General features: G+C 68.4%; 52 protein-coding genes. 29 read left to right on the top strand and 23 right to left on the bottom strand.

The genetic code is table 11. The features are described from left to right. The first annotated feature begins 48 nt into the window (after positions 1-48). Positions 49-636, top strand: a complete 588-nt coding sequence (locus P0D62_RS12930) for a DUF1707 SHOCT-like domain-containing protein (RefSeq protein ID WP_275702961.1) — start codon at positions 49-51, stop codon at positions 634-636. A 193-nt stretch (positions 637-829) separates the two neighbouring features. Here P0D62_RS12930 and pdxH read toward each other — a convergent pair whose 3' ends face one another. Together pdxH and P0D62_RS12920 are read right to left on the bottom strand one after the other, a co-directional pair. Further along, the gene (pdxH, locus tag P0D62_RS12925) at positions 830-1,465 is read right to left on the bottom strand and encodes a pyridoxamine 5'-phosphate oxidase (RefSeq protein WP_275702960.1); all 636 of its coding nucleotides are present in this window, start codon (positions 1,463-1,465) and stop codon (positions 830-832) included. 110 nt (positions 1,466-1,575) lie between these two features. Continuing rightward, positions 1,576-2,886, bottom strand: a complete 1,311-nt coding sequence (locus P0D62_RS12920; RefSeq protein ID WP_275702959.1) for an MATE family efflux transporter — start codon at positions 2,884-2,886, stop codon at positions 1,576-1,578. 30 nt (positions 2,887-2,916) lie between these two features. Between P0D62_RS12920 and P0D62_RS12915 the strand changes: the two genes are divergently transcribed. From P0D62_RS12915 to fbaA, 9 genes are all read left to right on the top strand, one after another. Then, the gene (locus P0D62_RS12915) at positions 2,917-3,720 is read left to right on the top strand and encodes a spermidine synthase (protein WP_275702958.1); all 804 of its coding nucleotides are present in this window, start codon (positions 2,917-2,919) and stop codon (positions 3,718-3,720) included. A 93-nt stretch (positions 3,721-3,813) separates the two neighbouring features. Beyond that, complete coding sequence (locus tag P0D62_RS12910) at positions 3,814-4,488, top strand: class E sortase (protein WP_275702957.1); 675 nt, start codon at positions 3,814-3,816, stop codon at positions 4,486-4,488. Beyond that, a complete protein-coding gene (pyrE, locus tag P0D62_RS12905) occupies positions 4,485-5,030 on the top strand; it encodes an orotate phosphoribosyltransferase (RefSeq protein WP_275702956.1) in 546 nt (181 codons plus the stop codon). Before P0D62_RS12910 ends, pyrE begins: the two co-directional genes overlap by 4 nt. A 311-nt stretch (positions 5,031-5,341) precedes the next feature. After that, positions 5,342-6,070: a LemA family protein gene (locus tag P0D62_RS12900; protein ID WP_275702955.1), complete on the top strand. Its 729-nt coding sequence runs from the start codon at positions 5,342-5,344 to the stop codon at positions 6,068-6,070. A gap of 91 nt (positions 6,071-6,161) precedes the next feature. After that, entirely contained in the window at positions 6,162-7,109 is a 948-nt protein-coding gene (locus P0D62_RS12895; RefSeq protein ID WP_275702954.1) for a DUF368 domain-containing protein, read from the top strand. A gap of 193 nt (positions 7,110-7,302) precedes the next feature. Continuing rightward, the gene (locus tag P0D62_RS12890) at positions 7,303-7,845 is read left to right on the top strand and encodes a YceI family protein (RefSeq protein ID WP_275702953.1); all 543 of its coding nucleotides are present in this window, start codon (positions 7,303-7,305) and stop codon (positions 7,843-7,845) included. A gap of 161 nt (positions 7,846-8,006) precedes the next feature. Next, complete coding sequence (locus tag P0D62_RS12885) at positions 8,007-8,663, top strand: TrmH family RNA methyltransferase (protein WP_406708252.1); 657 nt, start codon at positions 8,007-8,009, stop codon at positions 8,661-8,663. Positions 8,664-9,020: 357 nt separating this feature from the next. Beyond that, positions 9,021-9,560, top strand: a complete 540-nt coding sequence (locus P0D62_RS12880; protein WP_275702951.1) for a hypothetical protein — start codon at positions 9,021-9,023, stop codon at positions 9,558-9,560. A 143-nt stretch (positions 9,561-9,703) separates the two neighbouring features. Further along, complete coding sequence (gene fbaA / locus P0D62_RS12875) at positions 9,704-10,729, top strand: class II fructose-bisphosphate aldolase (RefSeq protein ID WP_275702950.1); 1,026 nt, start codon at positions 9,704-9,706, stop codon at positions 10,727-10,729. A 249-nt stretch (positions 10,730-10,978) separates the two neighbouring features. Here the strand turns inward: fbaA and P0D62_RS12870 are convergent, their stop codons facing one another. From P0D62_RS12870 to P0D62_RS12835, 8 genes are all read right to left on the bottom strand, one after another. Next, positions 10,979-11,593: a type II toxin-antitoxin system PemK/MazF family toxin gene (locus tag P0D62_RS12870; RefSeq protein WP_275702949.1), complete on the bottom strand. Its 615-nt coding sequence runs from the start codon at positions 11,591-11,593 to the stop codon at positions 10,979-10,981. 334 nt (positions 11,594-11,927) lie between these two features. Further along, positions 11,928-12,497 (bottom strand): hypothetical protein, encoded by a 570-nt coding sequence (locus P0D62_RS12865; RefSeq protein ID WP_275702948.1) that lies wholly within the window; start codon positions 12,495-12,497, stop codon positions 11,928-11,930. A 43-nt stretch (positions 12,498-12,540) separates the two neighbouring features. Continuing rightward, a complete protein-coding gene (locus tag P0D62_RS12860) occupies positions 12,541-13,872 on the bottom strand; it encodes an alpha-L-fucosidase (protein ID WP_275702947.1) in 1,332 nt (443 codons plus the stop codon). A gap of 1 nt (position 13,873) precedes the next feature. Continuing rightward, positions 13,874-15,451, bottom strand: coding sequence for a M81 family metallopeptidase (locus P0D62_RS12855; RefSeq protein WP_275702946.1), 1,578 nt, complete (start codon positions 15,449-15,451; stop codon positions 13,874-13,876). Next, positions 15,448-16,725, bottom strand: coding sequence for an alpha-L-fucosidase (locus P0D62_RS12850; protein ID WP_275702945.1), 1,278 nt, complete (start codon positions 16,723-16,725; stop codon positions 15,448-15,450). Before P0D62_RS12850 ends, P0D62_RS12855 begins: the two co-directional genes overlap by 4 nt. Before the next feature lie 320 nt (positions 16,726-17,045). Next, a complete protein-coding gene (gene helR / locus P0D62_RS12845) occupies positions 17,046-19,148 on the bottom strand; it encodes an RNA polymerase recycling motor ATPase HelR (RefSeq protein WP_275702944.1) in 2,103 nt (700 codons plus the stop codon). 144 nt (positions 19,149-19,292) lie between these two features. Beyond that, positions 19,293-19,709: a type II toxin-antitoxin system VapC family toxin gene (locus P0D62_RS12840; RefSeq protein ID WP_275702943.1), complete on the bottom strand. Its 417-nt coding sequence runs from the start codon at positions 19,707-19,709 to the stop codon at positions 19,293-19,295. Further along, a complete protein-coding gene (locus P0D62_RS12835) occupies positions 19,706-19,945 on the bottom strand; it encodes a FitA-like ribbon-helix-helix domain-containing protein (RefSeq protein ID WP_275702942.1) in 240 nt (79 codons plus the stop codon). Before P0D62_RS12835 ends, P0D62_RS12840 begins: the two co-directional genes overlap by 4 nt. Positions 19,946-20,094: 149 nt before the next feature. On the opposite strand from P0D62_RS12835, the gene P0D62_RS12830 reads away from it, so the two are divergent. Further along, on the top strand, positions 20,095-20,802 hold the full coding sequence (locus tag P0D62_RS12830; RefSeq protein ID WP_275702941.1) for a hypothetical protein: 708 nt from the start codon (positions 20,095-20,097) through the stop codon (positions 20,800-20,802). A 113-nt stretch (positions 20,803-20,915) separates the two neighbouring features. Here the strand turns inward: P0D62_RS12830 and P0D62_RS12825 are convergent, their stop codons facing one another. From P0D62_RS12825 to P0D62_RS12805, 5 genes are read right to left on the bottom strand one after another with little or no spacing between them, the layout of a single operon-like run. Then, complete coding sequence (locus tag P0D62_RS12825) at positions 20,916-23,165, bottom strand: HlyD family efflux transporter periplasmic adaptor subunit (protein WP_275702940.1); 2,250 nt, start codon at positions 23,163-23,165, stop codon at positions 20,916-20,918. Next, entirely contained in the window at positions 23,162-24,046 is an 885-nt protein-coding gene (locus tag P0D62_RS12820; RefSeq protein WP_275702939.1) for a DUF5666 domain-containing protein, read from the bottom strand. Before P0D62_RS12820 ends, P0D62_RS12825 begins: the two co-directional genes overlap by 4 nt. 47 nt (positions 24,047-24,093) lie before the next feature. Beyond that, positions 24,094-25,317 (bottom strand): ABC transporter permease, encoded by a 1,224-nt coding sequence (locus tag P0D62_RS12815; protein ID WP_275702938.1) that lies wholly within the window; start codon positions 25,315-25,317, stop codon positions 24,094-24,096. Next, positions 25,314-25,997 carry an ABC transporter ATP-binding protein gene (locus P0D62_RS12810; RefSeq protein ID WP_275702937.1) on the bottom strand — a complete coding sequence of 228 codons (684 nt, stop codon included), beginning with the start codon at positions 25,995-25,997 and terminating at the stop codon, positions 25,314-25,316. The genes P0D62_RS12815 and P0D62_RS12810 overlap by 4 nt, the downstream gene beginning before the upstream one ends. After that, positions 25,994-27,277, bottom strand: coding sequence for an efflux RND transporter periplasmic adaptor subunit (locus P0D62_RS12805; protein WP_275702936.1), 1,284 nt, complete (start codon positions 27,275-27,277; stop codon positions 25,994-25,996). The genes P0D62_RS12810 and P0D62_RS12805 overlap by 4 nt, the downstream gene beginning before the upstream one ends. A gap of 296 nt (positions 27,278-27,573) precedes the next feature. Between P0D62_RS12805 and P0D62_RS12800 the strand changes: the two genes are divergently transcribed. The 13 genes from P0D62_RS12800 to P0D62_RS12740 all read left to right on the top strand — a co-directional run bounded on the left by P0D62_RS12800 (position 27,574) and on the right by P0D62_RS12740 (position 44,377). Further along, on the top strand, positions 27,574-29,178 hold the full coding sequence (locus P0D62_RS12800; RefSeq protein ID WP_275702935.1) for an ABC-F family ATP-binding cassette domain-containing protein: 1,605 nt from the start codon (positions 27,574-27,576) through the stop codon (positions 29,176-29,178). Positions 29,179-29,224: 46 nt separating this feature from the next. Next, entirely contained in the window at positions 29,225-29,740 is a 516-nt protein-coding gene (locus P0D62_RS12795) for a SigE family RNA polymerase sigma factor (protein ID WP_275702934.1), read from the top strand. Continuing rightward, a complete protein-coding gene (locus P0D62_RS12790) occupies positions 29,737-31,149 on the top strand; it encodes a serpin family protein (protein WP_275702933.1) in 1,413 nt (470 codons plus the stop codon). Before P0D62_RS12795 ends, P0D62_RS12790 begins: the two co-directional genes overlap by 4 nt. Before the next feature lie 110 nt (positions 31,150-31,259). Next, positions 31,260-33,677 carry a helix-turn-helix transcriptional regulator gene (locus P0D62_RS12785; RefSeq protein ID WP_275702932.1) on the top strand — a complete coding sequence of 806 codons (2,418 nt, stop codon included), beginning with the start codon at positions 31,260-31,262 and terminating at the stop codon, positions 33,675-33,677. 26 nt (positions 33,678-33,703) lie between these two features. Further along, positions 33,704-35,098 carry a threonine/serine exporter family protein gene (locus tag P0D62_RS12780; protein ID WP_275702931.1) on the top strand — a complete coding sequence of 465 codons (1,395 nt, stop codon included), beginning with the start codon at positions 33,704-33,706 and terminating at the stop codon, positions 35,096-35,098. Positions 35,099-35,167: 69 nt separating this feature from the next. Then, a complete protein-coding gene (locus tag P0D62_RS12775; protein ID WP_275702930.1) occupies positions 35,168-36,661 on the top strand; it encodes a methylmalonyl-CoA carboxytransferase subunit 5S in 1,494 nt (497 codons plus the stop codon). 12 nt (positions 36,662-36,673) lie between these two features. Continuing rightward, the gene (locus tag P0D62_RS12770; protein ID WP_275702929.1) at positions 36,674-38,230 is read left to right on the top strand and encodes an acyl-CoA carboxylase subunit beta; all 1,557 of its coding nucleotides are present in this window, start codon (positions 36,674-36,676) and stop codon (positions 38,228-38,230) included. Positions 38,231-38,242: 12 nt separating this feature from the next. Further along, positions 38,243-38,503 (top strand): hypothetical protein, encoded by a 261-nt coding sequence (locus tag P0D62_RS12765; RefSeq protein ID WP_275702928.1) that lies wholly within the window; start codon positions 38,243-38,245, stop codon positions 38,501-38,503. A 26-nt stretch (positions 38,504-38,529) separates the two neighbouring features. Continuing rightward, positions 38,530-38,889 (top strand): biotin/lipoyl-containing protein, encoded by a 360-nt coding sequence (locus tag P0D62_RS12760; protein ID WP_275702927.1) that lies wholly within the window; start codon positions 38,530-38,532, stop codon positions 38,887-38,889. Positions 38,890-39,011: 122 nt separating this feature from the next. Beyond that, complete coding sequence (locus tag P0D62_RS12755; RefSeq protein ID WP_275702926.1) at positions 39,012-40,391, top strand: AI-2E family transporter; 1,380 nt, start codon at positions 39,012-39,014, stop codon at positions 40,389-40,391. A 94-nt stretch (positions 40,392-40,485) separates the two neighbouring features. Next, complete coding sequence (locus tag P0D62_RS12750) at positions 40,486-41,862, top strand: AI-2E family transporter (protein ID WP_275702925.1); 1,377 nt, start codon at positions 40,486-40,488, stop codon at positions 41,860-41,862. A gap of 93 nt (positions 41,863-41,955) precedes the next feature. Further along, entirely contained in the window at positions 41,956-43,581 is a 1,626-nt protein-coding gene (locus P0D62_RS12745) for a BCCT family transporter (protein ID WP_275702924.1), read from the top strand. Positions 43,582-43,627: 46 nt separating this feature from the next. Further along, positions 43,628-44,377 carry a CDP-alcohol phosphatidyltransferase family protein gene (locus tag P0D62_RS12740; protein ID WP_275702923.1) on the top strand — a complete coding sequence of 250 codons (750 nt, stop codon included), beginning with the start codon at positions 43,628-43,630 and terminating at the stop codon, positions 44,375-44,377. Here the strand turns inward: P0D62_RS12740 and P0D62_RS12735 are convergent. Beyond that, positions 44,338-45,225, bottom strand: a complete 888-nt coding sequence (locus P0D62_RS12735) for a hypothetical protein (RefSeq protein ID WP_275702922.1) — start codon at positions 45,223-45,225, stop codon at positions 44,338-44,340. The genes P0D62_RS12740 and P0D62_RS12735 overlap by 40 nt on opposite strands. Positions 45,226-45,408: 183 nt before the next feature. Here P0D62_RS12735 and P0D62_RS12730 point away from each other — a divergent pair, with 183 nt between their 5' ends. Both P0D62_RS12730 and P0D62_RS12725 read left to right on the top strand, forming a co-directional pair. Then, entirely contained in the window at positions 45,409-45,705 is a 297-nt protein-coding gene (locus P0D62_RS12730; protein WP_275702921.1) for a ribbon-helix-helix domain-containing protein, read from the top strand. Continuing rightward, entirely contained in the window at positions 45,702-46,004 is a 303-nt protein-coding gene (locus P0D62_RS12725; RefSeq protein ID WP_275702920.1) for a type II toxin-antitoxin system RelE/ParE family toxin, read from the top strand. Before P0D62_RS12730 ends, P0D62_RS12725 begins: the two co-directional genes overlap by 4 nt. 45 nt (positions 46,005-46,049) lie before the next feature. On the opposite strand, the gene P0D62_RS12720 is transcribed toward P0D62_RS12725, so the two are convergent. The 5 genes from P0D62_RS12720 to P0D62_RS12700 are packed head-to-tail and all read right to left on the bottom strand — an operon-like array spanning position 46,050 to position 49,923. Then, the gene (locus tag P0D62_RS12720) at positions 46,050-46,214 is read right to left on the bottom strand and encodes a hypothetical protein (protein ID WP_275702919.1); all 165 of its coding nucleotides are present in this window, start codon (positions 46,212-46,214) and stop codon (positions 46,050-46,052) included. A gap of 16 nt (positions 46,215-46,230) precedes the next feature. Continuing rightward, positions 46,231-47,499 (bottom strand): ABC transporter permease, encoded by a 1,269-nt coding sequence (locus P0D62_RS12715; protein ID WP_275702918.1) that lies wholly within the window; start codon positions 47,497-47,499, stop codon positions 46,231-46,233. Next, positions 47,496-48,230, bottom strand: a complete 735-nt coding sequence (locus P0D62_RS12710; RefSeq protein ID WP_275702917.1) for an ABC transporter ATP-binding protein — start codon at positions 48,228-48,230, stop codon at positions 47,496-47,498. Before P0D62_RS12710 ends, P0D62_RS12715 begins: the two co-directional genes overlap by 4 nt. Continuing rightward, on the bottom strand, positions 48,227-49,759 hold the full coding sequence (locus P0D62_RS12705; protein WP_275702916.1) for an HlyD family efflux transporter periplasmic adaptor subunit: 1,533 nt from the start codon (positions 49,757-49,759) through the stop codon (positions 48,227-48,229). The genes P0D62_RS12710 and P0D62_RS12705 overlap by 4 nt, the downstream gene beginning before the upstream one ends. Continuing rightward, positions 49,756-49,923 carry a hypothetical protein gene (locus tag P0D62_RS12700; RefSeq protein ID WP_275702915.1) on the bottom strand — a complete coding sequence of 56 codons (168 nt, stop codon included), beginning with the start codon at positions 49,921-49,923 and terminating at the stop codon, positions 49,756-49,758. Before P0D62_RS12700 ends, P0D62_RS12705 begins: the two co-directional genes overlap by 4 nt. A 10-nt stretch (positions 49,924-49,933) precedes the next feature. Between P0D62_RS12700 and P0D62_RS12695 the strand changes: the two genes are divergently transcribed. Beyond that, complete coding sequence (locus P0D62_RS12695; RefSeq protein ID WP_275702914.1) at positions 49,934-50,641, top strand: response regulator transcription factor; 708 nt, start codon at positions 49,934-49,936, stop codon at positions 50,639-50,641. Next, positions 50,638-52,059: a sensor histidine kinase gene (locus P0D62_RS12690; protein WP_275702913.1), complete on the top strand. Its 1,422-nt coding sequence runs from the start codon at positions 50,638-50,640 to the stop codon at positions 52,057-52,059. Before P0D62_RS12695 ends, P0D62_RS12690 begins: the two co-directional genes overlap by 4 nt. A 45-nt stretch (positions 52,060-52,104) precedes the next feature. Here the strand turns inward: P0D62_RS12690 and P0D62_RS12685 are convergent, their stop codons facing one another. Beyond that, positions 52,105-52,776 (bottom strand): fructose-6-phosphate aldolase, encoded by a 672-nt coding sequence (locus P0D62_RS12685; protein ID WP_275702912.1) that lies wholly within the window; start codon positions 52,774-52,776, stop codon positions 52,105-52,107. A 229-nt stretch (positions 52,777-53,005) separates the two neighbouring features. Then, positions 53,006-53,965, bottom strand: coding sequence for a hypothetical protein (locus P0D62_RS12680; protein WP_275702911.1), 960 nt, complete (start codon positions 53,963-53,965; stop codon positions 53,006-53,008). A 281-nt stretch (positions 53,966-54,246) separates the two neighbouring features. Between P0D62_RS12680 and P0D62_RS12675 the strand changes: the two genes are divergently transcribed. Continuing rightward, a complete protein-coding gene (locus P0D62_RS12675; RefSeq protein WP_275702910.1) occupies positions 54,247-56,235 on the top strand; it encodes a helicase HerA-like domain-containing protein in 1,989 nt (662 codons plus the stop codon). The last annotated feature ends 169 nt before the right edge of the window (positions 56,236-56,404 follow it).

Raw genomic sequence — 56,404 nt, 5'->3', positions numbered from 1 at the left:
AGGAGGTTCCGTGTTGGTCATCGTCGCGCCCGTCCTACACTTGAGCCCATGAACGACCCGGGCAGTATTCGCGTCAGCGACGGCGAGCGAGACGACGCGGTGGACAAACTGCGCGAGCACGCGGCCGCGGGCAGGCTCAGTAGCGAGGAGTTCTCCGACCGGATGGGCAAGGCGCTCGAGGCGCGCACCCGAGCCGAGCTGAACGAACTCTTCTTCGACCTTCCCGCGCTGGAGGGGCCGGCCTATCCGGTACCCGTCGAAGCACGGCCGCCTCACCCGGCGGCGGTGCCGGACTACCTGGCGTACTCGGTCGTGCCCCAGAAGACGTTCTGGCAGCAGTGGTGGTGGATGATCGTCATCGCGGTGGTCGCCTTCGGCGTGATGCGAGGAAACATCATCCCGGTCATGATCGTCATCGCCCTCGGTTACACCTTGCTGAGGCCGAGGATGGACGCGAAACCGGATCCCAACGCTCCCGTGAAGTACCTGGGTTACGGGGAACAGGAAGAGATCACCGCTCTGATCCGAGCGGGCAGGAAGATCGAGGCGATCAAGCGCTACCGCGAGTTCACCGGCACCGATCTACGCACGGCGAAGCAGTCCGTCGAACTCTGGGAACGCCAACTCGGTTCCTGACACCACGCTCACCCACGCTCTTCGAGGTGCTGTTTCACGCTCTTTGAGGTGCGGAGCGCAGCGGAGCCTCGAAAAGAGCCACCGCCAGCCGAAGAGCAGTCTCTGCCCCGGCTTGCGCTGGCTCTTTTCGAGGCTCGGCCGCGGGCGGCCTCGCACCTCAAAGAGCGTCAGTGGCGCGGCGTGGGGGTGGGCTTTACGGGGCCAAGCGGCGGGGTTCCCAGCCGGTGTCGGTGAGGACGAAGGTGGCCCGGTCATGCATCCGGTTGGGGAGGCCCTGCCAGAACTCGAGCTGGCTGACCTTGATCCGGTAGCCACCCCAGTTGGGCGGGCACTCGACGTTGCGGCCCGCGAAGCGCTGCTGTGCCTCGCCGGCGGCCCACGCCAGATCGTCGCGCGACTGGATCTCGTTCGACTGGCTGGACGCCCAGGTGCCGATCTGGCTGGCGCGCGGACGCTCCGCGAAGTACGCCTCCGACTCCTCACGCGAGACCTTCTCGGCGGTGCCGATGGCGCGGATCTGGCGCATCGTCGACGGCCACCACAGCAGGGCGCCGACCGTCGGGTTGTTCGCGATCTCCTGGCCCTTGGCGGAGTCGTAGTTGGTGAAGAAGGTGAGGCCCTCGGGGGAGTACTCCTTCAGGAGCACCACGCGGGACTGCGGACGGCCGTCGGCGTCGACGGTGTTCAGCACCATTGCGGTGGGCTCGGGGGCGTGAGTGAGCGCCTCCTGAACCCAGGAGTCGAACAGCGCCCAGGGGTCGATGCCGGTGAGATCCTCGGGCAGCGGATCGCCGTGGTAGTCAGACCGAACTTCATACAGGTTGCTCATGGGCACCATCAAACCACCTGAGGTAATCCATCTGACAGGGGGTCCAGGTTAAGAGGTCTAAGAGGTTCCGCAGGGAGGCGCCGCTTACCTGCGGAACTGTCAGTGCTTCGCTAGGCCGCACCCAGTTTCATCCAGCCGTCGCCGCGGGCGCGGAGGCCGAGAGTGGCCGCGCGGGCGCCCATGAAGCCGACGGTGAATCCGATCCACAGCCAGGTCAAACCCTCGACGCCGGGTTCGGCGAGCAGGGCGGCGAAGGCCGCCGGCGCGTAGACCGCGAGCGTGATCATGCCGGCCTTGGCCAGGTACGGCCCGTCGCCGGCGCCGATCAGGACGCCGTCGAGGAGATAGACGTAGCCGGCCAGCGGCAGGGTGAGGCCGACGATGATCAGCAGCCGGGCTGCGAGAGTTGCGACGGCGTCCTCCGGGGCGAAGAAGTTTGCGATGGGGCCGCGGGCAAGGATGGCGGCCACCCCGAGCAGTGCACCGCCGCCGACGGCCCAGATCGTCATCAGCCGGGTCGACGCCCTGGCCTCGGCCTTGTCGCCGGCGCCGAGGGCCAGGCCGATGATGGTCTGACCGGCGATCGCCAGCGCATCCAGCGCGTAGGCCAGCAGCCCCCACACCTGCATCACGATGTGGTGGGAGGCCAGCGCCACCGCACCCTGCGCCGTCGCGACGTAGGTGGTGATCAGCAGCGCGACGCGTAGCGTCACCGTGCGCAGCAGCAGCGGCGTTCCCACGGCCAGGCTGTGCCGCATCTCCGTGAGCGAGGGGCGCAGGTGTGCCCCGGCGGCGAGGCAGCGTCGGGTCACGAGCCACCAGGCGACACCGCCCAGCGCGAGTTCCGCCAGAGCTAAAGCGAGCCCGACGCCGCCCAACCCTGCGCCAAGGCCGAACACGAAGAGGATGTTCAGCACCAGGTTGAGCGCGGCGCTGCAGATCAGCAGCACCAGGGGAGTGCGGGCGTCGGAGAGTCCTCTGAAGGTGCCGGTGGCGGCCAGCATGACCAGCATCCCTGGCAGTCCCGGCAGCGACCAGCGGAGGTAGGAGGTGGCCTCGGCGAGCACTGCGTCAGTCGCGCCCAGGCCGGCGGCCAGCCACGGTGCCGCGATCCACGCCACGATGGCAAGGGCCGAGCCCAGCACCAGCGCCAGCCACATCGCCTGCACGCCCAGTTCCAGGCCGCGGGTGCGGTTGCCCGCGCCGAGCTGCCGCGACACGACGGAGGTCGAGCCGTAGGCGAGGAAGATCATCAGACCGGTGACCGTCGTCAGCAGACCCGAGCCGACGCCGAGGCCCGCCAGCGAGTCCGTCCCGAGGTAGCCCGCCACCCAGGTGTCCGCCAACAGCATCAACGGCTGGGCGATCAGCGCGGCGAAGGCGGGAATGGCGAGGGCGAGAATCCGACGAGTCAGGTGCATAGCCCGCCCGACCTTACTAGGCTCTACGAGGTGAACGATCGTGTGCATCCCGACGGCGTGGTGCCGGGTGCGTTCATCGTCGAGTTCGGGCAGACCCAGCAGTCCTGGGTTGATCCAGAGCGTCCCGACTACCTCGTCTTCGAATACGTGCAGCACATCGCGATGCTGCTGGACCACTCCGCTCTGCGCGCCCCGACCGACCGACGGCTACGCGTCGTGCATCTGGGCGGCGGCGGACTGACCCTGCCCCGCTGGGTGGCCTGGCGACGGCCGGCGACGGCGCAGGTGGTCTGCGAGCCCGACGTCGAACTCACGGCAGAGGTGCGCCGAAAGGTTCCGCTGGGCCGGCATTCCGGGATCAAGGTGCGCGACGTGGACGCGCGCACAGGAGTTGCGGCCATGCCCGACGACTGGGCCGACGTCGTGATCCTCGACGCCTTCGACCAGGACCACGTGCCCGCCGAACTGGTCACCAGGGAGTTCCTGGAGCAGGTCCGGCGCATCCAACGGGAGGACTGCCTGCTCATCGCGAACGTCACTGATCTCGCGCCGTTCGACTGGGCCAAGCGCGTCGCCGCTGGACTCGTCGAGGGCCGGCCGCGCGTCGTCGTCGGGGCTGAGCCGTCGGTGCTGAAGGGGCGCCGCTTCGGCAACCTCGTGTTCGCGGCGTCGGTGGGCCCCGTCGACCTGGCGGGTGTGCGTCGCGAGTCGGCCAAGCTCCCCTCGGGCTATCGGTGGCTGGACGGGCGGGAACTCACGGGGTGGATCGGGGGAGCCGAGCCCTGGACCGACGCCGACGCCCGCCCCTCACCGCGTCCCACGCGGATCTGGTGATGTAAGAGGTTCTTAGCTCACAGCACCACCTACCTGCGGAACCTCTAGGCGAGAGTTTCGTCTCCGGGGGGACGGTCGGCAAGAATGGGGCGCATGACCGATGGCGACGAGGGGCGGGGCCCGCGCAGGGCTCAGAAAAGGGGCCTCTCGCCGTTGACCGTTCTCGGGGTCGTGCTGCTCGTCGCGGGCCTCGGCTGCCTCGGCTACGTGGGCTGGGAGTTCTACGGCACCACCTGGATCTCGAAGCGCGCCGCCGACGAGGAGCGCGCCGGGCTCGCAGCGCGATGGGAGCGACCAGAAGCCGTCCAGGAGGAGCCCACCGCGGGGCAGGCCGAGTGGCTGCTGCGCATTCCGGCCCTGGGCGACGACTACGAGTGGCCGATCGTGGCCGGCGTCGAGCCGGACGATCTCACGCGCGGCGTCGGCTGGTATCCGACCTCCGCGCTGCCGGGCGAGATCGGCAACTTCGCGCTGGCCGGTCATCGCGTCACCAACGGCGAACCGTTCCGTCACCTGCTCGACCTTGAAGTAGGCGACGAGGTGATCGTCGAGACCGCGGAGGCGATCTTCACCTACGAGATCAACTCCGCTCCTCGTGAGCTGACGGTGCAGGACACCGAGTCCTGGGTGCTGCTCCCGGTGCCCGGCCAGGAGGGCGTCGTCCCGTCCGAGTCCGTCATCACGCTCACCACCTGCCAAGACTTCTTCCGCTCGCCGGACCGCTCAGTGGGGTTCGGCGTCCTAACCGATACGGAGCTCAAGAAATGACCAACACCGACCGCGCCGACCTCATCGAGCACATCAAGAACCTTGCCGTCGTGCACGGCAAGGTGACGCTGGCTTCCGGCAAGGAGGCCGACTACTACGTCGACATGCGCCGCGTCACCCTCGACGGCGCCGCCTCGCCGCTCGTCGGCCGGGTGATGAACGAGCTGGTCGCCGACCTCGACTTCGACGCCGTGGGCGGACTCACCCTCGGGGCAGACCCGGTGGCCACCGCCATGCTGCACGCCACCGCCGCCGCGGGCGGTCGGCTCGACGTCTTCGTGGTGCGGAAGGAGTCGAAGTCGCACGGGCTGCAGCGCCGGATCGAGGGCGCCGAGGTGAAGGGCCGGCGGGTGCTGGTGGTCGAGGACACCTCCACCACCGGCGGTTCCGCGCTGACCGCCGTCGACGCCGTCCGCGAGGCCGGCGCCGAAGTGGTCGCAGTGGCGGTGATCGTCGACCGCAACACCGGTGCCGCCGAGCGCGTCGCCGAGGCCGGCCTCGAGTACCGCTACGCCGTCGGCCTCGAAGACCTGGGCTTGTAATCAGACGCACGCTCTTTGAGGTGCGGAGCGCAGCGGAGCCTCGACGATCAAGACCAGCGCGCAGCGCCATTGACGCTCTTTGAGGTGCGGAGCGCAGCGGAGCCTCGACAATCAAGACCAGCGCGAAGCACCATAGGCGCTCTTTGAGGTGCGGAGCGCAGCGGAGCCTCGAAAAGAGCCGGCGCAACCTCTTGGCTGAGTCTGGCACTCGGCTGCCGGCTGGGTCGCTTCGAGGCGACTTCGTCGCACCTCAACGACCGTAAGCTTGCCTTCCTGGGATACTGGGAGGCGTTCCCGTTCAAGGAGATCTGATGGAAGCCATCCTCGTCATCTTCGTCGTACTGATCCTCGTCGTGCTGCTCGTCGGCGGCTGGGGGGTTTCGGCGTACAACAAGTTCATCCGTGGTCGCAATGTGATCCAGGAGTCCTGGCGCCAGATCGACGTCGAGCTGAACCGGCGCTACGACCTGATTCCCAACCTGATCGAGACCGTCCGCGGGTACGCGGCGCACGAGCGCAACACGCTGGAACAGATCACCGCGCTGCGCAACCAGGCGGCGGCCTTGGCCAACCAGGCGCACGGCGAACCGTCGGATCAGCGCGCGGCGATCGAGGCCCAGCTGTCGGAGTCGGTGCGCTCGCTGATGGTCTCCGTCGAGGCGTACCCGCAGCTCAAGTCGAACGTGAACTTCCTCGAACTGCAGCGCGAGCTGACCGACACCGAGGATCGGATCGCGGCCGGGCGTCGCTTCTACAACGCCAATGTGCGCGACTACAACACCCGCATCGAGTCGGTGCCGAGCAACATCATCGCCGGCTTCGGCAAGTTCGAGAAGGCCTCCTATTTCGAGGTCAACGACGCGCAGATGCGCCAGGCTCCCACGGTGAACTTCGGTGAGATCAGCCAGCGTCCCGCCGGTGCGCAGCCCGGTCAGCCCGCGCAGCTCCCGCCCGCCGAGGCCCCGCAGCCCTACCAGGCGCCGCAGGTGAACCCGCAGCAGCAGGCTCAGCCGCAAACGCGTCCTGACCAGCAGTTTTAACCCCTAGCAACCCCTTAGCCACCGTCGGCCCCTTCCGCGACACCTCGCGGAGGGGCCGATCGTCGCGTACAGCACCGAGAGAGATTTATTGATGAGTGAGCCCAAACACGACGCCGTCGACAACCCGATGGCCTACCTCGACGAACCGGAGTCCGCGGGTGCGTGGCTCACCCGGCTGCTCAAGGGCATCATGGTGGGCATCGGCTTCATCCTGCCGGGCCTGTCGGGCGGCGTGCTCGCCGTGATCTTCCGGATCTACGACCCGATCATCCGTTTCCTCTCCAAGCCGTTGCACCGTTTCGGCGCTCAGGTGCGCTACTTCGTGCCGATCGGCGTCGGCGGCGTGGCTGGAATCGTCTTGTTCTCGGTGGTGGTCGACGCGGCCTTCGGGCGCTTCGCCCCCCAGTTCATCTGCCTGTTCATCGGCTTCGTGATCGGCACCTTCCCGTCGCTGTTCCGCCAGGCCGGCAAGAAGGGGCGTGCGCCGATCCACTGGGCGATCATGGGCATCGGTGCGGCCGTGATCTTCGTCATCATGCTGGCCGGCGGCTCCGCGCTGCTCCAGGTGCCGCCGAGTATTCCGGTGTGGTTCGGGTCTGGTGCGCTGATCGGCCTTGGCGTCGTGGTGCCCGGCCTCAGCCCGTCGAACTTCCTCATCTACTTCGGCCTCTACGACAAGATGGCGGCGGGGATCAAGGACTTCGACATGACGGTGGCCATCCCGCTCTTCCTCGGCGTGGTGGTGTGCGTGCTGCTGCTCGGTCGCGCCGCCGCGTGGGCCTTCGACAACTACTACGCCGGCATGTACCACCTGATCCTCGGCATGGTGATCGGTTCGTCGCTGGCCATCTTCCCGACGGTGGTGTTCCCCGCCTTCGCGCCTGCGGGTCTGGCGGATATGGGGCTCGGTCTTGGGGCTGCGATCGGCTTCGCCATCGCGCTGCTGGTAGCCGGCGTCGTCGCGTCGTGGCTGTTCAGCAAGCTGGAAGACCGCGTCTCCGCCCAGCGCGAGGCCCTGGAGGCCGCCGCCAACTCCTGATCTCGTCGTCTCCGACCCACCCAGTGGCCGATTTTCCGGTGTCTATCCAGGAAAATCGGCCACTGGTCGATTTTCGGCATGGGACGCCGGGAAATCGGCCAGAACCTGGGCTGGTGGAGAGGGGAGATGGGTAGTTGAACTTTGAACCAAAGTGGTTTAAAGTGAAACTATCTTCTTCGGAAAGGAACTCCCCATGTCTTTGAGCGATCTGTCCGGCACCTTCGTCGTCGATCCCACCCACAGCACCGTCTCCTTCGTCACCCGCCACGCGATGGTCACCAAGGTGCGCGGCTCCTTCACCCAGTTCAGCGGCCAGGCCACCGTCGACAAGGACGACCGCTCCGCCTTCGCGCTGAACGTCGAGATCGACGTGGCCTCCGTCGACACCCGTAACGCCGATCGCGACGCGCACCTGCGCTCCGCCGACTTCTTCGACGCAGACACCTTCCCGACCATGACCTTCGTCGGCACCGGCTACCAGATCAAGGGCGACGTGGTGGAGATCACCGGCGACCTCACGATCCGCGACGTCACCCGCAGCCTCACCATCCCGTTCGAGTTCGGCGGCACCGCCAAGGATCCCTTCGGCAACACCCGCGTCGGCCTCGAGGGCTCGGTGCAGGTACAGCGCTCCGACTTCGGGCTCACCTGGAACGCCGCCCTGGAGACCGGTGGCTTCCTGGTCTCCGACAAGGTCACCCTTGAGTTCGAGATCTCGGCCATCCAGCAGGCCTGACGCTCCTGGTCCTCGACCCTGACCCTGACCCAAGCTCAACCCAGGAAAATCGGCCACTGGTCGACTTTCGGCATCAGACACCGCAAAACCGGCCAGTGGCCGATTTTCCTGGATTGGGTCGGGCTCGGGTGGGCGCCTATTCCGAGGCTTGGGGGCGTGGAATGGGCGCTCTGGCGTATTCTCCCCGGGTGAGTTCTGACCCGTACGATCCCACCGCACCCACCGTCGGCGTGGGGCCGCATCCGCTGCCCTGGCCCGAGGGGGAGCGGTGGGATCGTGAGTTGCTGCGCGACGGCGACCGTCGCAACGTGCTCGATCGCTTCCGCTACTGGACGCTCAAGGCCATCGTCGCCGAGCTGGACAAGACGCGGGCGGGGCTGCACGTCGCCATCCAGAACTGGGAGCACGACTTCAACATCGGCTCCATGGTGCGCACCGCCAATGCGTTCAACGTCGCCGCCGTGCACATCGTCGGACGACGACGGTGGAACCGGCGCGGCGCGATGGTCACCGACCGCTACCTGCACGTCGTGCACCACGAGACCGCCGACGACCTGTTCCGCGCCCTCGCCGGTGAAGGCGTGACCCCCGTCGGCGTCGACAACCTTCCCGGGTCCGTGCCGCTTGAGACGGCGCAGCTCCCGGAGAAGTGCTGCCTGGTGTTCGGGTCTGAGGGCCCGGGCTTGACCGACGAGGTGGTCGCGGGATGCGAAAGCCTCGTCGCGATCACCCAGCACGGCTCCACCCGATCCATGAACGCAGGCGCTGCCGCCGCCATCGCGATGTACCACTGGTCGCTCCAGCATCGCCCACGCTGACGCTCTCCGAGGTGCGACGGCGATGAGGGACGTGTGGTCGGGTATGCCGTCCGGCTGCTGGGGGCTCTTTTCGAGGCTTCGGCTTGGGGCTCGTTCCTCGCCCTGAGCCTTCGCACCTCAAAGAGCGTCATATCCACGCTCTTCGAGGTGCGAGGCCGCCTGCGGCCGAGCCTCGAGGAGAGCCAGCGTGAGAATCGGCAGGAAGTCGGCCGCGATGGTCGGGCTGGGTGTTCGGCTGCCGGCTGGCCCTTTTCGAGGCTTCGGCTTTGGGGCTCGTTCCTCGCCCTGCGCCTTCGCACCTCAAAGAGCGTGGAGCGGGAGAGCGAAGGTTTCAGGTGCCCCCTTATGATGAGGCGCATGCAGTCGGAGCGATTCGCCGTGGGGCTCACCCCGATGCCGACGGCGGCACGGGTCGCCCGGCAGCGTTCTGTGCTGCGCTGGCGGATCGGGTCGATGATCCTGTCCGCGATCCTTCTGACCATCTCCTTCTGGTGGTTCCGTCCGGCATGGGAGCCCTGGGTCTACGTGCTGGTGGGCGTGCTCTGGGGGTTCTCCACGGTGTTCTGGGTGATCGTCTCGGCCGTCGGCCTCAGTCGCGCCAAACGGGACCTGGCCCGGATCCCGGACGGACCGGTGTTCTTCGTCGATCCTCACGGCCTCGAATTCGTCTGGCCGCGTCCCGTGGCGGTGATGTGGGGCGACGTCGATGCGCTGCGCGTGCAGGGCCACCATCTGGGGGCCGGACCCAACCTGGTGCTGCACGCCCACGGTGCTGAGACGGTCTCCGTGCCGCTGAGCTTCCTCGACGCGTCGGCATCGGTGATCGACCTGGCCGTGCAGGCCAACTCGATGGGTCGCATCCGACTGGACGCGGCGGCCCTGGACGCCCTTGTCTGACGCGATTGCGCGACGCTCGGAGCGTCTCCGCAGGTGCGAACATCCAGATTCGGGGGCTGCCCAAGAATCCGTAAGGTTCACGCGCTAGGCTGAGTCGCGAGAGTTTGAGTCTCGAACCGTAAGGAAAAAGGAAAGAGGCAACAATGCCCATTGCAACTCCCGAGGTCTATGCAGAGATGCTGGACCGCGCCAAGGCCGGCAAGTTCGCTTACCCCGCGATCAACATCACCTCCTCGCAGTCGGTGACCGCTGCGATCCAGGGTTTCGCTGAGGCCGGCTCCGACGGCATCATCCAGGTGTCCACCGGTGGCGCCGAGTACGCCTCCGGCTCCACGATCAAGCACATGGTCACGGGCGCTGTCGCCCTCGCGGCCTACGCTCAGGAAGTGGCCAAGAACTACGGCGTGCAGATCGCCCTGCATACCGACCACTGCCCCAAGGAGAAGCTGGACACCTACGTGCGTCCGCTGATCGCGCTGTCGCAGGAGCAGGTCAACAAGACCGGCCTGCCGATCTTCCAGTCCCACATGTGGGACGGCTCGGCCGTTCCCATGGAGGAGAACCTGCAGATCGCTGACGAGCTGCTGGCCCTCACCGCTGCCGCGAAGATCGTCCTCGAGATCGAGGTCGGCATCGTCGGTGGCGAGGAAGACGGCGTGACCGCCGAGATCAACGACAAGCTGTACACCACCGTCGAGGACGGCCTGCGTACCGCTGAGGTTCTCGGCCTGGGCGAGAAGGGTCGTTACATGACGGCCCTCACCTTCGGCAACGTGCACGGCGTGTACAAGCCGGGCGCCGTGAAGCTGCGCCCCGCAGTGCTCAAGGAGATCCAGGACGCCGTCGGCGCCAAGTACGGCAAGGAATCGCCGTTCGACCTGGTGTTCCATGGCGGCTCGGGCTCCACCGATCAGGAGATCTCGGATGCGGTCGACTTCGGCGTCATCAAGATGAACGTCGACACCGACACCCAGTACGCCTTCACCCGTCCCGTCGCGGATCACATGTTCCGCAACTACGACGGCGTGCTCAAGGTTGACGGCGACGTCGGCAACAAGAAGACCTACGATCCCCGCGTGTGGGGCAAGGCCGCCGAGGCCGGCATGGCCGCTCGCGTGGTCGAGGCCTGCCAGGCGCTCCGCTCCGCCGGGACCTCGATCGGCAAGTGACCTCACTTCGCTGAACTAGGCAACAAAAAGGTGGCCGGTCCCGAAAGGGGCCGGCCACTTGTCGCTCTCCGAGGTGTTCGTCATCCACGCTCTTTGAGGTGCGAGGCCGTCCGCGGCCGAGCCTCGAAAAGAGCCAGCGCGAGAGTCCGCAGAAACGAGGCCACGGTGGTCGAGGTCGTCGTTCAGCTGCCGGTAGCTCTTTTCGAGGCTCAGGCCTGGGGCTCGTTCCTCGCCCGGGGCCTTCGCACCTCAAAGAGCGTAGTTTTTCTGCACTTCCTCTGCGACGGCGTCGAACATGGCTCGGTCGAGGATGGCGCCGACGCGGCGTACGCCGTCGGGATCGATGCGGATGATCCGGTTGACGCGTACCTCGCTCGGGCGGCGCTTCTGGTCCCACTCGCCAGCGCCGATGTCCATCCACAGACGACCCGCGCGGGCCTCCTGGGCGGCGTCGCGGTCGTGGTCCTGGGAGGTGACCTGAAGGCCCAGCAGCCAGCGTCCGTCGCGGCCGATCAGCAGGACGGGACGGTCCTTGCCCTGTGAGTGGTCCTCCTCATAGGGCACCCAGGTCCAGACGATCTCGCCCGGATCGGGGCGACCGTCGGGGTGCGGGTCGTAGACGATCTCGGGAAGCTGCGTGTAGTCGCCCGGGTAGCCGGCGTCAACCGTCGGGACCGCGTCCTGCTTGGGCTTGAAGCTGGCGGTGGGCTTCGGGGTCGCCGCCGATGCTTTGGGGGTTTTCGTCGGTGACTTTGGTGTCTTCGCCGGTGTCTTTGGTGTCTTCGCCGGGGCCTTGGGGGCTCTTTGCGACGAAGGCACCAGCAGAAGCCGGCCCAGCTGGCGGGCGATTCCGAGGAGGTCCATGTTGTCCTTGTCTGTGGTCTAGGGAAGAACTGATCAATGAAGGCACCGGCTGTGGCGCACCACATGGGTGAGTCTCACGCCACCTACATCTTGCGCGACGGGCATGACCCGATACGCACACAAGATCTAGGGCCTGTTACGAAAGTGGAAGTGGCCTACTACGCGACGCCCTGGCACGCCATCTGCTTCGTTGCACTCGTCAACGTTAGGCACCACTAGCGTTTTCCTCCTGCGCCTTGCAGCTGACGCGCCATGACGCCGCTCGCTACGGCCACCACTTCCGCAACAGACCCTAGGCGACATATCTCATCCGGTGTGGCACGTCCTTAGCTCCCTACCGAAAACGGGGCAGTCGCCCGTAGTAGATGGAGTCCGGCCGGCGATATCCGTCGGCCTTGACCGAGCGCAGCTCGTCCCAGCGCACGAAGTATCTGGTGACCCCGGGCAGCCACAGCAGAGCCACTCCGACGACGGCGAGGCCCACGCCGATCAGGGCCCATTGGTTGAGCGCGAGCGCGAAGAGCCCGGTCAGCAGCACGGCGAGCGGAGAGACCTTGCGGGCCAGCCGCCAACCGTTCCAGGTCTGGAGACCGACGACCGAACAGGCCCCCGCGGCCAGCACCAAGGCCAGAGCGAGGAGTCCTTCGATGAGCAGTGAGAGCCACTTGCCGGGGTCGGGCTCCAACCAGGCGATCATCCGCGCCGAGGTGGCGTAGCTGTCCGGATGTGCGGCCTGCCACCAGTGCCAGGCGTAGGCGCCGGCCGATGCCGCCGAGGCGAGATGAAGCAGGATGGACGAGACCCACAACTCCGCCGTGCGCGGCGGCTCACCCGTGCGAGGGCTGGTGGGCGTAGCCCTGCTCAGCACCTCGATCGGTGGGAGGGTCTGGATCTCCTTGGTCATCGCGGCCAAGATTACCCTGGCGCTCCGGGTGCGCTGAGGGTGCCTAGCTGACGGTGAGGACGGCGACCGCAGAGCCGCGAAGGGGTTCGGGGATTTCGACGGTGCCGCCGGCCACCTCGGCTTCGCCCGCCCCGATCCAGCGGTAGTTCTGGCGATCCCGCAGCTCGGTGGGCAGATCCACGGCTCCGACGGCGGGGTCGAGCGCGTGGACGTGCACCGCGTCGCCGCTCGTGGTGTAGGAGACCGGCGTGCCGATCGGCTCGCCGGCGCGGATCCACGGTCGGGTGCCGTAGATCGCCTCGCCGTTGACGCGCAGCCAGGCGCCCATCTCTCGCATCGCGGCGAGCTGGAGCTCGGGGATCGACCCGTCGGCGCGTGGGCCGACGTTGATCAGCAGGTTGCCGTTCTTGCTGACGACGTCGACCAGCAGCCGGATCAGCGCAGCGCCGGAGAGCGAGTGCCGGGCATCCTCGTCCTGGTTGTAGCCGAAGGAGTATCCGAGCCCGCGCGTGGCCTCGAACACTTCGTCCTGGATCCCGTTCACGGCCATGTACTCGCGCGTCAGGAAGCCGTGGTACGGCACGCCCCACCGGTCGTTGATGGCGCCGTCAGGCACCGCCGCGAAGTAGCGGTTGAACAGCGCAGCCAGCGAGTACTCCGCCTTGTCCTTGCCGCCGTCGGGCCACTCGATGTCGTTCCAGAGGACGTCGGGGGAGAACCTCTCGATCAGCTCCTCCAGCTGCTCCGCGGAGTACCGCGAGAACTGCTCGTCGTGCCGCCGGAACCGGAACAGGTCGGTGTCGGACTCGATGGGCGGGAAGTCGGAGACGTGCCAGTCGAGGGCGCCCGAGTAGTAGACGCCGAACCGCGCGCCCGCCTTGCGCGTGGCGTCGTGCAGCTCCTGGATGAGGTCGCGACGAGGGCCGCGGCGGACGGCGTTGAAGCCCGTCGTCGGGGTGTCCCAGAGGCAGAAGCCCTCATGGTGCTTGGTGGTGGGGATGACGTAGCGCGCGCCCGCGCCGACCAGCTCGGCGACGAGGTCGTCCGCGTCGAACGCCTCGGCGTGCCAGAGGTCGGCCAGGTCCTCGTACGAGGTGCCGACGCCGTACAGGCGCTGGTGCCGCTCCCAGGTGGGGGAGCCGGCGATGCGCACCGTGTTGCCGTACCACTCGGCGTACTGGTGATGCGTGTAGGCGTCCTCGTCAGGCACGCCGCCGGGGCCGTGCGCCGTCGCCCACGCCGGCACCGAGTACAGGCCCCAGTGGATGAAGAAGCCGAGCTTCGCGTCGCGGTACCACTCGGGGATCCGGCGGGGCGGGTAGACCGGTGCGTCGGCGCCGAAGTCCGGGCCGATGCGCTTCTCAAAGCGGGGCATGTCAGCTCTCCTCCCCGCGGCGGGTCACCACGGGCGTCAGGTCGGGGTTCGTGTTGCTCTGGTCGAAGGGGTACACGCCTGGCTGCAGCCGGTGGTGGCCGAGGCGCAGCAGGTCCTGGTCGACGCCGCCCGGAGTCAGGGCGAGCGTCCAGTTGACCCCGCCGTCGGCCAGCTCGAACAGCTCGGGCTCGAGGTAGCCGATCTTGACGATGACGATGTCCGCCTCGGTGGGCTCGAGGCCCAGCATGCGGAAGTCCTGCAGCTCGTGGAAGGGCTTGCGGCGCTCGGTGATGATCGCATGCACGGAGCCGGCGCGGACGACGACCTGCGTGCCGGCCGTCTCGTCGCCCTCGGTGACCGAGAACACCTCGCCGGTGATGGTCACCGGCCCGCGCGGACCGGGGTCGACCCGGCCGCCCACCTCGAGCGTGACGGTGGCCCCGACACCCGCGGCGGCGGCCTGCGCGACGGCGGCCTCGTCGAAGATCGACGCGTGGATCACGACGCGGACGGGCTCACGCAGGTCCTCGCGCTCGAGCAGCTCGCCCAGCGTCCAGGAGACATCGCCGGCGCCGCCTGCGGTGGGGTTGTCGCCGGAGTCCGAGATCACGTAGGGGTGCGTCGCCCCCGGGGCCAGGGCCAGGTCGAGGGCCTCGTGCAGGGACGCCGTCGGGCCGACGAAGACGAAGTCCGCGCGGGCGTCCCAGTAGCGGCGGGCCAGATTCTCGGACTCGCGGGCGATCACCTCGCGGTCGTCGCCGGTGACCACGACGACGGCCTGGCAGCGCGGCTCGTCGGCCCACGCGTAGCCCACCCAGACGGCGGCGTCGAGCACGCCGTCGAGGTCCGCGACGTCGGCCACCTGGTCGTAGATGCCCTTGGCGGGTTCGAGGCGCGTGCTGGTCTTCTCCCCGGGCAGCAGGACGGGCACCTGGCGCCAGGCCTTGAACGGGCGACGAGCCAGCGGGTCGGCGCCGTGCGGGCCGCGGAGCCGCGCCAGCAGGTTGTGCACCGCGCGCTCCTTCGTGTTCATCCAGTCCTCGTGCGGCGCCATCCGGTAGCAGGTGATGAGGTCGACGGCGTCCAGCAGTTCCCTCGACACGTTGCCGTGCAGGTCCAGCGAGGCCGACACGAGCGCGTCGGGCCCCAACGCCACGCGGACGGCGGTGGCCAGGTCGCCCTCGGCGTCGTCCATGCCGACGACGCTCATCGCGCCGTGGATGTCGAGGAACAGTGCGTCGAAGGGGCCTTCGGTCGCGATGCCGGCGAGGATCGCGTCCTTCATGCCCAGGTAGGTCGACATCGGCACGGCCCCGCCGGGCAGCGAGCGGCCGTGGGTGAGCGGCACCCAGTCGGCGGCCTTACGCGGCTCTTGGCCCTCGTCGAGGAACGGGTAGTAGCCGATCAGGTCGGCGCCGGTGCGGACCGTGAACGCCCGCTCATCAGACAGGTGCGGGGAAAAGGTGCTGGACTCGATCGAGATGCCAGCGATGCCGATCCGGGGTCGCTCGAGCCCGCCGGGGGACAGCGGGGCGATCGGCCCCATCCAGATCTCGTGTGCGGATGGCCTCGTGGTCACGGTGCGTCGGTTCCTTCCGGGGTCAGGGTGAGTTCGATCACGGGGATGAGGACGTCGGGGCGCCGAACCGGCAGGTGCACCGTGAGGGTGCCCGCCGCCTCGCCCGCCGGCGTCATTTGTGAGGGGGCTTGGTTGGGGTCGGAGACGCTGGTACGAAGCCAGGATCCGTCGTTCAGCAGCCGCGCGTAGGTCACCCGGTCCGCGAGCCCCGGCAGGTGGACGAAGCCCAGCGGCCAGGTGTGCAGGTGTAAGTACAGTCTGTCGCCGCGCAGGGTGTAGACGCCCTCGCGCGGCGGGGTGAAGGGTGCGTGCCCAGCGTCGACGACGGCGTCGCGATGCAGTTCCATCCAGGCGCCCAGTTCTGCGAGGACGGCGGCATCGTTCGACGTAATCGCGCCCCGGCCGTCGGGGCCGATGTTGAGCAGCATGTTGCCATCCATCGACACCGAGTCGGTGAGCATCTGGGCCAGCAGGACGGCCGGTTTGTGGTCGACGTTGTCGCGGTCGTAGCCCCAGGATCCGTTCATGGTCTGGCATGCCTCCCAGACCTGCGGACGGCCGTCGACGACCAGGGGCGAGGTGGGCTGGTACTGCTCGGGGGTGACGAGGTCGCCGGGGATGCCCAGCCGGTCGTTGATCAGGATGCCCGGCTGAAGTTCGCGGCACATCGCCATCAGCCGGTCGGCGTCCCAATCCTCAGGCGTCTTGCCCGGCCACCCATCGTTGGTGTCCGGGTAGGTGAAGTCGAAGAAGAGGTAGTCGATCTGCCCGTAGTCGGTGAGCAGCTCGCGGACTTGGCCATGCAGGAAGTTCCGGTAGCGCGCCATGTCGCGGGTCTGATTCAGCGCGGCGCCATCGGGATGTGCGCGGAGCGGGTGCAGCCAGTCGACGGTGAAGTCGGGGTGATGCCAGTCGATCAGCGAGTGGTACAGGCCTATCCGGAGTCCCTCGGCCCTGGCGGCGTCGACGAACTCGCGCACCAGATCGCGCCCGCAGGCCTTGGCCGACGAGAAGTCGCTGAGCGCGGTGTCCCACAGGGAGAAGCCCTCGTGGTGCTTGGTGGTGAGCACCGCGTAGCCCATGCCCGCCTGCTTCGCGGTGCGCGCGATGGCGGCGGCGTCGAAGCGGTCGGGGTCGAAGTGGTCGAAGTAGGGCTGATAGTCCTCGGTGCTGAGGAGTTCGCGGGACTGCACCCACTCGTGGCGCGCGGCGCCGCTATACAGCCCGAAGTGGATGAACAGGCCGAACCGGGCCTCGGTGAACCACAAGGTCATGGCGTCACCGTGTCTTCGACGTGGCGAGAAGGAACATGCGCCCATTGTCGCGGCCTCGGCGACGAGGCGGCCAATCATCGTCAGTGTCGGTGCTCATCGGCGAGCGTTTGGAGCTTCTCGACGTAGCTCGGCCAGCCTTCGGTCGGGGATTCGATGTTGGTCACGGCGGCGCGAAGGCCCACCGCACCGTCGATGCCCTCACGAATGACGTCGGCTTGGCCGGCGTGGCGAGACGAAAAGATAGCTGGCTGGGCTGGTCGCACTGTGCAATACGTACAGTGCGACCAACCCAGCCAGTTATCCTGCGGCGGCTGCCGTGGTCAGGAGAGCACGACCAGTTGGCTGGTGGCCCGGGTCATCGAGACGTAGCGGTCCACCGCCCCGAACTGGGCTGGGTTCACCAGGATCACCAGGTCGAACTCCAGGCCCTTCGCGGTGGCCGGCGTGAGGGACGAGACGCGCGGGCGCGAGGCGAGCGCGGGGGCGCCGATCACGCAGGCGATACCGTCGTGGGTGGCGAGCCAGTCGTCGAGCACGGCCTCGATGTCGTCCACGGATCCGTGGCGGACGGGAATGCCCGAGCTGCGGATCGAAGTGGGGACGTTGGCATCGGGCAGGGCGGCGCGGATCACCGGCTCGGCGGCGTCCATCACCTCCTGCGGGGTGCGGTAGTTGATGGCGAGGGACGCGACCCGCGCCCCGGGCAGGCCGGCCTGGGCGAGGCGCTCGGGCCAGGATCCCTCGAAGCCGGCCCGAGCTTGGGCTCGGTCGCCGGCTACGGTGAAACTCACCGAGGGGCAGCGCTCGTGCAGCATCCGCCACTCGGCGTCGGTGAGTTCTTGAGCCTCGTCGACGATGATGTGCGCGAAGGGCCCGGCCAGCGGATCGTGGGCGGCGCGGTCGTCGCTGGTGAGGGCGCTGCGGAGGTCCGAGCCGCGCAGCATCGACATCACCTGCATCTCGGTGTGGTCGGCGGCGATCAGGTGGTCGGCGACGGCCGCGCGCTCCTCGGCCTCGCGCTCGAGTTCGGTCTCTCGCCGACGACGGCGACGTACCGCGTCGGGATCCCCGATCCGGCGACGAGCGGCGTCGAGAAGAGGAAGGTCGGCCGTCGTCCAGAGGCTGTTCTCGGGACGGCGAAGCAGCTGTCGCTCGTCGGCCGAAAGCGTTGGTGCCGCGAGCCGAAGATAGGCGGGGACGGCCCACAGGTCGGCGACCACCTCCTGCGGATCCAGCACCGGCCAGGCGTCGCCGAAGGCCTCAGCCAGATCCTCGTCGCGCCGGAGCCAGCGGTGCAGGGTCGCGGGATCCGCCTCGTCGTCGGTGGGGATCTGGTCGGCCAGGATCTCCAGCACCGCGTCGAGGGCCTGGTCCCTGCCATCGTTGTGAGGGGTGCCGGGCTCGACGTCGAAGGCCTCCGCCCAGTCGGCGGGGGTGAGCGTCGCGTCGCCCCAGGGCGTGCTGAGAGTCAGGGCGGTGGTGGGCGGCTCCTCGTAGAAGCGCACGGCGGCCTTGATCATCGACGGGGCATCGAGCGCCCCTTTGAGCCGGGCGACGGCGGGGTCGGGCTCGTCCATGGCCGTCGCTCCTTCGGGCACCAGGTCGCGCAGGGTGCACATCTGCACCCGGTCCTCGCCGAGGCTGGGCAGCACGTCGTCGGCGTAGTCGAGGTACTGCCGGTGCGGTCCGATGAACAGCACGCCCCCGCCGCCGGAGGCGATGCGCGCGTCCGTGTACATGAGGTAGGCCGCGCGGTGCAGCGCGACGACGGTCTTGCCCGTGCCGGGGCCGCCGTCCACGACCAGCACGCCGCGGGCGTCGGCCCGGATGATCGCGTCCTGGTCGGCCGCGATGGTGCTCAGCACGTCGCGCATCTTGGGCGAGCGGCTGGTGGCGAGGCTCGCGAGGAAGGCCGACTCGTCGTCCATCGAGGCAGCCGACTCGGCGCCAGGACGGAAGAACTCGTCCCAGTAGTCGACGATCCGCCCGCCGTCCCAGCGGTAGCGGCGCCGGCTGACCAGGCCCATCGGATCGGCGAGGGTGGCGGCGAAGAACGGCCCGGCGGCCGGGGTGCGCCAGTCGACGAGGAGTTGCTCGCCGCTCGCGCCGGTCAGACCGATTCGGCCGATGTAGACGGGATCCTCGTCCTCGACGATGATCCGGCCGAGGCAGAGGTCGAGCCCGTGGGTGCGCAGCACCCTGAGCTGGTTGCTGAGCCGATGGATCTCGAGGTCGCGCTCGAGCGCACCCTGACCCAGGCCGGCCGGGGCGATCCGGAGTTCGTCGAGGCGTGCGGAAAGCGTCGAGATTTGGCCGTGCAGGCGTTCGCCGATGAGTGTGAACTGCTCGTCGTCGCGCGCGATGAGCGAGGCGGTGGCCTTGGCTGAGAGACGTTCGGGGAGGGAGAAAGCGGTGGGTGACATGCGCCTCCGATCAGATGAGGAAGCGATTTTGCACCCTGCTGGGGGCCTTGCGGCAAGCCCCCTGTCGCGATATAGATTGGAGGTAAGAGGTCTCCCGCACGTCGGCGAGGCCTCGTCGCTTCTCCGCCTACTACGGGGTCCGCTCTATCCCCAAGGGTTGATCAGGTCGATCCTCGTGTCCTTGAAATGAGAGACGTTTCGCGTGGCGAGGGCGTGTCCCGTCGAGAGGCAGACGGCGGCGATGAGAGCGTCCATGGTGTCGATGCCTCGGCCCGCCGCTCGGAGGCGCGCAGTGAGTCTTGCGAACTCGACGGTGGCAGGCTCGTCGAACGGGAGTATGCGGCCGTTGAACTGAGGCACCACCTCACCTTCGAATCGCTGCTCCAAGACGCTCTTGCGTTTGCCGTCGGGCAGGACGGCAATGCCGGTGCGGACCTCCGCGAGCGTGATCGTGGTAAGGAAGAGCGTGCGGATGTCCTGGGCGTCGAGCCATCCGAGAACCTGAGGAGCGGGCTCGGGCTTGAACGGCTCCGACAGGATGTTGGTGTCGAGGACGATCACGACAGATCGATCGGCTCGTAGGGCGCGGGGTCGCGTTCGAGGACGATCTCGACGGGGCCGGCTGCCCATGCGATGTCGGTGAGAAGTGAGCCGAGCCGTGTTCGCTCGGGTGGGCGCACGGCGTCGTCAAGAATGGCGCGCACTTCGGCTTCGGTGCTCACGCCGTGCTGGGCTGCGCGAGCCTTGAGTGCTCGATGAGTCTCCTCGGACAGCTTGCGGATGGTTATCGCAGGCATCGCCCACCTCCAGTGATAGCGAATCTATAGGAATGATATCAAATGGATGTGTTCTTGAGGCGGTCAAGGTTTGTGGCTGGTCGTTCGGACACGATCGGGTCCTGCTTGCGACAATGGGGCCTTGCGCAGCGTGGCGAGAGGAGGTGCCCATGGAAGCGACGGTGAGTGAGCAGGAGGTTGCTGCGTGGGTGGAGCAGCTTGTCGGCGAGGAGGATCGCGAGTCGCTTGCGCGCCTATTGTCCGAACCGGTGGGAACCCTGCCGGAGTGGGCATGGGCGTTGGCGCTCGACGCGGTTGAGGGCCGGGCGGATTGGGCGACGGTCGCCTGGGTGCGGTTCCGCAAAGGAGAGCGCTGGGACTTCGCCGCGGGCCATATGATCTACGACGACTTCGAGGCTCTTCAGGCGCTCTACGACGCGGCGGCCACCGATGAGGAGAGGTTTGCCGCGTTGGAGGAGTCCGGGTGGGCGGTCGATCTTGTGGAGAGCAACGACGCCGAGCAAGTCCTGGACTGGCTCCACACCAGGGAGTTCGAGAACAGGTCGTGGCGGGCGCGTTACCTCGGAAAGCTATTGGAACATGGGTATCCCGGCGCCGAGAGGATCCCGATCAGCGACGCCGACTTGCAGGAGTACGCGACCCAAATCTCCCCGCTTATCCGATCAGGCAACACGGAGTCAGCCCTCACCCGCAAGGCCGCGGACGAAGGCCTCTGCGGGGTGATCCTGACCGAACGCGCGCTATGGGACGGTCGCGACGACATCCGGTGGCGCCTGGCGGCCTTCCTCCCCGCCTCCGAGTGGCTTGCGCTGACCCGCTGGTTCGACGAGGCGCTCAGCGGTACCGACCGCGGTTAACGGCGTGGATGCGAGCACATAGCTGACTGGGCGTGTCGGAGCGTGCAATGCGTACGGCTCCGACACGCCCAGCCAGTTGTGTTTTCGCCAGTTGGCTTTCACAGCCGGGAGGATCAGCGCGGGGGGCCTCCCAATCCGCCGAAGCCGCCGCCGGTGATGGTGCTCATTCCCCGGCCGCGCATCGTTGAGGTTGTGGAGGTGGGGATCGCCTCGCTGGGGTCGGAGAGGACCAGCTGATCCCCGGCCTCCAGGCCCTCGGTGACCTCGACGTGGGTGGTGCCTCGGATGCCGACGTGTACCTCGCGTTCGGTGGACTTGCCGTCGACCGCGAGCCGCACGGTGCCGGTGTCTGTGCCGGTCAGGGTGACGGCCGAGACCGGAACGAGGATCGCGTCGTCGGCGCTCGCGACCGTGACGACGCTCGTCGCTGCGGTGCCCACCGCCAGACCCGCGCCGGGATCGGTGACGGCGACGGTCACGGTCCAGGTCGCGGAGGAGCCGGTAGAGGTGGGCAGGATCGCGATGTCGCTGACGGCACCCTCCGAGGCGTCGCCGGTGGAGGAGGTGATCGTCGCGGACTGGCCCACGGCCATGCTGGCGATGTCGGACTGGCCCACCTCGATCGGGATCGCGACGCCGCCGGTCGGGGTCACCGTCGCGACGTCGCTCGTGCCCGCCGACTCGCCCTCGACGAACGGCATCGCGGTGAGCACCCCGTCGACCGGAGCCACCAACGTGGCCCGCTCCAGATTGAGCGTCGCGGTGGTCAGATCGAGCTTGGCCTGGGCCAATGCCGCCTCCGCCTGCTCGACGGTGGCGGCGCTGCCCGAGCCGGCTCCCGCCGGTCCGGTGCCGGATGACGGCGTGCCTGAGGAGGCGGTGTCGGACGTGGTGGACGGAGACCGCCCAGAGGATGTCGAACCCGAGTTCGCGGATGCGTCAGGGGCATCCGACGCCCCGCCCGACGGCACTGAGCCGGAGCCGCCGGAGCCGCCAGGACTGTCGGTCGAGGCGCTGGGCGAGGTGGCCGCGCCCGAGGGGGTGCTAGGGGCGGTGGGGGTCGGCGAGGGAGATGCGTCGGCGTCCGGAGTGGACGAGGGCTGGGTGGCGTTGTCAGCCCAGGCCACGACGGCGTCGATCGCGTCGTCCAACGCGTCTTGTGCTGCGGACACCGCCGACTCGGCCGGGCCGAGCGCATCCAGCGCGGCGATGCACGCGCTCGCGGTGGTGGACGGGGACTTACTGGGCGCTACTTCTGGGGTCGAAGAAGGGGTCTCGCTGGGCGCTGGGTTGGGGTCGGCCGCCTCCTCGGAGGAGCTGGCGGCGTCCGCGACGGGGGCGGCATCAGGAGACGTGCTGGGATCGGTGGCGAGATCCTCGGTCGTCTGGTCGGTCGGCGTCTCGGACGCCTCGACGGTGGGCTGTTCAGTGGGCTCCGGGGTGACCTCGTCGGTGGTGTCCGCGATCGGGGCCGCAGGTGCGCCGGTCCGAGTGAGGACGGCGTTGTCCGCCGTCGCGTCGCCTGCGGTGTCTCCGGCTGGTGAGCTGTTCCCCGCGTCTTCGGTCGTCGTGTCGCTCTTCGTGTTTCCGGCCGAGGGGTCGTTCTGCGTGTCTCCTGCCTTGGCGTCGCCTTGGGTGTCTCCGGTCGCCGACTCGGCGCCCGTCGTCACGCAGGCGGTGACCGCCGCCGTCAGGGCGGTGGTCAGGTTGCTCCAGGCCGCCGCCTGCGCATCTCGCGCCTTGCTCAGCTGCTGCTTGGCGGCGTCGAGTTTCGCGTCGCCCTGGTCCGGATCTTCGGCAGGAGCGGACCCCGTGGGAGAAGCCGACGGGGTGGTCGCGGGCGTCGTGGGCTGGGCGCTGGGTGAGGCGGCAGAAGAGGGCGCGGTCTGGGAGGGCTGCGCGCTGGACGTGGAGGCGTCGCCGGACGTGGATGTCCCCGCGCCGCCGGCGGAGGCCGAGGTTCCGGAACCGGAAGTGGACGCGTCGTCGCCGGACGTCGAGTCGGCCTCCTCCAGGTCTTGTTCGGCCTCGGCCACCGCGAGTTCGGCTTCGGCCAGGGCGCGCTGAAGCTCGGTGTCGTCGATGGTGGCGAGCTCCTGGCCGACGGTGACCTCGTCTCCGAGCTCCGCGGAGACCGAGGTGACCGTCGCCGCGATGGGGAAGGAGGCGCTGCGCTCGCCGAGGGCTTCGACGGTGCCCGCGCCGGACAGCGTCTGGCTGATCTCCCCGGTCGTGACCTCGCCCAGCACCAGCTGGCTGGCTGACGACGGGCGGCTGGCCGCCCAGGAGCCGCCGGCGGCGAGGGCCAGCACCGCCAGGCCTGCGACCGCCGACCGGCGCAGTCGCCTGCTCCGTGTGCTCATCGCAAACCTCCGCCCATGCCGCCGAAGGAGCACTCGCCGTCGACGGGCTCGCTCAGGCGGACGGAGCTCGCGGTCACCGCGCCGGTGTCGTCGGTCTCGCCCTGAGCGGAGGCGCACAGACCCGTCGCCACGTCGGACGCGCTCGCTTCGGAGGTGGTGGCGATGGTGATGTCGGTGCTGATGGCGACGGTCGTTGTCAGCGGCGTGTCTTCGCCGGGGACGGTGCTCTCGACGGTGATCGTCTCGCCGTCGATGGCGGTCACGGCGCCGGAGAGGAAGGCGCCGCCGGTCATGCCGCCGCCAGGGCCGCCGGACGGCAGGTCGCTCGGAGCGCCACTGGGGAGGTCGGTCGGCATGTCGCTCGGCATCCCGCTGGGAGCGCCCTCGGGACGCTCACCGCCCTCTGGCATGCCCTGCGGCGGATTGCCCCCGCCTTGGCGCCCCATCCCGAAGGACTGGCACTCGCCGTCGACGGGCTCGGTGACGGTGAGCTGAGTCGCGGAGACGGTGCCGTCGTCGCTCGTCTCGCCCCTGCCGCTCACGCACGAGCCGACGGCGATGTCGTCGAGCGACCCCGCGGTCTGCTGGGTGAAGGCGGTGTCGTCGGTCCATGTGACGGCGGTCTGTCCGTCGTCGCCCTGCACCTGCATGGTCGAGTCCTGGACGTCGGCGATGAGCCCGAAGGTGCCCGGCATCCGGCCTCCCTCGCCGCCTCCACCGCGTGGTCCGCCGTTCGTCGGCGCCTCGGAGGACTGGCCGGCCGGCGCGCTCGCCTGGGTCGACGGGGCGGTCGCGTCCGTGGCGTCCGACGAGCAGCCGGTTGTCGCCAGCGCCGCCAGGGCTGCGACGGTGAGGCTCAGTTTCATGAGATTGATGTTCATTGGAGTCCTTTGCTGACGTGTATGGGAATGGGGCCGGTCCGCGCTGGTCATTCCCGGCGGAGGGCGTCGATCGGGGCCAACTTTGCGGCGCGGCCGGCCGGGTAGACGCCGGCGGCGAGGCCGACGCCGACCGCCACCGCCAGCGACCCGACCACGGCCCACCAGGCCAGCGTCACGGGCTGGTCGATGAGCGACGGCAGCAGCCAGGCGCCGAGGGCCGCGATGCCGAGGCCGACGAGGCCGCCGGTCAGGCCGAGCACGGCCGCCTCGGCGAGGAACTGGTTGCGGATGGCGCGCGGCCGGGCGCCCAGCGCCTTGCGCAGGCCGATCTCGCGCACCCGCTCGGAGACGCTGACCAGCATGATGTTCATCACGCCGATCCCGCCGACCAGCAGTGAGATCCCGGCGATGCCGCCGAGCAGCACGGTCATGGTGCGGTCGGTCGAGGTGACGGCCGAGACGATGGACTCCTGCGTGGTGATCTGGAAGTCGGCGTCGTCCTCGGCGGTCAGGCCGTGCCGGGTGGTGAGGGCCGCCGAGGCCTCCTGATAGGCGGACGACAGGTGGTCCTCGTCGGCGGCCGTGACGTAGATCGTCGACACCGTCGAGGCCGAGGTGCCTACCGTGAGCGTCGCCGTCGACCAGGGCATCAGCACCGTGTCGTCCTCGCTGCTGGTCTCCGACGCGGTGCCGCTGGAGGCCAGCACGCCGACGACGGTGAAGTCGGTGTTCGCGATGGTCACCGTCTGCCCGACGGCTCTGCCGCCGAACAGCTCCTCAGCCGTTTCGGAGCCGAGCACCACCACCCGGGCATTGCCGGTCACGTCGTCGTCGGTGAGGAAGCGCCCGAGGGAGACCTCCCGCGAGCGCACGTCCAGCCACGACGGGGTGGCCGCCACCACCTGCGAGGTCCAGGTGGTGGAGCCCGCCGCCAGCGACTGGCTGGTGGAAGCCACCGGGGCCACGCCGGCGATGCTCGGCGCCACCTCGGAGGAGGCCAGGGCCTCGGCGTCGGAGCGGGTCAGCGTGGTGGCGCTGCCGAAGCCGCCGCGCACGCCGTCGGTGGTGGCGCTGCCGGGGGAGATGATCAGCAGGTTGCTGCCCAGCGCGCTGATCTGGTCGCGCACCTGCTGCTGCGCGCCCAGCCCGAAGCCGACCGTGAGCGTCACCGACGCGATGCCGATCATGATGCCCAGCACGGTGAGCAGCGAGCGGGTGCGGTTCAGCCGCACCGCCTCCAGCGCGACGAGCAGCGTCTGTGTGCCCCTCATGCGCGCACCGCCTCGGAGATCAGGCCGTCCTGGACGTGCAGCACGCGGCTGGCGCGCTCCGCCACGTCGGACTCGTGGGTGATCAGCACGATGGTGCGCCCCGAGGCATGCAGCTCGTCCAGCAGGGCGAGGATGTCGAGGGTGGAGGCGGAGTCGAGGTTGCCGGTGGGCTCGTCGGCCAGCACCAAGGCGGGGTCGGTGGCGAGCGCCCGCGCGATGGCGACGCGCTGCTGCTGGCCGCCGGACAGCTCGCCCGGGCGGTGGTGGACGCGTTCCGCCAGCCCGACGCGCTGCAGCGCCTCCACGGCCCGCCGCTTGCGCTCGGCCGCGCCGACCCCGGCATACACCAGGGGCAGCTCGACGTTGCGCCACGCCGACAGCGCCGGCAGCAGGTTGAACTGCTGGAAGACGAAGCCGATGTAGCGATTGCGGATGTCGGCCAGCTCCTCCTCGCCGAGGCTCGCCACGTCGTTGCCGGCCAGCAGATAGCGGCCGGTGGTGAGCACGTCGAGGCAGCCGAGGATGTTGATCAGCGTCGACTTGCCGGAGCCCGACGGGCCCATGATCGCGACGTAGTCGCCCTCGTCGACGCTCATCGTGATGCCGCGCAGCGCCTGCACGTCGACGACGCCGGTGGAGTAGGTCTTGGTGACGTCGGTCAGCTTGAGGACGGCGTTCATCGGTTGGGCCCTCCGCCGCCGGGGAAGCCGCCGCCCATCCCGCCGCCTTGGCCGCCGCCAGGGAAGTCTCCTCCGGGGAACTCCCCGCCGCCGAGGAAGCCATCGGTGAACTGCTGCGCGCCGTCCTCGCCGGTGGCGCGCGGCATGGTCATGGTGACCACGATCTGGTCGCCCTCCGCCAAACCGTCGGTCACCACGACCGTGCTGTCCACGGTGTCGCCGAGGGTGACCTCGGTGGGGGTCTCGACGCCGTCGACCAGCTTGGTCGCGGTGCTGGTGCCGTCCTGATCGGTCGTGACGGCGTTCGCCGGCACGGCGATCACGTCGGTCAGCTGGGACACGACGATCGCCGCCTCCACGCTGGATCCGGCGAACAGGCCCTTCTGCGAGCCGGTGACGTCGATGGTCACGGGGAAGGTGGCGGTGCCAGAGGTCGACGACGTGGCCACCACCGCCACCGACGAGACCGTGCCGTAGACGGTGTCGTCGGCGCCGGCCACCGTGAGCTCGGCCTGAAGCCCCTTCTTGACGCGGGCCACGTCGGAGCTGGAGACGGACGCGCTGACCGTGTAGCGATCGGGGCTTATCAGCACCACGTCGGCGCTCGAGCCCGAGCTCGTGGATGCCGCGCCTATGGCGTTAGCGCCCTGGCCGCCCTGGGACGCACCGGAGCCCGAGGAACCGCCCGAGGTGGTGTCGCCCTCCGCGACGTTCACCTCGGCGACGAGCGCGTCGAACGGGGCGGTCATCGTCGCCGCATCGAGGGCCTCGTCGGCCGCGGTCAGCGCGTTCTCCTTCACCACCACCTGGGCTTTCGCCGCCGCGATCGCCGCGTCCGTCGCGTCGTCGTCCTCCTCCAGCTCGTCCAGAGCGTCCTCGGCGGCGTCGAGATCGGCCTTCGCCGACGTGACCGCCGCCTGCAAGGAGGCGTCGTCGATCGTCGCGATCACGTCGCCCTCTTCGACGGTGTCGCCGACGCTCACCTCCACCGCGGTGACAGTGCTGGACGCGTCGAAGCTGAGGTCGGCGCGCTGCGCGGGCTCAAGGGTGCCGGTCGCGGAGACGGTGCTCTTGAGGGTGGTGGGGGAGACAGTGATGGTCTGCGTCATCGCGGTGGGGGCGTCGTCGGTGGGCCGGCTGAGCAGGTACCAGGTGCCGGTGCCCGCCCCGGCAAGGACCACCGCGAGCAGCGCGACGGCGATCGTCTTGCCTTTGCGAGTGCGGGGGACCAGGCGCACCCGGCGCCGGCGTCTGCCGAGGGGATCGTCGCTCTGACTCATCGGTGGTGGGGCCTTCCTGCTCTCGGATGGGTACGCGATCATCCTGGGGAGCCGGCCTGTGCCGACGATGGGCGAAGCCTGTGCCCAGGCTGTGTGTGCAGATCGGCTGAGCGCGGGTTATAGTCGGTGAAGACCTGTACCCGACGTTGGGAAAGTTCCTTGTACTGATTCGTCGTCTTCCGCGTTATCCATCAACGCGCTGATCCGACGAATCCTCCTGCCCTTTTCGGCGCTTGCGGCCATGCCCGCGTCGTCCGGCATCAGCGCACCCCAAAACAATCTGTTCGGGAGTCGCCATGTCATCATTTCCCGCGGTCGTGCTCGACCGCCTCACCTTCACCTGGCCCGACGGTAGCGTTGCGCTCGATGCCGTCTCCGGGGCCTTCAGCGCCGGCCGCACGGGCCTCGTCGGGCGCAACGGATCCGGCAAGTCCACCCTGCTCCGGCTGATCGCCGGCGAGCTGACGCCCACCTCGGGCCAGCTCACCGTCACCGACGAGGTGGCCTACCTTCCGCAGCAGCTCACGCTGGCCACCGACCGCCGCGTGGCCGAGCTGCTCGGCATCGCCGAACCCCTCGACGCGGTGCGCGCCATCGAGGCGGGGGATCCGGATCCCGCCCACTTCGACGCGATCGGCGACGACTGGGACATCGAGGCTCGCGCCCAGGTGGCGCTGGCCGAGGCCGGCCTCGACCCCGACTTCCTCGACCGCACCGTCGGCGAGCTGTCCGGTGGCGAGGCGGTGCTGGTGGCCGTCGCCGGCATCCGGCTGCGCCGCGCGCCCATCACCCTGCTCGACGAGCCCACCAACAACCTCGACCGCGGCGCCCGCGCGCGCCTGGCCAGCATGGTGGCCTCGTGGAAGGGCACGCTGGTCGTGGTCAGCCACGACACCGCGCTGCTCGAGCTGATGGATAGCACCGCTGAGCTCTACGGCAGCGAGCTGAGCGTCTTCGGCGGGCCGTACTCCGAGTGGCGGGCCTGGCTGGAGACGGAGCAAGAGGCCGCCCGTCAGGCCGAACGCGACGCCACTCAAGCGCTGCGCAGGGAGAAGAGACAACGGATCGAGGCCGAGACCAAGCTCGCCCACCGGGTCCGCGTCGCGAAGAAGGCCTACGAAGAGAAGCGGGTGCCGAGGGCCGTCGCGAAGCTGAGGGCCAGATCCGCCCAGGTCTCGGCCGGCAAGCTGCGCGGCGAGGTGCAGGCCAAGGAGAGTGAGGCCCGCCAAGCCCTCGATGAGGCCGGGCGTGCGGTGCGGGGCGACGACCGCATGTCGATCCAGCTGCCCGATCCGCAGGTCTCGGCGTCGCGCCGGATCGCCACCTTCGGCGACGGCCGGCGCCAGTGGATCGTGCAGGGCCCGGAGCGCGTCGCCCTGATCGGAAACAACGGGACGGGCAAGACCTCCCTCCTGCGCCGACTGCTTGGCGACGATAGCCCCTGGCTGCCACCGGAGCTGACGGCCGAGGCCCACACGGATCGCATCCGCTATCTGGCCCAGCGCGTCGACGGCCTAGACGATCGCGCCACCGTCATCCAGAACCTGGCCGCCGTCGCGCCCCAGATTCCGGAGAAGCAGCTGCGCAATCAGCTGGCCCGGTTCCTGATCCGAGGCTCGGCCATGGACCGGCCCGTCGCCTCGCTTTCGGGCGGCGAGCGGTTCCGGCTGGCGCTGGCCACGCTGCTGCTCGCCGATCCGCCGCCGCAGCTGATCGTGCTGGACGAGCCGACGAACAACCTCGACCTCGACACGGTCGACCAACTCGTCGACGCCCTTCGCGCCTATCGTGGGGCGGTGCTGCTGGTCAGCCACGACGACGCCTTCCTCCGTCGCATCGAGCCCGACCTCGTGCTCGAGATCCTGCCTGACCGCACCCTGGAAGAAGTGCACCTGGAATAGCGAGGCAACCCATCCCTGCCGCGGCGGCGTCGTTAGGGTTGGGAGTATGCCTGGAGAAGAGGGAGGTGCCGTGTCCGGGATCGAGACGTTCCTTGCCGAACGCGGCAGCGACCTCCTCCGTGCCGCGTGGGTGCTCACCGGCGACTCGCATCACGCCGAGGACTTGGTCCAGACGGCGCTCGCGAAGTCGCTCGGTGCGTACCCGCGCCTCGCCAACGATTACAAGTTCGAGGCCTACCTGCGCACCACCATGTACCGCACCTATGTGTCGTGGTGGCGGAGGCGCAGCTGGCGTTCGGAGTTTCCCACCGAGCATCTTCCGGAGTCCGTCGCCGACGGCGATGCGACGGCCGAGTTGCGGCTCGACGTCGTGCGGGCTCTGGAGGGGCTGCCGCGCATGCAGCGCGCGGTGGTGACGCTGCGGTACTTGGAGGATCGTTCGGTGGCGGAGGTGGCCGAGACGCTGGGGATCAGCGACGGCGCGGTCAAGAAGTACGCCCATCTGGGTTGCGCAGCCCTGCGCGAATCGGCCCAGCTCACGCGTAAGGAGGCCACGTCATGAGCGAAGACAATCAGGTGCGCGAGGCACTGCAGAGCGTCGCGCCGCATCCGGAGGTGCCCGCAGATCTGCTGTCCGGGGCGAAGCGACGCCGTGCCCGGAATCACCGACGGGCGCTCGCGGGCACGGGAGTCGCGGCGGTGGTTCTGTTCGCCGGCGTGATGCTGCCCCGGTTGCCCATCGGAGGTGTGGGCAGCGCCACCGACAGCGTGGTACCCGCCAGCGCGCAAGAGGAGCGTGCGACCGACCCGGAGGGCGGGGCCGATGTCGGGGTTCTGGGGGATGAGGATGGCATGGCGTCCCAGGCCGTCAACGACAAGGCGTACCGGGTGACGGAAGGCGTCGACGTCGCCGTCGAGGCGAGCGAGCGGCTGGGCTGGGAGGCCATCGTCAACTCTGACGGCGTGAACCGGGTGGTCTCGCCGAGCTCCATCGCGCTGTCCTTGGCGGTGGCAGGAGAGGGGGCAGAAGGGATCTCTGCGGAGAGTGTCGACCGGGCGCTCGGCCTTGACCGTGAGGTGCGGCTGGAGGCATTCGACGCCCTGCGGACCTCCCTGAATGGATACGACACGCCGCCGTGGGCTCTCGATCTGGACATCCCGCCGGAGACGCCGGCGGTGCACCAGGCCAACAGGGTGGTCACCGTGGATACGACGGCCGAGCAGCCCTTCCTCGATCGATTGGCACCGTTCCATGTCCTGGTGGAGGAGATCGCCTTCGCGCACGCCCAGGCGGACCTGGATAACTGGGTGGTCGAGCACACCGGCGGCCTGATCGACAGGTCAGGCGTAGTGGTGACGCCGAACACCGAGGTCGTGCTCCAAGACGCCCTGTTCTTCGCCGCCGCCTGGCGAGTGCCGTTCTTCGAAGAGGCGGTCCTGCCGTTCGAAGGGCCTGACGGGCCGATCGATGTGGACATGCTGCTCGGTCAGCCCCATGCCCGATACGCGAGCGGAAGGCGATGGGAGGCCGTGCGCCTCGACTATGACGACGCCCTCGCAGCCGACGTGATCCTGCCCGCTCCGGGCGTCGCTCCGTCGGAACTGACGGTGGAAGAGCTGGACGAGGCCGGACGGGCTCTGGACCTCGCAGAGCGTGAATCGATCCCGGTGACCATGCCGGCCCTGGATATCGAGGCCAAGACCGATCTGACACGGGCGCTGCCCGATGTCGAACTGAGCAATCTGAACGGCATCGTCCCCGGCGGCCAGGCCCAGGAATGGGCGCAACAGGCGAGGCTCCGGGTGACGTTGGAGGGCACCGTCGGGGCGGCTGTGACGGAGATGGCGGTTGCGACGTCTGAGCCGCTGCACGAGCTGATCGTCGACCGCCCTTACGTTTTCCGCGTGCTCGACACCCGCACCGGCTGGCCGCTGTTCCTGGCTGCGATCGGCGATCCCTCGGCCGGCTGAGATCGTTTTCTCACGCTGAGCGAGCGCGCGATGTACCCTGTCCGCGAGGCCAGCGATGAACGCGCCCGCCGGGGGGAGGCGTTGGCTCTCGGCAGGAGGGGTTCCCTGAGGTGATTCGTCATCGGTTGATCGCGTCGCTCGACTCGCCCTTGCCGCTCGTCGTGATCGAGGCGATTCCCGGGGCAGGGAAGAGGACACTCCTCAAGGACTGGGCGCAGCAGCCGTGCGACGAGCACCGGGTGCTCCTGTCGTTGAACTCGCCGGTGACGGGGCCGCAGCTCACCCGGATGATCTGGTCGGCGCTGCGGACTCAGACCTATCTCAAGGCGCCTCCGCTGCCGTCCTCCTATGACCAGCTCCAGGAGCTCATCGATCAGCATCGGCACTCGCACCATCGCCCCGTCGTGATCGCGATCACCGACATCGATCACCTCGACCAGGACACCGCCGACCACCTCCTTGACATCCTCGACTCCACGTCCAACCTTCGCCTGATCGTCTCGGGCTTCGACGCGGAGGTCTTCCTGAAGGGGGCCAGAGAGCGGGGCATCGCCTTCGCCCAGCTCGACGATCAGGCGCTCCGGATGACGGTGGTCGAGGTCGAGGAGCTCATGCAGCAGGCCGGGCTCAGCCCCAGCCCTCAGGCGGTGCGAACGCTGCACGAGATCACGCAGGGCCACCCCGGCATGCTGGCCGCGGTGCTCGCCGACCATCCCGTCGACAGCCAGCTGGGCACCGTCACGCAGGACGAGGCGCTGAGGCTTTTCCTCGCGCAGCTGCGGCCCGAGCGGTGGCCGGTGAGGATCGCCGGGGCCGTCCTGACGCTGGCCCACGTGCCGCGGTTCGCCGTCGGTACGGCGGCCTCGATCCTGGACGACGACGCCGTCGCGCCCCTTCTGCACCGCCTGCAGGTGATCGGGTTGGGGCGGATGACCTTCAGCGAGGAGGTCCAGCAGCGGATCTTCGAATGGAACGAGGCCGCGCGGCAGGCCATCCTGCAGTTCGCGGCGGAGTTCGCGTCGCCGGGCCCGGGTCTCGCGGATCGGGTGCTCGAAGGCGCGCGGGAGGTGGGAGACCGTGCCCTCGAGGTCGCGACGCTGGTGGACGCGGGGCGTCTCGCGGAGGCGGAGACGGTCTGTTCGCAGTGGCTGTGGGACGTGCTGCCCGACGGTTACCTCCAGCTCTGGCAGCGGCTTTACTCCGAAAGCTACGCGGCCTTGGCCCCGCACCCAGGGCTGCTCTGCATCAGGCAGCGCATCGCGAGTCTCGGCGGCGCCGCGACCATGCCGTCGCGGGTCTTCACGGTGGTATGCCAGCTGCTGGCGGAGATGCCGCGCGCGCCCTGGGATCAGATCGCGGTGCTGGCGCGCGTGGCCGATCTGTGCCGCGCGGGCGAGCCCGCCGGCATGGCGCAGGAAGCTGTCGACCGTGCCAAGAGCGTGGTGATGGACCTGCTGGAGGACGACGATCCGGACAGCGTCGTCACCGGCGTCGTGTCGGACTTCCTGGTTCTCGCCCAGGTGAGCCTGCAGCTCGGCGACGTCACCACGGCCGCCTGGTTCTCCCGACGCGCGCTGCGCCTCCTCACCGAGGATCCCTCGCGGCTCGACCCGCACGGTGATCGGACGTCGTTCGCGACGCGCGTCCTGGTGCTTTCCCACCGCGAACGAGGGCTCGAGGATCCGCCCGACGCCGACATCTACCTGTCCGGCAGCCGGCACTTCCGGCGCCACGCCAACATCGTCAGCTCGCACCTGGCGGAGGCATGGGCGGCCCTCGACGGCGGTGAGCCCGATGTCGCCGACGTGTTCTACCGGGCGGTGGAGGAGCGGCTCGGCGATCTTCGGCCGTGGCCCGGCGTCCAGTTCGCCCGTGCGGCGATGCTCGTCGTGCGGCAGGATCCGGACGCTCTCCGAGAGCTCTTGGCGGGTCACGAGCACGACGCGTCGGCCGATCCGGCGGCGCCGGTGGTGCTGCGGCTGTCGCAGGCGACGGTGTCCGCGACTCTGCGCCAAGGGGGATATGCGGGCAAGGTCGCGATACCGGCCGTGTGGGCGGACGCAGCGCGTTCGCTGGAGGACTCGCCCCGGATGTTCCATGCGCAGCATCTCCATGAGGCTTTGGTCGCGGTGCGCGCCGGCCGGGAGACCGAGGCGCGGATCAACCTGGAACGAGCGATCAAGGTGCTGCCGCGACGGGGCCTCGCGCCGAAGACCTTGGCGTCGGCGTCGCCCGACGAGATCCTCCGGCTCCGAGCGCTGATCGAGGACCATCCGGATGCGTCGCTGCTCCGGCTCGACATGGCGCTGTCGTTCGCGGCGCATCCCGTCGCGGATCCCGTGGTGTTGTCCGCGCGCGAGAAGGAGGTGCTGGGCTATCTCCGTCGAGGGCTGTCGAACAAGGATGTCGCCGAGCAGATGTTCGTCTCGGTGAACACCGTGAAGTTCCACCGAGCCAACCTGATGCGCAAACTCGAGGCCAGAACCCGCGACGAGGCGATCGAGACCGCCGCCCGCTACGGCCTCTGACGCGCGCGTCGCGGCAGAATGGTGTGATGGCCAGACAGCGACGGCGGAGGCGCGGGCTCTCGCGCGCCTTCTACAGCGACCCGACCCGGGTCGAGGACACCCTGGAGCAGCCCGCGATCCACGAGGCCGGGGTGGCGCGCATCCTGGAGCTGACCATGCGGATCGGCGAGCAGCTACTGGCCGTCGGAGCCTCCGCTCGGGAGGCCACCGTCGCGATGCGGGACGTCGCCCAGGCCTACGACCTGCACGGCCTGCAGGCCGACGTCACGTTCAACTCGGTCACCGTCTCCTACCACCGGCCGGGCGAGCGGCCGATGACGATGATGCGAGTCGTGCACAACATGGAGCCCGACCACTCCAAGTTCCAGCGGATCCAGCTCCTGCTGGCTCGCATCGACAACGGCATGGGGCTCGCCGAGGCGCTCGAGGGCATCCGGGGCATCCGGCGCACCCCGTTCCGGTATCGCAGTCTGATCGTCGCGATCGCACGGGCTGTGGTGGCCGTCGGTGTCGGCATCATGTACGACGGATCCCCGGTGATCCTCGCGCTCACCTTCGTCGCCGCCTTGGCAGCTGCGCTGACCCAGGCCGGACTCACCACCATCAAGGTGCCGCCGTTCTTCCGGCAGGTCGCGGGAGCGTTCGTGATCACCTCGGTGGCGGTGGGGGTCTCCGCTCTCGGCGAGGCGGGCGTCGAACCTTTCACCGACGTGCGGCCGGCCATCATCGTGTCCTCGGGCATCGTGGTGATGCTCGCCGGCCTGGCCTTGGTCGGCGCGGTGAAGGATGCCATCGACGGGTTCTCGATCACGGCGGGCGGCCGCATCCTCGAGCTGATCCTGCAGACCGTGGGCGTGGTGCTCGGCATCTACGTCGGCTTGGAACTGGGCCGGCTGCTGGGCTACGGCATCCCGCTTCCGGAGGAGGCGCTGCCGAGGGGCTCGCTGTTGCACGTGCTGGCCGGCGCCTTCGTGCTGGCGCTCGCGGTGGCGATCTCCAACGGCGGCGATGCCCGGTTGGTCCTGATCAGCGGCGTGCTGAGCGTCTCCGCGGCGGGCGGGTACAGTGTCGCGGAGTCCTTCGGGTTCAGCGTGGTGGCCGCCAGCGCGATCGGCGCGATCGTCGGGGCCTTCCTCGGCACGATGATCTCCCGGGCGTCATTCGTGCCGTCGGTCGCGGTGACGACCGCGGCGATCATTCCCCTGGTGCCCGGTGCGATGGTGTTCCGCGGGCTGCTGCAGATCGCCACCTCCGACAAGCTCGAGGGCACCCTGGCGGGCATGGATCTGCTGGCGCACGCCGCGATGATCGCGGTGGCTCTCGCCGTCGGCGCCGCCCTGGGCAACGGGGTCGGGCTGCGGGGTCGGCGAGCCCGATCGATCGCCGCCGAACCGCCGTCCTTCGTCGGCCCCACGCGCTAGTCATCCCTTCATCCGGCCTTAATCCGGGGTGGGTCCAAAGGGCCGAAAGCCGCATGATTGTATAGACCTATGACAGCGCGAAAGATCGGCGTCACCGAGGTAGCTCTCCGGGACGCGCATCAGAGTTTGATGGCAACCCGCATGGCCATGGAAGACATGGTCGATGCGTGCGAGGACATCGACAAGGCCGGATACTGGTCGGTCGAGTGTTGGGGCGGAGCGACGTTCGACTCGTGCATCCGCTTCCTGAATGAAGATCCGTGGCAGCGGCTGCGCACCTTCCGTGAACTGATGCCCAACTCCCGCCTGCAGATGCTGCTGCGCGGCCAGAACCTGCTCGGCTACCGCCACTACGAGGACATGGTGGTGGAGAAGTTCGTCGAGAAGTCGGCCGAGAACGGCATGGACGTCTACCGCGTCTTCGACGCCTTGAACGACCCGCGCAACATGGCCCGGGCCATGGCCGCGGTCAAGGCCGTCGGCAAGCACGCCCAGGGCACCATCTGCTACACGGTCTCCCCGGTGCACACCGTCGAGGGATACATCGCGCTGGCCGGTCAGCTGCTCGACATGGGTGCCGAGTCCATCGCGCTGAAGGACATGGCCGCCCTGCTGCAGCCGCAGCCCGCCTACGACATCGTCAAGGGCATCAAGGACACCTACGGCGACATCCAGATCAACGTGCACTGCCACTCCACCACCGGCGTCACCCTGGTCTCGCTGATGAAGGCCATCGAGGCCGGCGCCGACGTCGTCGACACCGCGATCTCCTCGATGTCGCTCGGCCCGGGCCACAACCCCACCGAGTCGCTCGTCGCGATGCTCGAGGGCACCGAGTACACCACCGATCTGGACATGGAGCGCCTGCTGCGCATCCGCGACCACTTCGCGAAGGTGCGCCCGAAGTACGCCGAGTTCGAGTCGGCCACCCTGGTCGACACCGACATCTTCTCTTCGCAGATCCCCGGCGGCATGCTCTCCAACATGGAGTCCCAGCTGAAGGCCCAGGGCGCGGGCGACCGCATCCGCGAAGTGATGGAAGAGGTTCCGCGGGTCAAGGCCGACGCCGGCCACCCGCCGCTGGTGACCCCGTCGTCGCAGATCGTCGGCACCCAGGCCGTGTTCAACGTGCTGATGGGCCGCTACAAGGTGATGACCGGCGAGTTCGCCGACCTGATGCTCGGCTACTACGGCGAATGCCTGGGTGAGCGCAACGAAGAGGTCGTCGCGATGGCGCAGGCGCAGGCCAAGAAGGAGCCCATCACGGTGCGTCCGGCCGACCTGCTGAAGCCCGAATGGGACGAGCTGGTCGAGCAGGCCTCCGCGCTGGACGGCTTCGACGGCTCCGAGGAGGACGTGCTCACCAACGCCATGTTCCCCGGCGTCGCGCCCAAGTTCCTGGCCGCTCGCGCCGAGGGCCCGAAGAGCGTCGGCAAGACGCCCGAGCAGCTGGCCGCCGCCAAGGCTGCCGCCGCCGGCCCCGCAACGGGCATCACCGCCCCCGTCAAGTACAACGTCACCCTCGCCGGGCGCTCGCACAGCGTCGTCGTCGAGCCGGCCTAAGGAGCAACCCAGATGGCAAAGCAACACACCATGGCCGAGCGCCTGGAACAACTCGCCAAGGCGAGGGCACACGTCGAGGCCGGTGGCGGCGAGGACAAGCTGCAGAAGCAGCGCGACAAGGGGAAGATGACCGCTCGTGAGCGGATCGCCGCCCTGATCGACGAGGGCTCCTTCCAGGAGACCGGCGCCTTCCGTCGCAACCGCACCACCACCTTCGGGATGGACAAGGCCGATATGCCGGCCGACGGCGTGATCACCGGCTCCGCGTCGGTGTTCGGTCGCCCCGTGCACATCGCCAGCCAGGACTTCACCGTCATGGGCGGCTCGGCCGGTGAGGCGCACTCGATCAAGGTGGCCGAGGCGCTCAAGGCATCGCTGATGACCGGCACCCCGTTCGTCTTCATCAACGACTCGGGCGGCGCCCGCGTCCAGGAGGGCATCGACTCGCTGTCCGGCTACGGCAAGGTGTTCTACGCCAACGTGCTGCTGTCGGGCGCGGTGCCGCAGATCTCGATCATCTCCGGCCCCTGCGCCGGCGGCGCGGCCTACTCCCCGGCGCTGACCGACTTCATCATCCAGACCCGCAAAGCCCACATGTTCATCACGGGCCCGGGCGTGATCAAGCAGGTCACCGGCGAAGAGGTCACCCAGGACGACCTGGGCGGCGCGGACGCGCACATGGGCCGCTCCGGCGTCGTGCACTTCGTGGCCGACGACGACGAGCAGGCCATCCTGATCGCCCAGAAGCTGCTCAGCTTCCTGCCGCAGAACAACACCGAGGACGCCCCGGTCGTTGATCCCGACGACGTGGTGGAGCCCAACGAGCGGCTGCGCGACATCATCCCCGTCGAGGGCAACAAGGGCTACGACATCCGCGACATCATCGCGGAGATCGTCGACCACCGCGACTTCCTCGAGGTGCAGGCCGGCTGGGCACGCAACATCGTGGTCGGCTTCGGTCGCGTCGTGGGCCGCACGGTTGGCATCATCGCCAACCAGCCGAGCGTCATGTCGGGTGTGCTGGACATCGACTCCTCCGACAAGGCCAGCAAGTTCGTGCGCTTCTGCAACGCCTTCAACATCCCGGTGGTGAACCTCGTCGACGTGCCCGGCTTCCTGCCCGGCGTCGCCCAGGAGCACAACGGCATCATCCGCCACGGCGCCAAGATGCTCTACGCCTACTCCGCGGCCACCGTCCCGAAGATCACCGTCGTGCTGCGCAAGGCCTACGGTGGCGCCTACCTGGCGATGTGCTCGAAGGATCTGGGTGCCGACAAGGTGTTCGCCTGGCCCACCGCCGAGATCGCGGTGATGGGCGCCGAGGGCGCGGCGGGCGTCGTGTTCCGTCGTGAGATCGCGGCCGCCGAGGACCAGAACGCCCGTCGGGCGGAGCTGGTCGAGGAGTACCGCGAGACCTTCTCCACCCCGTACATGGCCGCCAGCCGTGGCCTGGTCGACGACATCATCGACCCGGCCGACACCCGCCGCGAGATCGCCATGGCGCTCGAGCTGCTGGTCGGCAAGCGCGAAGTGCGCCCCGCCAAGAAGCACGGCCTCGGCCCGGCCTGATCGGACACGTCAATGAGTGAAGTGAACATGGCCGAGCTGGAGGAAAAGCTCGTCGCCTTGACCGAGAGGATCGCCACGCTGGAAGCCCGGCTGGCCACCCTCGAGGCCAAGCAGCAGGTGCCCGAGGAAGATCTGGTGCTGATCGGAGCCGCCGTCGCGGCGTACTTCGGTCACAAGGCCAAGATCCGCGCTGTGCGCTTCGGCTCGCAGACCCGCTGGGCCGCCGCCGCCCGTACCCGAGTGCAGGACCGCAGCGTCCCGCACGTCCGCTAACCGTCTGACAAGGAGTTCAAAACCTTATGAAGCTCAAGGTGACCGTCAATCAGACGGAATACGAGATCGACGTCGAGGTCGAGGAGCAGGAGCGTCAAAGCCTCGGCCCCATCGTGATCGGCGTCAACGCAGGATCCAACCAGATCCCGACCAAGGCCTCGGTGTCGGCCGTCAGCTCCAATGCTGTCGTCGCCCCGCTGGCCGGCTCCGTCGCCCGGATCCTCGTCGAGGAGGGCCAGGAGATCGAGGCCGGGCAGGTGCTGCTCGTGCTCGAGGCCATGAAGATGGAGACCGAGATCACCGCGCCCGCCGCAGGTACCGTCTCGGCCATCCTGGTCAAGCCCGGCGACGCCGTCCAGGGCGGTCAGGCTCTGATCGAGCTCTGATCCACCACATCCACGCAGCCCGCGCCGGACGCCTCCGTGAGGAGGTCTCCGGCGCGGGCTGTATCGTGAAGCGGTAGGCGGGACGGCAATCCGTCCCCGATTCATCGCGTACTGGGAGAATCATGAGCCAAGACGACACCGCGCCGAGCGGCGACATCTCCAAACCCGAGGCTGCTGAGACGACGGCCACCGCCGCTGCGACGGCCACGCAGGAGGTTCCGCTTCGGGATCCCGCGGTGGATCCGGACGTACTGGATGCCCTCCCGATGCCGGATCCGGACCACCCCGTCGACAAGTCCGACGTGATCGGTGAGGCCGGCCGGTGGCTGGCCGGCTGGGCGGGTCGTTTCCTGCTCATCGCCGCGGCGGCCTATGTCATGGGCCTTGGCCTGTCCAAGGTGACCGGCGCGGTCATTCCGCTGCTCATGGGCCTGATCATCGCCTCGGTCCTGTGGCCCTTGGTGGCGTGGCTGAAGAAGGTCGGAGTGCCGTTCGCCGGCGGCGCGCTGATCTCGCTGCTGGCCGGCCTTGGCATCATCGTCGGGCTGTTCTCGCTCATCGCCCCGGCGGTGGCGAACCAATGGGACGAGCTGAGCGCCTCGGCCGTCGAGGGCATCGACCAGGTGCAGGGATGGCTCGATCAGCTGCCCTGGGACATCAGAGACGACCAGATCCAGGCCTGGATCGGCGAGGCGACGAGCTGGCTGCAGGGCAAGGCGGGCGACATCGCCCAGACGCTGCTCAGCTTCGGCGGCAGCATCGGCAGCCTGGTCGCCACCACGTTGATCACGCTGATGGTCACCTTCTTCATGCTGAAGGACGGCAGCCGGTTCGTGCCGTGGACCAAGGCGATCGTCGGTCGCCGCGTCGGCTTCCACGTCGCCGAGCTCTTCGCGCGGATCTGGAACACCATCTCCGGCTACATCCGCACCCAGGCGGTGGTGAGTCTGGTCGATGCCATCGGCATCGGCATCGGCATCGCGCTGCTGGGCGTGCCGCTGGCCTTCCCGCTGGCGGTGCTGACCTTCATGGGCGGCTTCATCCCCATCGTCGGCGCGCTGACAGTGGGCACGCTGGCCGTTTTGGTCGCGCTGGTGTCCAAGGGATTCTGGGTGGCGCTCGCCGTGCTGGGCGTGGTGCTGCTGGTGCAGCAGATCGAGGGCAACGTGCTGCAGCCCTTCCTGCAATCCCGGGTGATGCAGCTGCATCCGGTGATCGTCCTGCTCGCGGTGATCCTCGGCGCCGCCTGGTCCGGCATCCTCGGCGCCTTCCTCGCGGTGCCGGTGGCGGCGACCATCGCCGTCGTCTTCCGCTATCTCGGCGACCTGGCCAACCTGCGGGTGGGCGAGGTGAAGGCCGACGAGATCCAGTGGGCCACCGACGACGGCCGCGTCGTCGGGGGCGAGGCGCAGAAGAGCGCAGCCTGGTTCCAGGCGCTCATCCGTCGTCGCGAGGGCGACGCCGAGCGGTGGAATCGGCTCAACCCGTTCAGGCGAGGATAGCCCGCGCACGAGGCGGCCGACAACGCGCTTTTCTCCAACCTCTCGGGGACGCCCGGCGGTATCGTGACAGGGAGCTTCCATCCAAAGGAGTCCCGTGATCAACGACGAGCAGCCGGTGCAGACCCCGCACGAGAACCCCGTCGAAGGGCCTAGTCAGGCGGCCCGTCCGGCGGGGTTCTCGCTGTCCGACGAGGAGCTGGCGGCCCTGCCGCTGCCCGATCCCGAGCATCCGGTCGACAAGTCCGACGTGATCGGGGAGGCCTGGCGGTGGGGCGCGGCCTGGGCCGCCCGCTTCCTGCTGATCGCCGCGGCAGCATGGGTCATCGGCTGGGCGCTGAGCAGCGTCTCGGGCGCGGCCATCCCGATTCTGCTCAGCATCCTCCTCACGTCGGTGCTGTGGCCGTTGGTGAAACTCCTCAAGCGAGTCGGCATCCCCTATGGCTTCGGCGCTTTGATCGCGGTGCTGACGGGGGTGAGCGTCGTTGCGTTCCTGCTCAGCCTGGTGCTGCCGGCGCTCGCGGGGGAGTGGTACGCGCTCAACCGCTCGGCGCTGGCAGGGCTGCGTCGGTTGCAGAACTGGGCCGCGGGCGAACCCCTCAACATCAGCAGCGTCCAGATCAACGAGGCCATGCAACAGGTCAGCGTGTGGCTGCGCACCAAGGTGGGCGACATCGCCACCACGGTGATCAGCCTGGGCGGCAGCCTCGGCTCGATCGTCGCCACCAGCATCATCACCCTGATGGTCACCTTCTTCATGCTGAAGGACGGTCACCGCTTCGTGGGCTGGACGCGGCAGATCGTCGGACGACGCGCAGGCTTCCACGTCGCCGAACTGTCCGCGCGGATCTGGGAGACGATCTCCGGCTATGTCCGCACCCAGGCCGTGGTCAGCCTGCTGGACGCGACGTTCATCGGCCTCGGCATCGCGCTGATGGGGGTGCCGATGGCCTTCCCGATCGCGGTGCTCACCTTCATGGCCGGCTTCGTCCCCATCGTGGGCGCGATCGCGGCAGGCACGATCGCCATCCTCGTCGCGCTCGTCTTCAACGGGGCGTGGATCGCGCTCGCGGTGCTGGTGCTCGTCCTCGCGGTGCAGCAGATCGAGGGCAATGTGCTGCAGCCTGTGCTGCAGTCGCGAGTGATGAAGCTGCATCCGGTCGTCGTGCTGCTGTCGGTGTTCCTCGGCAGCGCCTGGGTCGGCATTCTCGGTGCGTTCCTCGCCGTGCCCGTCGCGGCCACCTTCGCTGCCGTGCTGCGCTACCTGGGGGATCTCGTCGACCTCAGGGCGGGCGAACGCACCGCAGAGGACATCCGCTGGGTCACCGAGGAGGGACGCGTGGTGGGCGGGCGCTCGGAGGAGAGCGCCGTCGTGTTCAAGAAACTGGTGCTCGGCCGCCGTCGCGAACGCGAAGACAAGGGCGAGTCCGGCGACGAACACAAGCTCTCGCTGAACCCCTTCCGCTGGCGCTAGGAACCCCGTCAGACCTTCGGATGATGAAGATCAGACGACGGTTGTCTTTGCGTTTGCTGTGTGATCCATGAGAATAAGGTGGGCCCACGGCAGGTGCGGCCCCTGAACGATGGGAATCAGATGGCCGACGGCAAGGGTGTCGCCCCAGGCGAACTGAGGCAGGCACCAGGTGTGCCGAAAGTGAACTGGCCGGTGCTGATGAGCTCCGGAATCCTCATCGCAGCGCTCGCGGTGTGGGCCATGGTCGCGCCGCAACGGGCGGGCGAGGTGATCGGCGCCATCGTGACCTGGGTGGCCGCGCACTTCGGCTGGTACTACATCGCCACGGCGGGCGTGGTGGTCGCCTTCGTCGCCTACCTGCTGTTCTCACGTTTCAGCCGTGTCCGGCTGGGCCCGGATGAATCGCGTCCCGCCTTCAGCCTGTTCACCTGGACCGCCATGCTGTTCGCCGCCGGCATCGGCATCGACCTGATGTTCTTCTCCGTCTCCGAGCCGGTGGCCCAGTACCTCGCGCCACCGACGGGCGACGGCATGACCGCGGAAGCCGCCAAGCAGGCGATCGTGTGGACGCTGTTTCACTACGGTCCGGTGGGCTGGGCGATGTACGCCGTGATGGGAGCCGCCTTCGCCTACTTCGCCTACCGGAAGGGGCAACCCCTCTCCATCCGCACCCTCATCCGCCCCATCCTGGGACGGTTCACCGACAAGTGGGCGGGCGATACCATCGACACCATCGCGGTGCTGGGCACGGTGTTCGGGATCGCCACCTCGCTCGGCATCGGCGTCGTCCAGCTCGCCTACGGCCTTCATGTGTTGGTGGGTGTGCCGGAGAACATCGCCACCTATATCTGGCTGATCGTGCTGTCGGTCGCGATGGCCACGGCCTCGACCGTGTCCGGCGTCGAGAAAGGCATTCGCCGGTTGTCCGAGGCCAACATGATCGTGGTCTTCGTGATGCTGGCCTGGGTACTGTTGTTCGGGCAGACCAGGCGCCTCCTCGAGGGTTTCGTGATGAACATCGGCGACTTCCTGACCCGCTTTCCCTCCCTCCTCCTGGAGACCCACGCGTGGGACCGGCCCGACGCGTGGTCGCAGGCGTGGACGCTGTTCTTCTGGGCCTGGTGGATCGCGTGGGCGCCCTTCGTCGGGCTCTTCCTCGCGCGCATCTCCCGTGGCCGGACGCTGCGCCAGTTCATCGTCGGCGTGATGATCATCCCGTTCCTCTACATCGCGCTCTTCGTTGTGGTGCTCGGCAACTCGGCCCTCGATCTGGTGATCGGCGGGGACATGACCTTCGCGGAGACGGCCGTGGCGCTCCCCGAGCGTGCCTTCTTCGATCTGATCGCGGAATACCCGGGCGGTTCGGTGCTGCTCGTGGTGGCGCTGCTCGCCGGCCTGCTGCTGTACGTCACCTCCGCCGACTCCGGCGCGCTGGTGCTCTCTGGGTTCTCGTCGAAGATCGAGGACGCCCACCAGGATGGCGGACGGATCCTGCGGATCGTGTGGTCGGTCGCGACCGGGGTGCTGACCTTGGCGATGCTCGTCGTCGGAGGGGTCAGTACGTTGCAGCAGGCGACGCTGATCATCGGCTTGCCGTTCTCCGTCGTGCTGTATCTGGTGATGTTCTCGCTGTACCGGGCGCTCAACCGCGAGGAGAGGCACCGCGTCGAACCGCCGCCCGGCAACGCGCTGCCTATGGCCGCCCGAGTCGGGGACTAGCCTCCCCGCGCGTCACCTCTGCCAACCTGAGAACCGAGACGAGAAGATGACCACCACAACACACGCCGTCCCGCGCAACCCCGCACGCATCGCCCTCGCCTGGCTGGTGCACCTGTTCACCATGACTGGAGTGGTGTGGGCCTGCCTCGCGGTGGTGGCGCTGTTCGAGGGCGAGATCGCCAAGATGTGGCTGTGGCTGGGGATCGCATTGATCGTCGACGGCCTCGACGGCACCATGGCCCGCAAGGCCGAGGTGAAGGTCTACGCCCCGGGCTTCGACGGTGCGGTGCTCGACATGGTGGTCGACTACCTGACCTGGACCTTCATCCCCGCGCTGTTCATGTACCTGCATCTGCCGTTCGGCTCGCCGGGGATGGCCGGAGCGATGTTCGTCCTGATCTGCGTCTCCTCGGTCTTCTGCTACTGCAACGTCGGTCTCAAGACCCACGACTACTACTTCATGGGCTTCCCCGCCGCCTGGAACGTGGTGGCCGTGGTGATGTGGATCCTCGGCACCGGGGTGACCTTCAACGTCGTGGTCACGATCGTGCTGTCGATCCTCACCGTGGCGCCGCTCACCTTCGTGCATCCGTTCCGCGTCACCCGGTTGATGCCGGTCAACGTGGTGACGGCCTTCGGGTGGATCGCGGCGACGGCGGTGCTCGTCGCTCAGTATCCGGAGCGCAGCCTCGTGGTGGAGATCATCTGGTGGGTCTGCGGCGGCTGGCTGATGCTGCTCAGCGCCTATCGGACGGTTCAGGAACTGGTGACACGGCGCGGTTCGACGGCGGCGTAGCGCTTTTCGAGTCCTCGCTCTTGGCGGAACTTGGCCACCTCGAGGCCGAGGCCGCTGAACACCAGCACCGCGATCACGACGATCACGTACGGCGGATAGTCGCGGCCGTGCAGGCCGAAGTACACGTAGGGTGCGACGAAGGTGACGATCGTGGTGAGCGCGCCCAGGATGCGCGTCCGCCGGGTGCTCCCGGTGACCATCGCGATCACCCCCCAGGTGTAGGGCACGGCGGTGATGATGTCGATCGACCAGAGCATAAGCACACTGCCGTGGAACTCTTTGACGAAGACCACCGGCAGGGCGCGCAGTGCGGAATAGATGAACACCACGAGGTAGACGTAGACGCGGGGATTGCGCAGGAAGGTGGAGATCGCCGAGCGGTGCCGCACCGGGATGGTGAGCTCGCTGAGCGTCGCCAGGAGATCGTGGGGAAAGCCGGCGGCGTCGGCGCCCTCGAAGATCTCGGCCTGGTCGGGGTGTTCTTTGAGGAGCCACCTTGTGGCGTCGGCGGGCGAGATGCCGTAGGCGCGACGGCCGTCTTCTGTCTCCGGACCCAGAGCCACCAGGGCATCGCCGAACCGCTCGTGCAGCGCGCTCAGCGTGGCCTCGTCGTCGATGGACAGCACCCAGAGACGACACCCCGACTCCAGGGCGCGACGAGCGGCCTTGGCCAGACGTTGGGGATCCTGGAGTCGCGCGGCGGAGATCTCACGAATCTCGCGCGGGCCGACCTCAGCCAGCCGTTGCACGTGAGCTGCGCGGCGCACCGCGATGGGGTCCAGAGGCAGCTCCGCCATGGTGTCCATGACGAACACGCCATGGGGTTGGGTCAGGAAAGCGTCGCGCAACGAGATGAGAATCTCGTGCGCACGACGAAGAAAGGGCCCCAACACCCGGCCAGATTAGCCGAGCGTTGCCCTTATACACGTACAACCTGGGTAGACGCTGTGAAAACGGGGGTAAGACCGGGGCACCCCCTGACCTGTGGAAAACGCTGCGGTGTGAGGGGAGGGTGGACGTAGACTCTGAGCATGAACGCCGCCGAACCCATCCACGACATGGTTCCCCTCGTGGTGCGCCGTGACGTCGCGGACGCGGTCAACGCTCGGGTGGCGTCGGGCGAGTACCCGAATCAGGATGAAGTGATCCGCAACGGATTACGGCTGCTCACCGAAGAGGACGATCTCACCCATGACCCAGAGGTGGAGCGATGGCTCCGCGAGGTCGCGGTGCCGATCGCCGAGGAAACTCTGAGCGATCCCTCACGGTCGATTCCGGCAGACGACGTGCGTGCGCACTTCACGGCCCGACGCGCCACCCGCGCATGACACCGCCGCGCTACTCTCCTGAAGCCCTCGCTCAACTCGAAGAGATAGAGACCTATCTGATCGAGCGTGCCGGCCCATCAGTTGCAGACGCCTACCTCGACCGCCTGCTCGACTTCTGCGACGGGATAGCAACCGCGCCGCCCGCCGGGCATCATCGAGACGACCTTCTGCCCGGCTTACGAACTCGGATTTTTGAGCGACATCGTGTCGTCTGCTTCCTTGTGACGGCAGACGATATCCACATCATCGCGATCTTCAGCACGGTCCAGGACTGGGAGCAAACCCTGCGCGATCGGTGATGCTGATAGGTGTTCACGAGGTATCGGCCTGTGCATTGGCACCGGTCAGGGGAGGAGGCCGGCGAACGACCGGTCGACGAGGACGCCGACGAGGAAGCCGGCACCCCAGATGATCAAGCCGATGAGAACCACCGTCAGCCAGTGCAGGCGGCGGCGATGGCGAGGCTGGAACTCGTCGTCTGGGTCGTCGAGGTTGATGGGGTCGGTCATGGGCGCCTTTCGGGGACTACTCGTAGCGGAGGGCGTCGATGGGCCGTAGCGAGGCGGCGCGCATCGCGGGATAGATGCCGAAGAAGAGGCCGACGGCCACCGCGAAGCCGAAGGCGAGGGCGACGGAGTACGGCTCGATGACGGCGCGGAAGCCGGCGATCTCGATCCGGGTGACCAGATAGCCGAATCCGATGCCCGCGACCCCGCCCAGCACGGAGAGCATGACGGCCTCGAGCATGAACTGCAGGATGATGTCGGCTCGGTCGGCGCCGATCGCTTTGCGGATGCCGATCTCGCGGGTGCGCTCGGTGACGGTGACCAGCATGATGTTCATCACGCCGATTCCGCCGACGAGCAGCGAGATGGCCGCGATCGCCCCGAGCAGCAGCGTGAAGATGCCGGTGATGGAGCTGGCGGCGCTGAGGAAGCTGGCCGAGTTGGTGACGGTGAAGTCGCGGTCGTCGGCCGTGGTGCGGTGCCGGGAATCCAGGATCGACTCGACCTGAGCCTGTGCGGCGTCGACCTTCTCCGCGCTGGCCGCCTGCACGGAGATACTGCTCAGGTTCCCGTAGCCGGCCAGGTGGTCCTGGACGGCGGTGGCGGGCGCGATGATCCGGTCGTCTTCATCCTGGAAACCGGAGGAGCCCTTCTCCTCCAGCAACCCGATCACGGTGAACTCCTTGCCGTTCAGGCGGACCACCTGGTCGAGGATGGCCGTGCCGTCGCCGCCGGCCAGAGCCTCGGCGACGGTGCTGCCCATCAGCAGGACGCGGGAGTGGGAATCGTAGTCGGAGGCGGCGAACGCGCGTCCGCGCGTGACCACCTCGTTGCCGATCGTCAGGTACGTGGCGGTCGATCCGACGGTGGTGGCGACGGTATGCGACGCCGTGCCGAGCGTCGCCGTCACCGACGATGCGCTCACCACGGGCGCGACGCGAGCCACGTCCGGAGCGGCCACCGGATCGGCCAGCGCCTCGGCGTCGGCCATGGTCAGAGTGGCCTCGCGGATCTGGGTGCCGGTGTCGGCGGTGTCCCCCGCGGCGCCGCCGAATCCTGCGGGAAAGCCGCCGAAACCGCCGCTTCCTCCACCGGGCGTGATGGTGAGGGTGTTCGTGCCGAGAGAGCTGAGCGTGCTGGAGACCGACCGGCTCGCGCCCGAGCCCACGGCCACCAGCACGATGACCGACGCCACGCCGATCATCACCCCGAGCATGGTCAGCGCCGACCGGGGCTTGTTGGCCATCAGGCCGCGCCAGGCGAACTTGGCTGCCTCCGAGATGTTCATCGCGTCGCCTCCGCGATCCTCGGCGGGGGAGCGTCGACCGGTACGACCCGCTCGTCCGAGACGACCAATCCGTCACGCATCCGCAGCACTCGCTTCGCGCGGGCGGCCACCTCCGACTCGTGGGTGATCACCACCACAGTGCGCCCACCCAGTGAGAGACGGTCGAACAGGTCGAGCACGTCCTCGGTGCTGTGGCTGTCCAGCGCTCCGGTGGGCTCGTCGGCCAGCAGCAGGACGGGATCCGTCACCATCGCCCGCGCCACCGCGACGCGCTGCTGCTGCCCACCGGAGAGCTGAGCCGGCGTATGCCCGACGCGCTGTGACAGCCCGACCGCATCCAGTGCGGCAAGCGCCCTCCGCCGTCGTTCCTTGGCGGAGATGCCCGCATAGGCCAGCGGTAACTCGACGTTGGACAGCGCGCTGGTGCGAGCGATCAGGTTGAAGCTCTGGAAGATGAAGCCGATCTTGCGATTGCGGATCCGCGACTGCTGTCGGTCGTCCAGCAGCCGCACGTCGATTCCGTCCAGCCGGTAGCTTCCGCTGGTCTGGGTGTCGAGGCACCCGATGATGTTCATCATCGTCGACTTCCCAGAGCCGGAGGCGCCCATGATCGCCACGTAGTCGCCGCGCTCGACGCGAAGAGACACTCCATCGACGGCGCGCACCGCCGCCTCGCCCTCGCCGTAGGTCTTGTGCACGTCACGCAGGTCGATGACCGGCTTGGTCGTCATCGCGTCGGGATCCCTGGGCCGGGGAAGGCGCCGGCCTGGGCGTCATCGCCGTCGTTGGACAACAGGATCACATCGCCTTCGTCGAGCCCCGAGACGACCTCGGTGCCCGTGGTCCCGACCAGGCCGGTGGTGACCTCGACCTCGCTCAGCCGGCCATCGGCCACCTTCGTCACGGAACTGGTGGCGCCGTCGACGGCGATGGCGCTCGTGGGCACGAAGAGCGCGTCCTCCTTGCTGCCGGTGAGGATCGAGATGCTCACGGTCTGTCCCACCCGTACTTCCTCGGGAGGTGATTGCAGCGACAACGTCGTCATGTACTGCACGACGTTGTTGGTGACGGTGCCCTCGACGTCGATGGAGTCCACCTCACCGGTGATCAGGATGCCGGAGGCGGGCAGGGTGACGCTGGCAGACTGCCCGATCCGGATCGAGGTGGCGTCGGCCTCAGCGACGGAGGCGGTCACCCGCATTCCATCGGGATCGACGAGCGTCACCAGACCCGATGAGCCGTCGACCGAGGAGGCGGGCGCGCTGGAAGACTGCCCCACCACCGCGTTGACTGTGGAGACCACGCCGTCGAACGGGGCGCGCAGGACGGTGTCGTCGAGCGCGGCTTGCGCCTGGTCGACCGCGAGCTGCGCCGAGTCGACCTGCGCCTGCGCGGCGTCGATCGTGCCCTGCTTGGGTGCCTGCCGGTTCACCTTCACGGCGGCCTCCTGCTGGGCCAGCGAAGCGCGCGCGGCGTCCCTGTTGCCCGCGGCCGACGTGACCGCTTGGTCGGCCTGCTGGACCGCGGAGTCGCGGGTTCGCTTCGCCTGGGCCAGGGCCGACTTCGCCTGGCTCAGCGTCGTGCGCTCCGTCGCGGCCTGCGTCTTCAGGGTGGAGATGCGGGCCTTGATCGTCTCCGCCGTCGTCGGATCGGCAGGATCGGCGGCAGCGAGTTGAGCCTCGGCCTCCGCGATCTTGTTCTCCGTCTTGTCCTTCGCCTTCGCGGCACGGTCGACGGCCGACTGGGCGTCGTCGACGAGCTCCGACTGCTGGCGCTTCATCAGCTTCAGCGACGCCTTCGCCGACGCCAGCGCATCCTTCGCGTTCTCTAGGCCCTGCTCGGCGGACGCGACGGAGGCTGCATCCGCGTCGCGCTCCGCGCTCGTCTGACCCTGGGTTGCGGTGAGGTAGGAGGCCTTCGCCGAGTCGAGCTGGACCAAGGCAGAGTCCAGCTGCTGTCGAGCCGAGGTGTCGTCGACGCGCACCAACTCGTCGCCGCTTTTAACCCGCTGTCCCGTCGCGACGTAGACCTCTTCGACGGTGCCGCCTGATCCGGGCATCTGCAGCGACGCGGTGCGCCCACTGATGGTGTTGCCGCTCGCCGTGACCGTCGCCTCCAGCACGCCGCGCGAGACGGTCGTCGTGGTCAGGTTCGCCAGCGGATCCTCCCGCGGGCTCATCAACGCGGCGGCGCCGGCGGCACCGAGTCCGAGCACCACGACGCCCAGGCCGACGTTGACGAGAACGCGTCGACGGTTCATGCGCCGACACCGGAGACGACGAGGGGGCCGGGCGCGTCCGAGGGGCTCAGGTTCCACTGCATGCCGATCAGCATGACGATCCAAGATGTGTAGAGATCGAAAGGTTCATGCGAAATCGGTGAGAATGCGGCAACTATCACCGAACTTTCATCTTCACCCAGCATGCTGGCCGGTATGGACGAGCAGAACACCCACATCCTGGTCGTCGACGACGAGCCCTACATCGTCGAGATGATCGCGATGAGTCTGCGCTACACCGGATACCGGGTCAGCAGCGCTGGTTCCGGGGAGGAGGCGCTCAGCGTCGCCGCGGCCACCCCGCCGGACCTGATCGTCCTCGACGTGATGCTGCCCGACGTGCCGGGCTTCGAGCTGCTGCGGATGCTGCGACGTACCACCGACGCTCCGGTGCTGTTCCTCACGGCGCGCGACGCCGTCGAGGATCGGGTGCACGGGCTCACGCTCGGCGCCGACGACTACGTCACCAAGCCGTTCAGCCTGGAGGAACTGGCGGCTCGCATCGCCGCCATCCTGCGCCGCGCCAGAGGCGGCGGGGTCGCGGTGGGCGAGCCGGACTATCTGCGTTACGCCGACCTCGCGATGGACGAGGACGGGCATGAGGTGTGGCGCAACGACCACCACATCGCCCTCTCGCCCACCGAGTTCGCGCTGCTGCGCTATCTCCTTCGCAACGCCGGCCGGGTGGTGTCCAGGGCTCAGATCCTCGAACATGTGTGGCACTACGACTTCAACGGCGACTCGACGGTGGTCGACTCCTACATCCGCTACCTGCGGCGCAAGGTCGACGCGTTCGACCCGCCGCTGATCGAGACGGTGCGCGGCGTCGGCTACACCCTGCGGCTGCCCCGGGAGTTGCGATGAGGCCCCTGTCGCTGCGCGGACGACTGGTGCTGGGCACCGTCGGACTCCTCGCCCTCGGGCTCCTCGTCGCCAACCTCGCGGTGCTGGGGTTGTTCCGCGGCTTCCAGATCCGGCAGGTCGACGAGCAGCTCCAGTCCCCGTTCGGCGGCGAGCCGCCAGCGGAGCTGCGATTGTGGCTCGACCAGGCCTGCGATCTCAAGACTGGCTTGATACGCCAGATACCCACCGACTTCGCGATGGTGATCGTCGATGAAGACGGGAGGGTCACCTGCCGGATCCCGGACTCCGGCGACGCGCTCGCCGGCTCTGACCTGGAGCTGCAGCAGCTCGCGCCGGCGGCGACGAGCGGAGGGCCGATCAACCTGCCCGCCGATCACGGCCCGCCGCGCTGGCGGGCTCGGGTTGTCGCGATGGATGAGGGATACGTGGTCTTCGGCCGTTCTCTCGTCGACAGCTACGAGGCCTTCGGTCGGCTCGGGACGATCGCGCTCACGGTCAGTGCCATCATTCTCGGCGTCGCTGCCGCGGCGGGGTTCGCCGTCGTGCGCATCGGGCTGCTGCCGTTGACCCGTATTCAGCGGACCGCCGAGCGGATCGCCGAAGGCGACCTGTCCCGCAGGATCGACGTCGCGTCGTCTCGTACTGAGGTGGGGCGACTGGGTACGTCGCTGAACACCATGCTCGCTCAGATCGAGGATGCCTTTGCCCAGCGCACGCGGACGGAGGAGCGTCTGCGGCGCTTCGTCGCAGACGCCAGTCACGAGCTTCGGACGCCCCTGGCGACCATTCGCGGCCATGCCGAGTTGGGGCGCTCCGGCATCGCCGCGACCCCTGCCGAGATCAGCAGGGTGCTGAGCAGGATCGAGGCGGAGTCGATCCGCATGGGCGCGCTGGTCGACGACCTGCTCCTGCTGGCTCGGTTGGACACCACCCGGGCGCTGGAGCAGCGGCCGGTCGACCTGCTCAGCATCGCCGTCGACGCGGTGGCCGACACGCATGCCAGGGCACCGCAGCGCCGTGTCGCGATCCTCAACCCCACTGATCCGCCCTGGCAGGACAGGGCGCCGACGGTGCTCGGCGACCAAGCGCGTCTGCAGCAGATCGTCACCAATCTCCTCAGCAACGCCGTGCAGCATACGCCGGAGGGCACAGCCGTCGAGGTGCAGGTTGGCGTGCGTGACGAAGCCGCCGTCCTCGAGGTGATCGATCATGGTCCGGGCCTGCAGACCGGTAACGAGGAACGCGTCTTCGAGCGCTTCTTCCGTGAGGATCCCGGGCGAGGACGCAGCCACGGCGGAAGCGGCCTGGGGTTGGCCATCGCCTGGACGCTCACCGAGAAGCACGGCGGAGAACTGGACTACCGCCCGACGCCGGGCGGAGGAAGCACGTTCCGCCTCACCCTGCCGGCCACCCTCTAGTGAGTGGCCGGCAGGGCGTCTGGTCAGGCGGTGAGATGCGCGATGTCAGGGGAGGGCGGTGGTGCCGAAGACCGATTCCCAATCGGCGACAAAGGTGTCCACCGCGCTCACGATGTGCGGGGCGGCGAGGGCCTGAGTGAGCAGCTCGGGGGCGACGGTGATGGCCTGGCAGCCGACCTCGAACGCCGTCGTCACCTGGGAGACGTTCTTGAAGCTGGCGGCGACGATCTTGCTGGGCGATCCTGAGCGCGCGATGAACCCGGCCATGGCTTCCAGCGTGCCGAAGGCGTCGATCCCGAAGGCCTCCATCCGGTTGACGTAGGGCGCGAGATAGTCCACGCCGGCGGCGATGACGAGCATGCCCTGGGCCTTGGAGTAGATACCCGTCGCGGTCACCTTGATGCCCTCGTCCTTCAGAACGCGCATCGCGTGAAGACCGGCCTCCGTGGTGGGGATCTTGGGGTAGATCTGGTCGTCGATCTTGTCCAGGAGGCGATGGGCGTCGTCGATCATGCCCTGGGCATCCTTGGCCAGCACCTGCACGTGCAGGGTGCGCTCGGTGCCGATGATCTCGCGGATCCGGCGCAGGTGGGGGTAGAAGTCGATCCGGCCCTCGGCTTTGACGATCGACGGGTTGGTGGTGACGCCGCTGACGGGATAGATCGGGGTGAGCCTCTCGATGTCGTCCAGGTTGGCGGTGTCGAAGAGGATTTCCATGATGGCCCTTCTCGGGTGATGCGGATCTGTCTGAATCAGCGTAGCCCTGATCGACGGTGCGGCTGGTGGCCAGGCGGTGCCTAGCGGGGCTGATTTCGTACGGTTGCTCGTCGAAGCGGGGATATCGGGGCTGTGGATGTCAGCATGCTGACTTTCACAACCCCGATAACGCCAGATGGGTCCGGTTACTGATGGAATCCGCCTCGATGAGTGTTGATACCTGACGGAATCAGCCCCGGTAATCGTCGGCAACCTGGCCCGCGCGGCAGGTGGGGGAGCATTTCTTCAACTGGCCGCGCCAGCCGCGACGGCGGAGGGCGGAGCCTACCTGGGCAGCGACGTCGCACGGGGAACTCCACACGTGGGGCCAGCGATAGCGCAGCGTGATGTCGTCGCGGGCGATGAGTAGATCGTTGTCGCGCATGACGTCGGCGTCGGTGGCTCGACCAGGGTGCGCTAGTTCCCCGTCGAGTTCGACCCTCACCCGCAACCCCTGATACCAGCAGTCGGATCGAATCCACCGCTCGCGGAGCCTCTCCCACTTCTGGCGCACCGCGCGTGGAAGTCCGTGGGCGCGCTCTACCCGTCGTCGATATTCCAGTTCGAGGTGGGACTCCACACCCTCGTCGGTGAGGTCGAGCAGCCGGTGGATGAACTTCCGGTTCTTCACGCGAGGGCGTCGGCCGAGTTGGGTGAGGAACGTAGTGAGGTTCATCCGCTTCTGGATTGCAGCGATCAGAAGATCGAGTACCTGGGCCTCGGAAGTGGTGTCGTCGATGAGGTCGAGGACGGTCTGTTCGAGCGACGTGCGTTGCGGACTGCCGGTGCGGGTGGGGGACGTCTTCGTGCGGCGGACGGTACATCGTGGCGTTGAGCGCAGCCCGGCCGAATGGGCGACCAAGACATCGAGGACTTCGGGTGGTTCTCGTCGGAGGCCGTGCAGGTAGGCGGCGGTGCGGTGTGAGAACACCCCGCGTCCGCCTGTCCACTTCTGTACGCAGGCCAGCCGCTGCTCCCACGTGGGGGTCCCGGGAAAGAGCAGGAAGACGGCGGGGAACGGCCGCTGCCATTCGCCGTCGCGGACCCGGCTGGTGATCGTGCCTGGACTCACGCCGACGGCAGACAGCTCGGCTCTGGTGGCGACGCCGTTGACGGCGGCTACCCAAGCCGCAAACCCTGCCCTGTCCATTCGACGATCGTGCCCGCTGCAGCGCCGCAACGTAACCCCTAGCGCGCGGGCTGTGGATAACTTACTGAGGCTGAATCCGTACGGTTACTCGTCGGACTGGGGTTATCGGGGTTGTGGATGTCAGCATGCTGATTTTCGGAACCCCGATAACGCTGGGTGGGCCCGGCTGCTGACGGAATCCACCCCGATCAGTGTTGGCGCCTGACGGAATCAGCCGCAGTAATTGTCGGCGACGGTGGCTGTGCCTCACGAGGGCTTATGGTGCCTACTACCATGTGCCCATGAGCGAGGATCTGGCAGCGCTGAGGCTGCAACTGGCGGAGGCCGAGGCCCGGGCGAAGGCCGCGGAGGCGGAGGCTGCGAGGGCGCAGGCCGAGGCCGCGAAGGCCGCACTGGAACTGGCGGCGAGCAAGGCGGGCGGGCCCGCGTCAGAGGCCACGCAGGTTGACGTCGCGCAGGCTGAGGTCGCGCCGCACGCCCAAGGGCAGCCCACCGACACCGTCGAGGCTCCGACGGAGGTGGTGACGCAGGCGGCGGAGGCCGTCGAGGCGAAGCCAGAAGCCCCGGAGCCGGCGGTCGCGCCACCTGTGGAGACCCCGGCGGAGCCGGCCGCTTCGCAGCAGCTGTCGCCCTTCCTTGAGACGGTGCGCGCGGGCTATGCGTTCGACGCGCCGTCGATGACGATCGGCACCGTGATGGATCAGGGCACGCCGGTGCCGGGGGTGACCGCGCGGATGCCGTTGTCGCTGTTCAACCGGCACATGCTGGTGGCCGGCGCGACCGGCACGGGAAAGACGCGCACCCTCCAGCTGCTCGCCGAAGGGCTGTCGGCGGCGGGCTCGTCGGTGCTGCTGTGCGACGTGAAGGGCGACCTGACCGGGCTCGCGGAGGCCGGGGCGTCGTCCGAGAAACTGTTGGCTCGCACCGGTGCCAACGGGCAGGCCTGGGCGGGGGCGTCGTTCCCCGTCGAACTTCTCACGCTGAGCGGCTCCGACGATCAGCGTCCGGGGGCGGCCGTGCGCGTCCCGATCTCCGACTTCGGGCCCATCCTGCTGGCCCGCGCCCTCGACCTGAACACCACGCAGGAGCAGTGCCTGCAACTGATCTTCGCCTGGGCGGACGCCGAGAACCTGGAGCTGATCGACCTCGCTGACATCCGCTCCGTGATCACCTTCCTCACCTCCGATGAGGGCAAGGAGGAGCTGGCCGAACTCGGAGGGGTGTCGAAGGCGACGGCCGGTGTGATCCTGCGCGCGCTCACGGCGCTCGAGGCGCAGGGCGGCGACCAGTTCTTCGGCAGCCCGGGCTTCGACTCGGAGGATCTGCTGCGCCAGGTCGATGGCAAGGGCGTCATCTCGCTGCTCGCCGTCGGCGACCTGATGCGCCGCCCGGCCCTCGTCTCGACGATGATCATGTGGCTGCTCGCCGACCTCTTCACCGCCCTGCCCGAGGTGGGAGACCCCGATCGCCCCAAGCTGGTGTTCTTCTTCGACGAGGCCCACCTGCTGTTCGCCAACGCCACCAAGGAGTTCGTCAACCAGGTGATCCAGACGGTGCGGCTGATCCGCTCGAAGGGCGTCGGCATCGTCTTCGTCACCCAGACGCCGAAGGACATCCCCGGCGACGTGCTGGCTCAGCTCGGTTCCAAGGTGCAGCACGCGCTGCGCGCAACCACCCCCGAGGATCAGAAGAAGCTGAAGCAGACCGTCGACACCTTCCCGCGCACCTCGCTCGACCTGGCCGAGGTGCTGACCACGCTCGGCACCGGCGAGGCGGTGGTGACGGTACTCGGGCCAGATGGCCGCCCGACGCCGGTCTCGTCCGTCAAGATCTGGGCGCCCGCCTCGGTGATGGGACCGGCGCAGACGGTCACCGTGCACGGCCTCGCTGGCGCGTCGGCGCTGGCCGCCAAGTACGCCAATGCGGTCAATCCGCTGTCCGCCGAGGAGAAGCTCCAGCAGCGCGCCGACGAGGCCCAGGCCGAGAAGGCAAGGTTGGCTGCCGAGGCCGCCGCAGCGGTGGAGGCTGAGAAGCTCGCCAAGCAGCAGGCTGCCGAGGCCGAGAAGGAGCGCAAGCGCAAGGAGGCCGAGTACGAGCGCCAGATCCGCGAACTGGAGAAGGAGGAGCAGCGCAAGGCCCGAGAGGCCGAACGCAAGGCGGCCCAGCGCAGCAGCCAGGTCGAGAAGGCCCTGGGCAACGTCATTCGCTCCGCCGGAACCGTGTTGGGACGCGAGCTGACCCGCTCCATCTTCGGCAACCGTCGACGCTGAACCCCCACAACCGCTCTTTGAGGTGCGGAGGCTCAGGGGCGCACTTCGAGACGCTCGTACCTCGCTCCTCAGCGTGCGGGCTGCTTCGCGGCCGCCTTGGGGCGGGAAAGTGTTGCTGCTGGGCGCCGGTGGGGTGCATGGTGGAGATAGGTGGCGCTGGGTTTGTCTT

Origin of the sequence: Tessaracoccus caeni (assembly GCF_029211185.1) — a bacterium.
Classification (GTDB): domain Bacteria; phylum Actinomycetota; class Actinomycetes; order Propionibacteriales; family Propionibacteriaceae; genus Arachnia; species Arachnia caeni.
The sequence above is the reverse complement of the archived record's forward strand: the minus strand, read 5'-3'. Positions and strand labels throughout refer to the sequence as shown.

Bases quoted from the DNA above. Each gene is read 5' to 3' on its own strand.
- helR (WP_275702944.1), bottom strand. From the start codon at position 19,148: ATGTCACCCACCGCTTTCTCCCTCCCCGAACGTCTCTCAGCCAAGGCC.
- fbaA (WP_275702950.1), top strand. From the start codon at position 9,704: ATGCCCATTGCAACTCCCGAGGTCTATGCAGAGATGCTGGACCGCGCC.
- P0D62_RS12805 (WP_275702936.1), bottom strand. From the start codon at position 27,277: ATGAGTCAGAGCGACGATCCCCTCGGCAGACGCCGGCGCCGGGTGCGC.
- P0D62_RS12930 (WP_275702961.1), top strand. From the start codon at position 49: ATGAACGACCCGGGCAGTATTCGCGTCAGCGACGGCGAGCGAGACGAC.
- P0D62_RS12825 (WP_275702940.1), bottom strand. From the start codon at position 23,165: ATGAGCACACGGAGCAGGCGACTGCGCCGGTCGGCGGTCGCAGGCCTG.
- P0D62_RS12770 (WP_275702929.1), top strand. From the start codon at position 36,674: ATGGCAAAGCAACACACCATGGCCGAGCGCCTGGAACAACTCGCCAAG.
- P0D62_RS12820 (WP_275702939.1), bottom strand. From the start codon at position 24,046: ATGAACATCAATCTCATGAAACTGAGCCTCACCGTCGCAGCCCTGGCG.
- P0D62_RS12755 (WP_275702926.1), top strand. From the start codon at position 39,012: ATGAGCCAAGACGACACCGCGCCGAGCGGCGACATCTCCAAACCCGAG.
- pyrE (WP_275702956.1), top strand. From the start codon at position 4,485: ATGACCAACACCGACCGCGCCGACCTCATCGAGCACATCAAGAACCTT.
- P0D62_RS12780 (WP_275702931.1), top strand. From the start codon at position 33,704: ATGGCCAGACAGCGACGGCGGAGGCGCGGGCTCTCGCGCGCCTTCTAC.
- P0D62_RS12895 (WP_275702954.1), top strand. From the start codon at position 6,162: ATGAGTGAGCCCAAACACGACGCCGTCGACAACCCGATGGCCTACCTC.
- P0D62_RS12800 (WP_275702935.1), top strand. From the start codon at position 27,574: ATGTCATCATTTCCCGCGGTCGTGCTCGACCGCCTCACCTTCACCTGG.
- P0D62_RS12765 (WP_275702928.1), top strand. From the start codon at position 38,243: ATGAGTGAAGTGAACATGGCCGAGCTGGAGGAAAAGCTCGTCGCCTTG.
- pdxH (WP_275702960.1), bottom strand. From the start codon at position 1,465: ATGAGCAACCTGTATGAAGTTCGGTCTGACTACCACGGCGATCCGCTG.
- P0D62_RS12720 (WP_275702919.1), bottom strand. From the start codon at position 46,214: ATGACCGACCCCATCAACCTCGACGACCCAGACGACGAGTTCCAGCCT.
- P0D62_RS12730 (WP_275702921.1), top strand. From the start codon at position 45,409: ATGAACGCCGCCGAACCCATCCACGACATGGTTCCCCTCGTGGTGCGC.
- P0D62_RS12860 (WP_275702947.1), bottom strand. From the start codon at position 13,872: ATGCCCCGCTTTGAGAAGCGCATCGGCCCGGACTTCGGCGCCGACGCA.
- P0D62_RS12885 (WP_406708252.1), top strand. From the start codon at position 8,007: ATGGGCGCTCTGGCGTATTCTCCCCGGGTGAGTTCTGACCCGTACGAT.
- P0D62_RS12695 (WP_275702914.1), top strand. From the start codon at position 49,934: ATGGACGAGCAGAACACCCACATCCTGGTCGTCGACGACGAGCCCTAC.
- P0D62_RS12850 (WP_275702945.1), bottom strand. From the start codon at position 16,725: ATGACCTTGTGGTTCACCGAGGCCCGGTTCGGCCTGTTCATCCACTTC.
- P0D62_RS12725 (WP_275702920.1), top strand. From the start codon at position 45,702: ATGACACCGCCGCGCTACTCTCCTGAAGCCCTCGCTCAACTCGAAGAG.
- P0D62_RS12740 (WP_275702923.1), top strand. From the start codon at position 43,628: ATGACCACCACAACACACGCCGTCCCGCGCAACCCCGCACGCATCGCC.
- P0D62_RS12675 (WP_275702910.1), top strand. From the start codon at position 54,247: ATGAGCGAGGATCTGGCAGCGCTGAGGCTGCAACTGGCGGAGGCCGAG.
- P0D62_RS12810 (WP_275702937.1), bottom strand. From the start codon at position 25,997: ATGAACGCCGTCCTCAAGCTGACCGACGTCACCAAGACCTACTCCACC.
- P0D62_RS12870 (WP_275702949.1), bottom strand. From the start codon at position 11,593: ATGGACCTCCTCGGAATCGCCCGCCAGCTGGGCCGGCTTCTGCTGGTG.
- P0D62_RS12760 (WP_275702927.1), top strand. From the start codon at position 38,530: ATGAAGCTCAAGGTGACCGTCAATCAGACGGAATACGAGATCGACGTC.
- P0D62_RS12890 (WP_275702953.1), top strand. From the start codon at position 7,303: ATGTCTTTGAGCGATCTGTCCGGCACCTTCGTCGTCGATCCCACCCAC.
- P0D62_RS12710 (WP_275702917.1), bottom strand. From the start codon at position 48,230: ATGACGACCAAGCCGGTCATCGACCTGCGTGACGTGCACAAGACCTAC.
- P0D62_RS12815 (WP_275702938.1), bottom strand. From the start codon at position 25,317: ATGAGGGGCACACAGACGCTGCTCGTCGCGCTGGAGGCGGTGCGGCTG.
- P0D62_RS12790 (WP_275702933.1), top strand. From the start codon at position 29,737: ATGAGCGAAGACAATCAGGTGCGCGAGGCACTGCAGAGCGTCGCGCCG.
- P0D62_RS12795 (WP_275702934.1), top strand. From the start codon at position 29,225: ATGCCTGGAGAAGAGGGAGGTGCCGTGTCCGGGATCGAGACGTTCCTT.
- P0D62_RS12700 (WP_275702915.1), bottom strand. From the start codon at position 49,923: ATGCTGGGTGAAGATGAAAGTTCGGTGATAGTTGCCGCATTCTCACCG.
- P0D62_RS12920 (WP_275702959.1), bottom strand. From the start codon at position 2,886: ATGCACCTGACTCGTCGGATTCTCGCCCTCGCCATTCCCGCCTTCGCC.
- P0D62_RS12865 (WP_275702948.1), bottom strand. From the start codon at position 12,497: ATGACCAAGGAGATCCAGACCCTCCCACCGATCGAGGTGCTGAGCAGG.
- P0D62_RS12880 (WP_275702951.1), top strand. From the start codon at position 9,021: ATGCAGTCGGAGCGATTCGCCGTGGGGCTCACCCCGATGCCGACGGCG.
- P0D62_RS12690 (WP_275702913.1), top strand. From the start codon at position 50,638: ATGAGGCCCCTGTCGCTGCGCGGACGACTGGTGCTGGGCACCGTCGGA.
- P0D62_RS12680 (WP_275702911.1), bottom strand. From the start codon at position 53,965: ATGGACAGGGCAGGGTTTGCGGCTTGGGTAGCCGCCGTCAACGGCGTC.
- P0D62_RS12910 (WP_275702957.1), top strand. From the start codon at position 3,814: ATGACCGATGGCGACGAGGGGCGGGGCCCGCGCAGGGCTCAGAAAAGG.
- P0D62_RS12830 (WP_275702941.1), top strand. From the start codon at position 20,095: ATGGAAGCGACGGTGAGTGAGCAGGAGGTTGCTGCGTGGGTGGAGCAG.
- P0D62_RS12900 (WP_275702955.1), top strand. From the start codon at position 5,342: ATGGAAGCCATCCTCGTCATCTTCGTCGTACTGATCCTCGTCGTGCTG.
- P0D62_RS12835 (WP_275702942.1), bottom strand. From the start codon at position 19,945: ATGCCTGCGATAACCATCCGCAAGCTGTCCGAGGAGACTCATCGAGCA.
- P0D62_RS12715 (WP_275702918.1), bottom strand. From the start codon at position 47,499: ATGAACATCTCGGAGGCAGCCAAGTTCGCCTGGCGCGGCCTGATGGCC.
- P0D62_RS12685 (WP_275702912.1), bottom strand. From the start codon at position 52,776: ATGGAAATCCTCTTCGACACCGCCAACCTGGACGACATCGAGAGGCTC.
- P0D62_RS12775 (WP_275702930.1), top strand. From the start codon at position 35,168: ATGACAGCGCGAAAGATCGGCGTCACCGAGGTAGCTCTCCGGGACGCG.
- P0D62_RS12705 (WP_275702916.1), bottom strand. From the start codon at position 49,759: ATGAACCGTCGACGCGTTCTCGTCAACGTCGGCCTGGGCGTCGTGGTG.